At 56.5% G+C, this 48,131-nt stretch carries 42 protein-coding genes; 20 read left to right on the top strand and 22 right to left on the bottom strand.

The features are described 5' to 3' along the window. From ACR0JR_RS21650 to ACR0JR_RS21620, 7 genes are all read right to left on the bottom strand, one after another. A partial coding sequence (locus tag ACR0JR_RS21650) for a recombinase family protein (RefSeq protein ID WP_480458095.1) occupies positions 1–1,281 on the bottom strand: 1,281 nt, incomplete at its 3' end. After that, entirely contained in the window at positions 1,278–2,321 is a 1,044-nt protein-coding gene (locus tag ACR0JR_RS21645; protein WP_170782162.1) for a tyrosine-type recombinase/integrase, read from the bottom strand. The genes ACR0JR_RS21650 and ACR0JR_RS21645, both read right to left, overlap by 4 nt. Next, entirely contained in the window at positions 2,318–4,018 is a 1,701-nt protein-coding gene (locus tag ACR0JR_RS21640; RefSeq protein ID WP_480458093.1) for a tyrosine-type recombinase/integrase, read from the bottom strand. The genes ACR0JR_RS21645 and ACR0JR_RS21640 overlap by 4 nt, the downstream gene beginning before the upstream one ends. Positions 4,019–4,184: 166 nt before the next feature. Beyond that, the gene (locus tag ACR0JR_RS21635; protein WP_480458092.1) at positions 4,185–4,343 is read right to left on the bottom strand and encodes a helix-turn-helix domain-containing protein; all 159 of its coding nucleotides are present in this window, start codon (positions 4,341–4,343) and stop codon (positions 4,185–4,187) included. Next, a complete protein-coding gene (locus ACR0JR_RS21630) occupies positions 4,327–4,539 on the bottom strand; it encodes a hypothetical protein (RefSeq protein WP_480458091.1) in 213 nt (70 codons plus the stop codon). Before ACR0JR_RS21630 ends, ACR0JR_RS21635 begins: the two co-directional genes overlap by 17 nt. A 32-nt stretch (positions 4,540–4,571) precedes the next feature. Next, positions 4,572–5,405, bottom strand: a complete 834-nt coding sequence (locus ACR0JR_RS21625; protein ID WP_226689268.1) for a hypothetical protein — start codon at positions 5,403–5,405, stop codon at positions 4,572–4,574. A 524-nt stretch (positions 5,406–5,929) separates the two neighbouring features. After that, a complete protein-coding gene (locus ACR0JR_RS21620) occupies positions 5,930–6,892 on the bottom strand; it encodes an AraC family transcriptional regulator (protein WP_480458090.1) in 963 nt (320 codons plus the stop codon). Positions 6,893–7,093: 201 nt separating this feature from the next. Here ACR0JR_RS21620 and ACR0JR_RS21615 point away from each other — a divergent pair, with 201 nt between their 5' ends. The 4 genes from ACR0JR_RS21615 to ACR0JR_RS21600 all read left to right on the top strand — a co-directional run bounded on the left by ACR0JR_RS21615 (position 7,094) and on the right by ACR0JR_RS21600 (position 11,898). After that, entirely contained in the window at positions 7,094–8,122 is a 1,029-nt protein-coding gene (locus ACR0JR_RS21615) for a DUF1214 domain-containing protein (RefSeq protein ID WP_480458089.1), read from the top strand. Positions 8,123–8,350: 228 nt separating this feature from the next. After that, complete coding sequence (locus ACR0JR_RS21610; protein WP_480458087.1) at positions 8,351–9,424, top strand: alpha/beta hydrolase; 1,074 nt, start codon at positions 8,351–8,353, stop codon at positions 9,422–9,424. 71 nt (positions 9,425–9,495) lie between these two features. Further along, a complete protein-coding gene (locus ACR0JR_RS21605) occupies positions 9,496–10,758 on the top strand; it encodes an MFS transporter (RefSeq protein WP_480458085.1) in 1,263 nt (420 codons plus the stop codon). A gap of 15 nt (positions 10,759–10,773) precedes the next feature. Then, positions 10,774–11,898 carry a calcium:cation antiporter gene (locus tag ACR0JR_RS21600; protein WP_480458083.1) on the top strand — a complete coding sequence of 375 codons (1,125 nt, stop codon included), beginning with the start codon at positions 10,774–10,776 and terminating at the stop codon, positions 11,896–11,898. A 177-nt stretch (positions 11,899–12,075) separates the two neighbouring features. Here ACR0JR_RS21600 and ACR0JR_RS21595 read toward each other — a convergent pair whose 3' ends face one another. Continuing rightward, positions 12,076–12,876 carry a helix-turn-helix transcriptional regulator gene (locus ACR0JR_RS21595; RefSeq protein WP_480458082.1) on the bottom strand — a complete coding sequence of 267 codons (801 nt, stop codon included), beginning with the start codon at positions 12,874–12,876 and terminating at the stop codon, positions 12,076–12,078. A 173-nt stretch (positions 12,877–13,049) separates the two neighbouring features. On the opposite strand from ACR0JR_RS21595, the gene ACR0JR_RS21590 reads away from it, so the two are divergent. Together ACR0JR_RS21590 and speB are read left to right on the top strand one after the other, a co-directional pair. Continuing rightward, on the top strand, positions 13,050–14,141 hold the full coding sequence (locus ACR0JR_RS21590; RefSeq protein ID WP_480458081.1) for an extracellular solute-binding protein: 1,092 nt from the start codon (positions 13,050–13,052) through the stop codon (positions 14,139–14,141). 83 nt (positions 14,142–14,224) lie between these two features. Continuing rightward, positions 14,225–15,169 (top strand): agmatinase, encoded by a 945-nt coding sequence (gene speB, locus ACR0JR_RS21585; RefSeq protein ID WP_170782153.1) that lies wholly within the window; start codon positions 14,225–14,227, stop codon positions 15,167–15,169. A 458-nt stretch (positions 15,170–15,627) separates the two neighbouring features. On the opposite strand, the gene ACR0JR_RS21580 is transcribed toward speB, so the two are convergent. The 4 genes from ACR0JR_RS21580 to ACR0JR_RS21565 all read right to left on the bottom strand — a co-directional run bounded on the left by ACR0JR_RS21580 (position 15,628) and on the right by ACR0JR_RS21565 (position 19,557). After that, entirely contained in the window at positions 15,628–15,885 is a 258-nt protein-coding gene (locus ACR0JR_RS21580; RefSeq protein WP_170780915.1) for a hypothetical protein, read from the bottom strand. A 516-nt stretch (positions 15,886–16,401) separates the two neighbouring features. Then, the gene (gene tcuB / locus ACR0JR_RS21575) at positions 16,402–17,481 is read right to left on the bottom strand and encodes a tricarballylate utilization 4Fe-4S protein TcuB (RefSeq protein WP_170780914.1); all 1,080 of its coding nucleotides are present in this window, start codon (positions 17,479–17,481) and stop codon (positions 16,402–16,404) included. After that, positions 17,471–18,865 (bottom strand): FAD-dependent tricarballylate dehydrogenase TcuA, encoded by a 1,395-nt coding sequence (tcuA, locus tag ACR0JR_RS21570; RefSeq protein WP_480458080.1) that lies wholly within the window; start codon positions 18,863–18,865, stop codon positions 17,471–17,473. Before tcuA ends, tcuB begins: the two co-directional genes overlap by 11 nt. 11 nt (positions 18,866–18,876) lie before the next feature. Next, the gene (locus ACR0JR_RS21565; RefSeq protein ID WP_170782238.1) at positions 18,877–19,557 is read right to left on the bottom strand and encodes a GntR family transcriptional regulator; all 681 of its coding nucleotides are present in this window, start codon (positions 19,555–19,557) and stop codon (positions 18,877–18,879) included. Between the two features lie 78 nt (positions 19,558–19,635). On the opposite strand from ACR0JR_RS21565, the gene ACR0JR_RS21560 reads away from it, so the two are divergent. Then, positions 19,636–20,700, top strand: coding sequence for an AbrB family transcriptional regulator (locus tag ACR0JR_RS21560; protein WP_170782236.1), 1,065 nt, complete (start codon positions 19,636–19,638; stop codon positions 20,698–20,700). On the opposite strand, the gene ACR0JR_RS21555 is transcribed toward ACR0JR_RS21560, so the two are convergent. The 5 genes from ACR0JR_RS21555 to ACR0JR_RS21535 form a co-directional block, all read right to left on the bottom strand. Continuing rightward, the gene (locus ACR0JR_RS21555) at positions 20,669–21,649 is read right to left on the bottom strand and encodes a D-2-hydroxyacid dehydrogenase family protein (RefSeq protein WP_480458079.1); all 981 of its coding nucleotides are present in this window, start codon (positions 21,647–21,649) and stop codon (positions 20,669–20,671) included. The two genes, ACR0JR_RS21560 and ACR0JR_RS21555, sit on opposite strands and share 32 nt — an antisense overlap. Next, on the bottom strand, positions 21,646–21,882 hold the full coding sequence (locus tag ACR0JR_RS21550; protein WP_480458078.1) for a hypothetical protein: 237 nt from the start codon (positions 21,880–21,882) through the stop codon (positions 21,646–21,648). The genes ACR0JR_RS21555 and ACR0JR_RS21550 overlap by 4 nt, the downstream gene beginning before the upstream one ends. A gap of 50 nt (positions 21,883–21,932) precedes the next feature. Then, on the bottom strand, positions 21,933–23,021 hold the full coding sequence (locus tag ACR0JR_RS21545) for a 4-oxalomesaconate tautomerase (protein WP_170779987.1): 1,089 nt from the start codon (positions 23,019–23,021) through the stop codon (positions 21,933–21,935). A gap of 10 nt (positions 23,022–23,031) precedes the next feature. Beyond that, entirely contained in the window at positions 23,032–25,062 is a 2,031-nt protein-coding gene (locus ACR0JR_RS21540) for a tripartite tricarboxylate transporter permease (protein ID WP_480458077.1), read from the bottom strand. 76 nt (positions 25,063–25,138) lie between these two features. Continuing rightward, positions 25,139–26,227 carry a tricarboxylate transporter gene (locus ACR0JR_RS21535; protein ID WP_480458075.1) on the bottom strand — a complete coding sequence of 363 codons (1,089 nt, stop codon included), beginning with the start codon at positions 26,225–26,227 and terminating at the stop codon, positions 25,139–25,141. A gap of 139 nt (positions 26,228–26,366) precedes the next feature. Between ACR0JR_RS21535 and ACR0JR_RS21530 the strand changes: the two genes are divergently transcribed. Then, positions 26,367–27,035 carry a response regulator transcription factor gene (locus tag ACR0JR_RS21530; RefSeq protein ID WP_170765707.1) on the top strand — a complete coding sequence of 223 codons (669 nt, stop codon included), beginning with the start codon at positions 26,367–26,369 and terminating at the stop codon, positions 27,033–27,035. Further along, entirely contained in the window at positions 27,032–28,399 is a 1,368-nt protein-coding gene (locus tag ACR0JR_RS21525) for a sensor histidine kinase (protein WP_480458074.1), read from the top strand. Before ACR0JR_RS21530 ends, ACR0JR_RS21525 begins: the two co-directional genes overlap by 4 nt. 251 nt (positions 28,400–28,650) lie before the next feature. Here the strand turns inward: ACR0JR_RS21525 and ACR0JR_RS21520 are convergent, their stop codons facing one another. Genes ACR0JR_RS21520 through ACR0JR_RS21510 form a run of 3 tightly spaced genes read right to left on the bottom strand, consistent with a single transcriptional unit; the run spans position 28,651 to position 29,698 of the window. Continuing rightward, positions 28,651–28,917, bottom strand: a complete 267-nt coding sequence (locus ACR0JR_RS21520) for a hypothetical protein (protein ID WP_170779990.1) — start codon at positions 28,915–28,917, stop codon at positions 28,651–28,653. Further along, positions 28,914–29,264: an IS66 family insertion sequence element accessory protein TnpB gene (gene tnpB / locus ACR0JR_RS21515; protein ID WP_170779991.1), complete on the bottom strand. Its 351-nt coding sequence runs from the start codon at positions 29,262–29,264 to the stop codon at positions 28,914–28,916. Before tnpB ends, ACR0JR_RS21520 begins: the two co-directional genes overlap by 4 nt. Continuing rightward, complete coding sequence (locus ACR0JR_RS21510) at positions 29,261–29,698, bottom strand: hypothetical protein (protein WP_480458073.1); 438 nt, start codon at positions 29,696–29,698, stop codon at positions 29,261–29,263. The genes tnpB and ACR0JR_RS21510 overlap by 4 nt, the downstream gene beginning before the upstream one ends. A 309-nt stretch (positions 29,699–30,007) precedes the next feature. Here ACR0JR_RS21510 and ACR0JR_RS21505 point away from each other — a divergent pair, with 309 nt between their 5' ends. The 6 genes from ACR0JR_RS21505 to rpoC all read left to right on the top strand — a co-directional run bounded on the left by ACR0JR_RS21505 (position 30,008) and on the right by rpoC (position 42,291). Beyond that, positions 30,008–30,823, top strand: a complete 816-nt coding sequence (locus ACR0JR_RS21505; protein ID WP_480458072.1) for an FkbM family methyltransferase — start codon at positions 30,008–30,010, stop codon at positions 30,821–30,823. A gap of 206 nt (positions 30,824–31,029) precedes the next feature. After that, positions 31,030–32,160 (top strand): hypothetical protein, encoded by a 1,131-nt coding sequence (locus ACR0JR_RS21500; RefSeq protein ID WP_480458070.1) that lies wholly within the window; start codon positions 31,030–31,032, stop codon positions 32,158–32,160. A gap of 479 nt (positions 32,161–32,639) precedes the next feature. Beyond that, positions 32,640–33,158 (top strand): 50S ribosomal protein L10, encoded by a 519-nt coding sequence (gene rplJ / locus ACR0JR_RS21495; RefSeq protein WP_010441181.1) that lies wholly within the window; start codon positions 32,640–32,642, stop codon positions 33,156–33,158. Between the two features lie 79 nt (positions 33,159–33,237). Then, a complete protein-coding gene (gene rplL, locus ACR0JR_RS21490) occupies positions 33,238–33,612 on the top strand; it encodes a 50S ribosomal protein L7/L12 (protein WP_010441182.1) in 375 nt (124 codons plus the stop codon). Between the two features lie 250 nt (positions 33,613–33,862). After that, on the top strand, positions 33,863–37,999 hold the full coding sequence (gene rpoB / locus ACR0JR_RS21485) for a DNA-directed RNA polymerase subunit beta (protein ID WP_480458069.1): 4,137 nt from the start codon (positions 33,863–33,865) through the stop codon (positions 37,997–37,999). Positions 38,000–38,049: 50 nt separating this feature from the next. Next, complete coding sequence (rpoC, locus tag ACR0JR_RS21480; protein WP_480458068.1) at positions 38,050–42,291, top strand: DNA-directed RNA polymerase subunit beta'; 4,242 nt, start codon at positions 38,050–38,052, stop codon at positions 42,289–42,291. Between the two features lie 53 nt (positions 42,292–42,344). Here the strand turns inward: rpoC and fosX are convergent, their stop codons facing one another. Next, positions 42,345–42,749 carry a FosX/FosE/FosI family fosfomycin resistance hydrolase gene (gene fosX, locus ACR0JR_RS21475; protein WP_170782206.1) on the bottom strand — a complete coding sequence of 135 codons (405 nt, stop codon included), beginning with the start codon at positions 42,747–42,749 and terminating at the stop codon, positions 42,345–42,347. A 170-nt stretch (positions 42,750–42,919) separates the two neighbouring features. Between fosX and ACR0JR_RS21470 the strand changes: the two genes are divergently transcribed. Continuing rightward, on the top strand, positions 42,920–43,789 hold the full coding sequence (locus ACR0JR_RS21470) for a DMT family transporter (RefSeq protein ID WP_480458066.1): 870 nt from the start codon (positions 42,920–42,922) through the stop codon (positions 43,787–43,789). Here the strand turns inward: ACR0JR_RS21470 and ACR0JR_RS21465 are convergent. Beyond that, positions 43,774–44,589 (bottom strand): putative rhamnosyl transferase, encoded by an 816-nt coding sequence (locus tag ACR0JR_RS21465; RefSeq protein ID WP_480458065.1) that lies wholly within the window; start codon positions 44,587–44,589, stop codon positions 43,774–43,776. The two genes, ACR0JR_RS21470 and ACR0JR_RS21465, sit on opposite strands and share 16 nt — an antisense overlap. A gap of 397 nt (positions 44,590–44,986) precedes the next feature. Here ACR0JR_RS21465 and rpsL point away from each other — a divergent pair, with 397 nt between their 5' ends. From rpsL to ACR0JR_RS21445, 4 genes are all read left to right on the top strand, one after another. Further along, positions 44,987–45,358, top strand: a complete 372-nt coding sequence (gene rpsL / locus ACR0JR_RS21460) for a 30S ribosomal protein S12 (RefSeq protein WP_005621086.1) — start codon at positions 44,987–44,989, stop codon at positions 45,356–45,358. Positions 45,359–45,373: 15 nt separating this feature from the next. Beyond that, positions 45,374–45,844: a 30S ribosomal protein S7 gene (gene rpsG / locus ACR0JR_RS21455; protein WP_010441203.1), complete on the top strand. Its 471-nt coding sequence runs from the start codon at positions 45,374–45,376 to the stop codon at positions 45,842–45,844. 18 nt (positions 45,845–45,862) lie between these two features. Continuing rightward, positions 45,863–47,980, top strand: coding sequence for an elongation factor G (fusA, locus tag ACR0JR_RS21450; protein ID WP_170782203.1), 2,118 nt, complete (start codon positions 45,863–45,865; stop codon positions 47,978–47,980). A gap of 60 nt (positions 47,981–48,040) precedes the next feature. After that, on the top strand, positions 48,041–48,131 hold a 91-nt coding region (locus ACR0JR_RS21445), incomplete at its 3' end, for a GTP-binding protein (protein WP_036223564.1).

Below are 48,131 nucleotides of genomic sequence, written 5' to 3'. Positions count from 1 at the left end.
AAGACCTGGGGTGCGAATGCCTTCTGCAATCGCGTCATAAAACCCATTCAGTTTGCGCGCAGCTTTGACCCGCTCGGATTGCAGACGGGTCCGGGCTACCTCCGCTGTGCCTGCTTCTGCGTTGGCGGCTTCGCTGAAGGACTTGATAAAAGCGGCCACGGCATCGGGCTGCATCAGACGCTGACGAAGCAAATCCAGAACGGCGTCTTCCAGGACATTGCGGCGAATGGATTGCTTATGGGAACAAGTACCGAGTTTGCGGGCGGCAGAGCAGGCGAGGTAGTCGCGCCCGACAGTGGCGAGTGGCCCTCCGCAGGTGCCGCAGAATGCAAGACCTGTCAGAAGGTGCTTCTTGCGACGCTTCTCCCAAAACTTGGTTTCCTTGATGGCTTTGACGCGGGGATCAGCCTCGATCTCGCCTTGCCGCTGCTTGACTGCCTCCCAAAGTTCATCCCCGACGATCCGCAGCTCAGGGACCTCCGCGATGAACCAATTGGACGGATCGTTGAGACGGGAAACACGTCTGCCGGTCTCCGGGTCCTTGATGTAGCGCAGCCGGTTCCAAACCAGGCGGCCGATATAGAGCTCATTGTTGAGAAGGCCCGTCCCACGCACTCGGTGCCCTCGAATGGCGGTGTCACGCCATAACTGGCCACGGGGACCGGGGACACCCTCGGTGTTCAGGCGGCGCGCAATGGCTTTCGGGGAATGCCCTTCGGTGAAGTCATGTAATACCCGCCGGATAATCGCAGCTTCCGCTGCGTTGATCATTCGTTCTCCCGTGACGGGTTGGCCGTCGGGCCCAAGACGCCGGACGACGTCGTAACCATAGCTGTTGCCGCCGCCGGAACGGCCAAGCTCGACCCTTCCGCGCAGGCCACGCCGGGTTTTTTCGGCCAGGTCTTTGAGGAACAGTTGGTTCATGGTGCCCTTGAGACCTACGTGCAGTTCGCTGATCTCACCTTCGGCCAGTGTCACGATGCCAACACCTGCAAAGTTCAGACGTTTGAAGATCGCGGCGATGTCTGCCTGGTCTCGGCTCAAGCGGTCCAGCGCTTCCGCCAAAATCAGATCAAACTGTCCTTCCTGTGTAGCATGGAACAGGGCTTGTAGACCGGGGCGCAACATGGAGGCGCCGGAGACCGCACGATCAGAATAGGCGTCAATAACAGTCCAACCTTCCCGCTCAGCACGTTCCCGGCACAGTCGCATTTGGTCATCGATGGATGCGTCTCTCTGCATTTGGCTGGAGAAACGGGCATAGATTGCAACTCGGGTCATCGCCGGGCCTTTCTCTTTAGGTCGATCAAAGCCGCGTAGTCGCGGCCCGCTTCAATTGTCTGGGCGTGGATGTAATGGCGCTCGGCGGTTCCGAAGCTCGTATGCGCTAGAATTGGTCGAATTAGCTTGGCGTGTTCTGGAGAAGAGCGGGCCAGGGTTGTCGCGGCAGCATCCCGAAAGAAATGCGGTGGAATACGGCGACCCGTCAGCTTCAGTGTCTGCTCCGCGATCCGGGGGCTCAGCGCGTCTTTCTTCAAAGGAGTGCCAGACCGGCCAACCCACAGAACATTGTGATGCTGTTGGCCACGCTCCATAAAAAAGGGACGGGCTTCGTTGACATAACGGCGCAAGAGCGGCTCAACGCTCTGGGGAACATCAGCTTCCCAGGGATGCCCTGATTTGGTGAGATCCCCGGGGAGCGCGACGGTCATCGTGTCTGCTGCGACATACAGGGATGTGCCAATCCGAAGGCCCGCGAAGGCGCGTCGCCGCATCGGCATCAGGGCCAACATCGCTATCATGGTGCCATCCCGCAGGCACATCATACTGCGTAGCGGTGTTGGAGCCGCTTCTGCATGGCCCGTCGCCAGAATCAGCCCTGCACGGAATAGAACCTCGCTGGACAACACACGCCCAAGTTTGCGATCCCGATCACCCCGACCCGCAGCGCGCTTCAATCCCGCTTTCAACTTCCGCTGAGCGGACCAGTCCTGCGTCGGGTCAGCTGCAGAGAGGATACGCAACACGCCATCAATGAACATCAACCGTGTCATCGGCCGGGTGCGTGAGAGGTCCCTAAGCCAAGCGGAAAGGCGCGGCAGGGTCCCGCGTCGAGCCGGAGGCAATGTGATCGCCTCCGCATCACTAGTGATCAGCCATTGCAGCCATCGGGCATAGCGAAGTTCCAGCGTCTTCAATGAGGTTGCGCGCAGATGAGCGAGGGCGCCGCAATCGTCGAGCGGTCCGGCCGCCTTCTGAAGCCTGTCCCACATATCCCGGTCGGACGCGGGCCAATTGGCGATAGGCAGAACCAGGCTCATTTGCGGCACCCTTTCTTCGTGTCTATCAGGTCCGCGAAGGCACGCGTTGCCGAACGTGCCTCAAGACCGGAGTACATGTTGATGGTGTGGCTGACCTCCGAATGTCCGAGCAACCGGCGCACGACCTCATAGCCGCCGGGATTGGCGTCGAGCCAGTTCATCACCGCAAAATGTCGAAACAGGTGGGCATTCATCTCCAGCCCCGTTTCTTTCCGGATCCGTTTGGAAATGCGCGCAGACAGAACGCCGGGATCAACCGAATGCTGACCATCCCTCCGGGGAAACAGCCAAGGCGTTCCCGCGGGGCAGAGTTCCGGACAGCGAGATTTGAGATGTACGTCGATCATGCGCAATAAATCACGCGGGATCTCGAACTCGACAGGTCGCTCATTTTTTGTCTCGCCGTCTTCCAGAACCAGGTAGGCTCGGCCATCACCGGGACGGTGCAGGTGGCTTTCCAGGTGGATGTCAGCCAGGTTCTTCACGCGAACTGGGCAGACCAGCAAGATGGCGATGGCGAGCGCATCTTCGCGTGCCAGAGCCCAGCCATACGGTTTGGACGTGCCGCGTGGTCGCGCGAAAATTCGTTCAGGCAGAAGCAGCAGGCGCTGCTGATGCCGGTCCTCCTGCAACACCCGCAGCCGGCTTCGGTTTTTTTGGGTCATGCCATTCTGAGGTTTGACGGCCAGGCGCGCGGCAAGCCCCGACAGCCCGTCCCGGGTGTCATCGGGTGCATTGAGTATCCGGGCTAGGTTGCGGAGCAGCGCGGCGATCTCGCTGATCATCTTTGTGGTCTGGTTGTTGGTGCGCGATAACATCTGGCGCAAACCCCGTTCAGCCATCGTCGGATTGATCAGGACGTCCAATCCGCCAATGTGGCAAATTGGGATGCCAGAATGAACCAGTTCGGAGGCAAACCGAACCAACTGTCTTTTGTATTGAGACAGGGTCGCGGATCGGAGTGCTCTGTTCTGACCGTCATCTGCCAGCGGGTCCGGATTGGACAGACGATGCATCAGCTTTGCAAGAGCAGTTTGGAATGGCGCTGGAAACGCGGTCACCGGAAATGCAATGACCTTCCGACGCGATTCCAGAGGCAGGATGGCCTTGGGCCATTGTGAAATACGTCGAGCCGCCAGGTTCCAGCCGTTGACCGCGGCACGATGTGCAACATCAGGAGATTTGCTGATCTCGTTATGCTCAAGCGCTACTCGATAGGCCCGAGCATGCTCTTTGCACACATTGGCAGGTTTGACGCCTTGCCGGTTCAGATAATGCACGAAGCGGCAGAGTGCGGGTTGCAATGTCTTGTCACCGGACGCAAGTACATCCGTCCAGAGCGTGCGCCAATCGGGAGACAGATCATCGATCCGGTTGTATCGCCGTTCCACCAGCCCGAAATGCGCGAGCGCCGCCCGTGCATCACTGACCGCATTTTGCCAGCTCTTTGGTGTCAGACCAAGCGCAGCCGGTGAGACATTGGCTAAACGGGGCTGCAACCAGCGGCTGTCGCAGGGTACATCCTCTGGAGGTAATCCAAGAGCTTTGGACGTACGGCTCAGGCCGGAGATCATATCTCTGCGGCGTCCGTCTGTCAGAGAGCTATCGGAGCGCAGTTGGTCTATGAGCTGGGCAAACATCGGTGTGTCGGCTTTGACGAAGGCTAATGTCAATGGAACGGGGCTCTGGCTAGTCATCGGGTTTACGTTCCTTTGGACATGTCAGGTCTCGGGTGGACGGGTGTGGACAGGAGGTCCGATTCGGGAAAAGCGTAGCACAAAAAGTCCGCAACTTACGGGCTGGCCTTCTTCCCGAAATGCACATAACGCATTGACATAAATGGACATTAATAGACGTGAGTTCCTACCAGCAATGTGTCTGCCGGTAGGCGGCATGAGCTGCCGGATCAATGCGGATGAGGCGTCCGCCGGGGCCCACCCGAATAACCTCAAGCAGGCCTGCCGCAATCGCACGGCGTACCGTCTTCTCCGAGCAATTGTCCAGTTCAGCGACGTCCTTCACCGTCAAAAGCTTGCGGGGTCGGCTCTTCTTGGCATTGATCTGTGGCATCCTGATGCGCCTCCTTTTGGTCAGAGGCGTTCCGGCCCAGTTCCCGTACTGCCTGGGCAGCCAGCAATCGGACCAACTGGTCAATCGCTGTCTCAACCTGCCGGTGCGCATGGTCGTCAGAAGGGGGTATGGCAGGAACGCGTGTCATGCCATGACCATGACAACGCGGGCTTGCTCCTTCTAAGTGTATTGATTGGCCAATTCCGGCGGCGCCCAACGCTCTTTCTCTTCACGCTCAAGCTTGCCGCGAAAATCGTCTATATCCACGCGGATCGTCTCACCGCTCAGGATTTGCCCCGGCTCGGTGATCATCTTCACGACAGCCTGGATAAAGTTGACGAGCGGACCTTGCCGTTGTCCTCCGGGGCGCCCGTCTGAGTATGTTGTATAGGTCAGAGGGCGACCGGCATCTTTCCAGATGTAACAGCAGCTCTCGACGATGTACTGACGGCGTTTGTCGCGCGAGAACCGCTTGTCTCGGGGCGACATCTCTGCAACTGCGCCGGGGGTCACAAGGATGTGCCGAATGTCATCTATGACATCCTGAGTAAGTGTCGTTGCGGTCTCAAGCTTGTCGAGGACTTGGTCAAGAAGGTCTCCATCTTCTGGCGTCGCCGCGAAATAAGTCGAAAGCGAGCCCAATGCGTTCCGGAGTTCTTGGGGACCAATGGAACTCTGTTTTGCTTTCCGCAAAAGTTGCTTGAGGTGCTTTTGACCTCGTTCAATCGCTTGCGAGCGTCGGACCTCAGTCAGATTGATTGCGATGTCGTCGTCGTTATTGAGGCAGTTCCCAAGAAACACAGAGAGTTCGCGTACGAGCTTAGTCGGCAGGTCAAACTGTTCAGCCAAGCTCCCGATCATGTCCTTGGAAAGAGCGCCGCGTTCTCCATAACAGCCAAGCTTCCACGACATCGAGCTTTTGATCCCATCCATGTGCGGATAGATGGAATAGTCACCTTCAGTATCTGTAACGTCTCGATTGCCCTTCAGACCGCTGTCCGCGTTAGCGCTCATGTTGTTCTCCGTTTGGCACATTCTAGGGTCTGGTCGCACATCCAAAAGCTTACGTGTATCAAGGCAGTACCGATTGCTGAGGAAGCTTGCCGGTTGAAGCAAGTCGACCCCTCCAAAAGTTGCACATAAACAATAGAACAGGAAGAGAACAGCTTGTGCTCCAGCTAATGCTTGATCGTCCAAGGCGGTTTTAACGCTATTTCGGTAGCAGACTGCACACCGCACTGTAGTGGATACATGCGCCTGCCGAGTGACCGGTCGCTTTGCCGCTAGAGCAGACATTGAACCCAATACACCGAATGACCGCACCGAGCCCTAAATAGACCTTAGGGACCAGCACAGCATTCGTCGTGAACGGGCGGAAAATGGACCTTCGCTGCAGGATGGACTAATGTCCGCTTGCGGCTACCTAAAGTGACCTGCAATTGCAGGTCTGTGTGCTTTCACCACGCATTCCAAAGATCAAAGAGGAGCCGCAGCAACTGCAGACACAGACTTCGATGAATTAATCGCTATGCCGCAGCTTAGCTGAATGCGCGAGAACGGTACTGTGTCGGCGATTGTCCAAACCAGGTGCGGAACGCGCGCCGGAAGCTGTTGACCTCGGAGAAACCAAGATAAAAGGCGATTTGAGACAGGTTCAGGTCGTTTTCACTCAAGAGCATCTTTGCCCGACTAACTTGTTCGGACAGCGCGATCTCCTTGAACGTCACATCTTCGATCCGAAGCTGACGCTGCAATGTCCGAACCCCGACCCCAAGCGCCGCCGCGACATCGTCGACCGCGGCGCTGCCGTTGTTGAGTTGCATGCGAAGCGCTTGGCGTACCGTTTCGGCATGTGTGCGGGGCGGGCGGTTCAACCGCAACCTCTCTATGCCTGCAGCCGTCATTTGCACGCGTCCGCCTTCGTCAAGGCGGGTCGGCGTCTGAAGTTGCGACATCGGAATTGCGATCCCCGGAAAATCTGCATTGGCCCGGACTTCTGTGCCGAGCAATCGTGCAAATGCAACTTTCTGAAGCCTGTGCTCAGCCGGAAGTTCGACCCAATCTGGCACCCAGCTTGTCCCAAGGTAGGGACGCACAAGAGCGATTAGGATCGAAGGAATTTCCTGCTCAAGCAATTGAGCCCCGATGCTCTTTTCAAATTGCACCCCGAAACTGAATACCAGACAATTTCCGTCGGTTCGTGTGCGAATTTGGGTCCCTCGTTGGAGAAAGGGCAGCGCCCGGGCGGCCCGTTGAAGGGCGATGTCCAACCGAGAAGCCCCAAGTGCATAGCTCGAAAACGGATCAGGCCGGTTGAGAGAAGAGTAGGCAAAGTCTTTCGCCATGATCGCCCCGAGATGGCGCTCTCCAATTTTGCCGGAAACCGTTTCCAGAAGCTGTGCATGATACCGTATCGGCAGCGGAACCGGAGGGCCTTCAAGCACCGTGCGGGTTAACCCAACATCTTTGAGCGCACGTTCAACGAGCCTTGGGGACGCCATCTGGTCCAGGGCGTCGAGTGTCGGGAGTAAACCCCTTGAGTTCTGCATCGGGTCGCGCACGCGCTCACTATGTCGTCGATTGATCACTTTGAGAAGTGTTTGGCCCATCCCAACGCCATTCTTGGCCGCCTACCTGAGGAATGAGCCAAACAAAGCGGCCGAAATTGGAACGGTCGCGCTCTGACCCCAAAGGAGATTGAAATGAAAACGGTATCCTCTTTCCTTGCCATCGTTGCCGCCGCAGGCCTTGCCGTGCCTGCTTTTGCGGAGGCCCCGGTGACGGTGAATGTGACCAATTTTGTGCGAGCTGAGACCGACATGTATCATCAGCGCATTGTTGATCTGGGTGGCTTTGGTGGGTTGATGCATATCCGCGAACCGGTACCACTGGATGCGCAGGATGTGATCCGCATGAACCGCGATACACTTTATTCCGGCGTCGTGATCGATCTGACCGAGCCCGCTTCGATTGTGCTGCCAGACTCCGAAGGACGCTTTATGTCCATGCTGATCCTCAACCAGGATCACTATGTGGTAGGCGTTGTACATGACGCGGGCACCTATCATTTCACTGAAAAGGAGGTTGGCACGCGTTATATGTCTGTCCTGTTCAGGACGTTCGCGGACGAGAATGACCCATCAGACATTGCCGAGGCCAACGCGCTTCAGGACGCCATTGAAGTATATCAGTCTAACGCCGGACACTTTGAGGTTCCAAACTGGGATGCCGCCTCCCGCGATGTGACGCGCGAACTGCTGCTTCCTTTGGCGCAAGGACTCAGTGGTAACACGTTTGAGTTGTTTGGGACGGCCGACGAGGTAGATCCGATTTTGCACTTGATCGGAACGGCAGCAGGATGGGGCGGCAACCCGGTCACAGCGGCGGTTTATGACATCCAGTTCCCGGATCGGAACGATGGCAGCATTCCCCACACCATCACAGTTGGCGACGTCCCTGTAGACGGTTTCTGGTCGGTCACAGTCTATGATGCGAGGGGTTACATGGTGCCCAACGACGCAGGGGCCTATTCGGTCAACAACGTGACTTCCGTTCCCAATGAGGACGGCACCGTGACCATACATTTCGGGGATTGTGAGGATGGTCGGGTGAACTGTTTGCCGATCATGGACGGGTGGAACTACGTCGTGCGCCTGTATCAGCCGGGTCCAGAGATCCTTGAAGATGGCTGGGCCTTCCCGCTTGCCCTGCCGATTGATCAGACATCCTGATCAACGCTTCGCGTTTATTGCCTCGGTCGGCGATTGTCCGACCGGGGCTTTGTTTTGCCACCTGCCTCCCTTGGTTTGCACATCACAGGTCTGCTTCAAGACAAAAGCCCCAAGCAGACGCCGTTTTGTCGCCAAATGATCACTTTCGGCGGTCGCAAGGTGCAAGGCGCGAAATTACCTCAGTTTCATCAAAGACAAACACGGACACCTAAAACGTAGGAGATTGAAATGAAACGTCGTTCCGTTCTGAAAACTGCCCTGACCACTGCTCTTGTTGCAGCGCTTTCGGTACCGGCCTTTGCCGCTGAACCCCCTGTGAAAACCACGGCCGATGGCTTGCCGTTGGCAGAGCGCACGGTGCCTGTCCCAGTGGGCGTATCCCCAGAATTGGCCGAGTTGATTGGCTCGCGCGAGATCGTAGGAATGCCGGCGGTTCCGGAGACACTGGAAGAGTGGCTGTCTTTCCAAGCCCAATTTGATGCAGCGTCTGCGCAAGGGGCCGAGGCGATGATGGCCAAAACCGGAGCCAATTTCAGTGTTGGTCAGATCGCGGGTGTTACGACATATCTCGTCACGCCTGAGGAAATCGACCCGCGTTGGGCCGACACCGTTTTTGTTCATGTGCATGGCGGCGCTTTCGTGTTCAACGGCGGCAAAGCGGCAATCATGGAGGCCGCTTGGTTGGCAAATGGGCTGGGTGTAGAGGTGATCTCTGTAGATTACCGTCGCCCGCCCCTACACCCGTTTCCGGCAGCAACCGATGACGTGATTGCGGTTTGGGGCGAGATCACTCAGAACTATGATCCAGCCAAAATCGCCATGTTTGGGACATCGGCGGGCGGCAACCTGACGCTTTCTACAACTCTGCAACTGCGGGACGCAGGTCTGCCGGTGCCGGGTGCGATCATGGCTGGCACGCCCGCCACCGATCTTGCCAATGTGTCTGACAGCTGGACAACCCTCGAAGGTCTTGATCCGCTTGGCCAGCATGAGGGCGTAATCGCGGGCACTTTTGAGTTGTATGCGGGCGGCAAAAACGCCGACGATCCGTATCTCTCTCCGGTCTATGGCGACCTTGAGGGGATGCCGCCTGCAATCTTCCTTAGTGGCACGCGGGATCTGTTGCTCAGCGATACAGTGCGGATGCACCGCGCCATGCGGGATGCGGATGTAGCCGCCGAACTGCACGTCTATGACGGTCAGGCGCACGGCGACTACATCGCAGGTTTCATGGTCGATGCCCCGGAATCGCAGGATGCTTTGCGCGAGCTGAACGCCTTCTTTGACCTTCATCTGAAGTAAGCCCACGGCCCAAGGCAATCGACACAGTTGCCTTGGGCGTCCAACCCCGAATTTTTCTCAAAGGTGCGCATATGCCCAGTTTCAGCGCTCAAATTCACACTCTCAAATATCTCTTCATTGCTGTTGCCGCGATCCAACTGGTGACCGCGGCGTCCGGCACAATTGTCGCCCTGTATTTCGCGGAAACCGGTGCTTCGCAGGAAATCGCCGCGCTTGCACCGGCGGCCTACTCGCTGGGGTTCCTGATTGGCTGCTTTTACATTGCTGGTTGGATCACCAGTATTGGCCACATCCGCGCCTTTTCGGCGGCCGCCGCTATTTGTACGGCTGCGGCTTTGCTCTTTTCGGTCACAGATCACGAACCCACCCTTTTGTTTGTGCGGCTTATGACAGGCATCGCCACAGCCGGGCTGTTTGCCATCGGCGACGCTTGGATCAGCGAAACTGTGGATGGGACGTCGCGCGGGCGCCTGCTTGCGGTGTTTGCCATCATCCTGGGCCTGATGTCAGTGTTGAGCCAGGTTATCGTGACCGTGACTCCAGACGATTTGAACCAGTCTTTTGTGTTGGTGTCTTTGCTGTACTGTCTCGCCATCGTCGTGATTGCAGCCGCGCCAAGCACGCCACCGGAAGGCAAAGAGCGGGCCAATGTGCGTGTAAAAGCCCTTTTCATAGATGCCCCCACAGCTGCCTTTGGCGCGCTCGCTGTTGGCATAGTCTCCACGGTTTTCATGAATGTTGTGCCATATCGGGCGGCGACCATGGGCGTCGACGCCGTGGACGTAGCGATCGCAATGGGCGCGGTCTACGTCGGGCGTATCCTGTTTCTCTACCCGCTGGGGCTTGCCTCTGACCGGATGGACCGCCGGAAGGTCATTCTGGTCGCCTCCGCAGTGGCAACTTTCGCGCTTTTTATTTTCGCGTTCTTTTCCACCGGGGATGGTGTTCGCCATGCGAGCTTGGTGGGAACACCCCTCTACCGTCTCCTATTTGTCGGTCTGGTTCTGCTCGGTGGATCGATGCTCACGCTTTATGCGCTTTTGCTGGCGCATGCGATGGACCGGACCGTGCCCGTTTATGTAGCATCGAGTGCTGTAACCATGCTTTTTGTTTTCACCATTGGCGGCATTATCGGACCACTCCTGACAAGCGTTGTCTCGGCTGTGTTTGGCGACCTGGCCATGAACTGGATGCTCGCCATCGTGATGGCCGCTTTCACAGCCTTGGTTGTTGTGCGGATCAAAACGGTCGCACCTGCAGCAAAAGCTGAACAAACCAACTTTAAGGCGGCAGAGACCACCAGTCTCAAATCTGCACCAACCCAGAAACGCTAAGGCAGGAGACCCAAAATGACTTTTCCTACTTCAAACATCCTGCGCGCGGAGAAAGCGACGGTACTGATCTGGTTGGTGTTTGTCGCATTGACCTTCGCCGGTGATCTGATCAAGCCCGCCGCCATGGGCTCTGGCATGTCCTGGCTGCTGCTGGGCGGTATCTTTGGCGTGATGTTGGCTGCGGTGTTTCGTGTGGTGCATCACGCGGAATGTCTGGCCGTCATCTTCGGTGAGCCTTATGGCACACTGATCCTGACGCTCTCGGTGATCGGCATCGAGGTGGCGCTTATCACAGCGGTTATGTTGACCGGGGACAACAACCCGACACTGGCGCGGGACACTATGTTCTCGGTGCTGATGATCGTGATGAACGGACTGGTTGGATTGAGCCTCCTGGTTGGCGGCCTGCGCCATGGGCTGCAAGTGTTCAACCTCTCGGGAGCCAATGCCTATCTCGTGGTCCTGCTTCCCGTCGCCATCGTAAGCCTTGTGCTGCCAAGCTTCACCACATCTGCACCCGGCGGTGGCCTCTCTGCCCTGCAAACAGTGTTTATGATCGGGATGTCGGTTGTGCTCTATGGCATTTTCCTCGTCTATCAGACCGCCGGCAAACCAGAAATCTTCCGCCAGCCCGCAGATGAACTGCCAACCACAGCAGGATCGGACGCGCACCATCTCGAAACCAAAAGTGTTGGCTTTCACGTGGTCTGGCTGGTTCTGGCAATGCTGCCACTGGTTCTGATGTCCAAAAAGCTCGCGCTGTTTGTCGACTTCAAACTTCTGGAATTTGGCGCGCCCGTTGCGCTTGGCGGTTTCCTCGTGGCTGCCATGATCCTGACCCCCGAAGCGCTGGCTGCTCTGGACGCAGCGCGCGCCAACAAGCTGCAACGGGCCGTCAACATCTGCCTTGGCTCAGCACTGGCCACAATCGGCCTGACAGTGCCCGCAGTTCTGATCGCTGCGCATTTTGTCGGCCTTCCGATTGAGCTCGGCTTGGGAGGCGCTGAGATCGTGCTACTGGCTCTGACCCTTGGGATCAGCATTCTGACCTTCGTAGGAACCCGCACAAATGCGCTTCAGGGCGTCGTGCATCTGGCCGCCTTTATGGCCTACGTGTTCCTGATTTTCGACGGGTCGTGACGGGGCCAAAACCTCTCTATCCATTTGGGAAGCCACGTTTCAGTGGCTTTCCAATCTCCTTCCCGCGAGCGACGCAAAAGCCGACATTGTCATTGGGTTGTGTCAACGACGGCTTTAGGCCGTATTCAACAGATTCCGGCAATCGGAATAAATTTGTAGCCTGTCAACTTCCCACGACTAAGTTTGCTTTGATGCCAGGTATCGCGTGGCAGCGGAAAACAACTCGGCCTGTGAACTTACGCCGAGCTTGGAATACGCATTGTGGCGGTGCACTTTGACAGTACCTTCGGTGATCCCGAGAAACGCTGAGGCAGAACCGGCTGAGTGGCCTTGCAAAATAAGGCGTACGACTTCGGCTTCTCTTGGGCTTAACCTGTCGGCTCCAAAGGTGGCCAACCGTTCCTCGACGTGATTTAGGGCTTCTTGTTGTTCTACGGCACCCCTCAGGTTCCAGTTTCGGATCACTGCGGCAGACAAGGTCTTTCGGATGGAATTGATCTTCGCGACATCTTCAGAGGTGAACCGGGGCTGACGTGCGCCTCGCGACAGGGATATTACTACCCAGTCTACGGTGTTTCGCCTGATCAAAACTCCCAACTCGTCGCTGATCCGAACCTTGCGATAAAAGGTCCGGTAGTACTCCGAGCGAAAGAACGCCTCATTAACCAAATCGGCCAGACGATAGGCGCCGGGTTCTTTTCCGGACCGACAGGCCTGCGAAAACGGGTCCAGCAGGTATGGGCCGGTTGCATAAAACTGAATTGATATGGCCGCCTGCACGTCATCGAGATCGTGATAGAGCGAAATAGGTGGTGCTTGATCCTGATAGCGCGTGAGGATCATCGATTCAAAGCGGACATGCAGTTCCAGCATTTTTCTTAGAGCTGTTGGGAAGAAGTCTGTTTCCAACCGTTCCAACAAGTTTGCATAGGCCTCATCCCACTTGGCTATTGAGATGTCGTTGCTGTTTGGATCCATCACCAAGTCCTATATCGAAAGATATATATCATGCCGTAAATTTACAGGAATGGCCATTGGAATCCATTGTTGATGTCAGTGCGCTCGTCCGGGGTGCTGACTGTGCCTCATCACCAAAGTCTCTCCGGACGGCGAAAATTCAGGGCGAGATCCTGCAACAAGGAGGACATACAATGAAACTGCATACTGGCGTTACGGTTGTTGCCATTGCCTCACATATCGCAATTGCTTTTCCAGCTTCAGCCGAGGAACTCTCAATCTACAATTGGGCTGATTACTTCGGTGAAACGACGGTTTCTGATTATGAAAAGGAAACCGGCACGAATGTCAGCTTGGATTACTACGATTCAAACGAGGTTCTGGAAACCAAGTTGCTAACCGGCGCGTCAGGTTACGATGTAGTATTCCCCGCCGCGTCCAACGCGCAGCGTGAGTTTCAAGCAGGGGCGTTGCATCCGATCGACCCTTCACGTCTGATTAACTATGACAACCTTAACCCGGAAATCCTGGCTTCGCTCGACAATATACCCGGTGCCCGGCAATTGGGCGTACCATACACTTGGGGCACGGTTGGGCTTGCCTACAATCCGGCCATGATCAAAGAGCGGCTGGGCACGGAAGTCATCAAATCCTGGGATGTTCTATTTGATCCCCAGATCGCTGCCAAGCTTGCCGACTGTGGGATCGCCGTACTGGATTTACCAGTAGAAATGGTCTCGGTGGCGCTGAACTATCTCGGGGCAGATCCATACTCCGATGACCGAGCTGATCTCGACAAGGTTCAAGATCTCTTCGAAGCCGTCACGCCGTCCATTCGTTATTTTCACAACCAGAAAGCATCTACAGATTTGCCTGGTGGAGATGCTTGTTTGGCAGTGATGTACAGTGGTGACGCCGGTATCGCACAGGCCCGCGCCATGGAGACGGATAACGGTATCGAAATCCTGTATTCAATTCCAACCGAGGGCACACTGATGTGGATTGATCTCATGTCCATTCCAGTGGATTCAACGCGGGCGGATGAGGCATATCGATTTATTGACTACATGCTACGACCCGAGGTCATCGCCGGGGTGTCCAACTACGTTTACTTTGCGAATGCTAATTCTGCGGCAGATACGTTCGTAGATGAAGCCGTTCTGGCCGACCCAGGGATCTACCCCGATGAGGCGACGCTCCAAAGGCTATTCCCCGATCTAAGTGTCGGCGCGAAAACGCTGCGCAATCGCAACCGTCTTTGGACAAATGTGAAATCCGGCACCTGAACCGTGCCAAGTCCGTCAAGGGCGGGAAAGCGATACAATTTCCCGCTACTCGGCAGCAATCTTCAAAATCAACGGAGCCAACAATGGTGACTTCAACCGACCGCGCCTTTCTTGCGCAAAACGAAATGGGCATGGGATACGAGCCGACCTTTAGCGGAGCGACAAGCCTGTTCCGGCGGCAATATTCCCGCAATCTGGAAGGGGTGGATATGGTTGCATGGGGCGTTCCCTACGATCTCTCCGTAACCAATCGCCCGGGGTGCAGGTTCGGGCCGCGTGCCATCCGTGCTGTCTCGACCAACCTCGCTTGGGACGGTGGGCCGTGGCCCTGGGGGCTTGATCCCTTCGAAATCCTGAACATGGTTGATTTTGGTGATTGCGACATCGACCCGGGCTTTCCAGAGCAGATCGCGCAGCAAATTCAGGACCAAGCGCGGGAGATCCTTAAATCCGGTGCCTTTCTCTTGACGATGGGCGGAGATCACTCTGTCACCTATCCGATCCTGAAGGCACAGGCAGAACGCCATGGCCCTATCTCGCTAATCCAGATTGATGCCCATTCTGATACATGGGAAGAACACCCAAAGCGGATCGACCATGGCTCAATGTTCTACCATGCCACTGTCGAGGGGATCATATCCGCTGAGACGTCAGTGCAGGTAGGCATGCGCACGCTAAATGAAAAAACTCACGGGTTCACCGTGCTCGATGCAAACTGGGTTCACGAGAACGGGGTTGATGCAACGGTTGCGCGTATCAAAGAGGTAGTAGGAGACCAGCCTGCATATCTGACCTTCGACATTGACGCGCTTGATCCGGCCTTCGCGCCTGGAACCGGAACGCCAGTATGCGGAGGGTTGTCTACCTATCAAGGACAGTCTTTAGTGCGCAAACTCGGAGGTATCAACCTTATTGGGGCCGATCTCGTCGAGGTCTCACCACCGTATGATCATGCCGAGATTACAGCTTTGGCCGGGGCATCGCTCTTGCTTGATATGGTTTGCTTAATAGCAAAGGCGCGCAAATAGAAAATAGTGAGATGGCTTGTGAGCGAAACCGCCGTTCATAATTCCTACGTTTACAGACCGGACCATTGAAAAATGGTAGAAGACGTAAACAGATAGTCGAAACTTTGACTGCGCTGCGGTAAATCGGTTTCTTTTTGGGAGGCGATAGATTTCGTGCACGTCTAATCCCGCTACAGGGAACTGCGGCGCAGCGCCGGTAGGCGGAGGCTGCAGATCTCTTGGGCAAAGGCGAAAGAACAGATGGATAGATAAAACCGAGAAAAGTGCGATGCGCATATTTGATGACTTTCGCTCCAGATTTGCATCAAAGCGCGGGAGCGATCCTTCGCCAAAGCGCCATGCTTCTTGCGATCGCAAAAACTTGGTATCTCAATGCCAGGACTTCACAAAACTCGGGCGGTTTTGGTGAGTGGATGTACGCGCCGATGACCTCGTAACGCGTACACCCATGGACTTGATTACTCGCCCAGTTGTTGCCTCAACACTTTGAGCAACTCTTCGTCAAACCCCTCATTTTGTTGCTTCCTTGGCTCGCCTTTGAATTCCCAATCGCGATCAAACCTATCTATCTCGATGACCATCGCCACCGCTTCGCCGTTTTTGAAGATCGGCACCAGCCAATGCTCCGCCTTTTCGAGCAGTATTTCCCCGATATCGCCCAGATCTTCGACATTCACTTTCTGTCTACGAAGAAAATCGCGTCTTGCATTGTCCATTTGGCTTCCTTTCTTTGAACACACCCGTCCCTCGTCCGACAACATGTCGGGCTGGTTGGTGTGAGAAGCGGGAGCATCATCAGGACATTGGAAGGGCCACGAACTTGAAGGGTTGATCTACAGCGTACGATGCTGGATGCGGTTTTCCAAGAGTAGACCAAGTGCACAACCCTGAGCTGCCTTCTCGGACCATACCGAACCGCGAACATCGTTGAACAGGTGTTATGTGAAGCGATCTCGGTTGAGTGGTCAGCTCAACTGCTGGTCAAACGCACCATCACCGACTCCGAAGCCGCCGTTCGCGCGGACCGCGGAAAACGACGGCACTGAGCCCAGAGTGCAAATTGCTGCGGTCGGCCCAAATACGTGCGAAGCGTGCGTCGCTGCCGTTGGTCGTACAATGGACGGCCCATTCCGGACGTTGACCGCCACTCGAAGTGCTGCAACGCAGAGTTCTTCACAATCATACTTGATCCTATTGCATGTTCTTTCTGCTCACTCAGACGCGACGGGCTGTTAACGGCCCATGGACACATCTCTTTTCCGTTGTGCGTCTCGGACCAGCGCCACAAGCCGATAGAAGCCGTGTGCCATTTTTGTGTAGGGCGTAAGGAGGAAAAACGTAAGGACCGATCCGAGATGGATGGCCAGCAGTGCGGCCATCAGAGGCGTTGAACCGAGGGCATAGAGAACCAGCCCGCTGAGCCCTACAAACCCGAGCAACAGGATGAAGCCGATATCCCCTCCCCAGGCCAACGGATCGCCGAGGTCTCGGTCTGACTTTTGCTTGAGCAGCGCCATCGCACCACATCCCACTGTCAGCAGCAGCCCCCCGGAAATCCCGAATAGTTTCGGCAACGACCAGAACCCGTAAGGCGCGTGCATTCCGAAGACATAGTGCATGACCGTCGCCACCGAGGTCGACGCAAAGCACAGCAGGAAGCCATACATGATGGCGTGGTGGATGTGGCGTCGGCCCTGACTGAACCGGTCTTCGTCCTCGAAGTTACAACCCTCGCCATGGCCTGCGGCCAGATCCTGCATCTTGCCCGCGCGTTTGAGCGCAGCCGTCAGATCAGAAATCTGGATCGGTTTGCCGCCAACCTCTGCCCAATAGCGCCTCAGGCTGAAGGCGATGCTGAACAAAGGCAGCAGGAATGCAGGCGCAAAGATCGCGACCATCGCGTTGTGGGACAGGACGGCATAAAACCCTTCGCCTCCACTGGAACCGATGGCGCGGGTCGCCCAGAACAACAGGGCAAATCCGACCACAAGCGCCAGAGCGATGGCCCCGCCATGGGTGTGGAACCGGCGCGCCAGCGGCCGCGGCCAGGCGAAGCTTTCCCAACTGTCGCGCCGCACTTCGGCCAGCGCCTTGGGCAAGTTCAGATCGAACGCGTGCGGGGCGGTGTACTGACAGGCGTAGTAACAGCCCCGGCAGTTGTGGCACAGGTTGGCCAATTGCGTGATGTCCCCATCCGAGAACGCGCGCTCTGCGTGCAGCGACGGGAAGACCGAGCAATAGCCCTCGCAATAGCGGCAGGCGTTACAGATCTCGGCCTGGCGGCGGGCTTCCTGAATAAGATCAGTTTGCATAAGCGGCGGCCTCTCGTCCTGCGATGCGTCCAAAAACAGTTCCGATGGTCATGCCAAAGCCCGCCAGATAGCCTTGCCCAAGGATCGACCCGGCCATCGTTTCCCCGGCCGCCCACAGGTTTTTGATCTTACCGCTGGGCGTCGAGCACTGGGCCGTCTCGTCAACCTTCAACCCAAGATAGGTAAAGGTCACACCGGTCCGCAGCGAGTAGCCGTAAAACGGCGGTTCGGTAATTGGGCGCGCCCAGTTGGTCTTGGGCGGGATCAGGCCCGAGGTCGCCACCCCGTCCAGTTCGGTCGGATGAAACCCGTTGGTGTCGCCGCAGGCGGCGTTGAATGCGCTGACGGTTGCTTTCAATTTCTCTGCGGGCAGGTCCATCATCCCGGCCAATTCGTCCAACGTGTTCGCCTTTAGCGGCGGGAACACGGACGGCATGAACAGGTTCAGCGACTTGGCGTCGATGATGGCATATCCCACCTGATCCGGCTGCGCCGCCACCAAACGGCCCCAGATCGCGTAGCGCTTGGGCCAGACGTCTTCGCCCTCGTCATAAAATCGTTCGGCATGTTTGTTCACGACGATGGAAAACGGAACGCAGTCCAGACGGGTGACGATACCGCCGTCGAATTTCGGCGCGCGCCCGTCGATGGCAACGGCATGGCATTGGGTCGGGTCACCGACGCTTTCTGCTCCTTGGTCCAGCAGATCAGACAGGACTACGCCTCGGTTGTACGGCGTTCCCCGGATCAGGAAGTTCTTCGCAGGCTCACCCCAGGCGCGGGTGAGCCAATCTGTGTCTGCCTGAAAGCCGCCGGAAGCAACGATGACCGCCTTGGGCGCGATGCGATGAGACTGGCCTTCATAGCTATAGTCGACCCACTCGATCCGATCACCATTCAGTTCCAAGTGCGTGACGGCGGCTTCGTACAGCACATCTACACCCAAACCTGCCGCCGTCCTGTAATAGGCATTCACCAGAGATTTGCCGCCCCCCATGAAAAACGCATTGGTCCGTGCCAATGACAATGTGCCGGAAAGCGACGGCTGAAACCGGACCCCGTGTTCTTGCATCCAGGGAAGGCATTCTTCCGACGTTCGGATCGCCAACCGGGCAAGATGTTCATCGGTTTTTCCACCGGTGACTTTCAGTAGATCCGAGAGGTATTCGTCTTCGCTATACGCCTCGACGAGCGGGCCCAACGGGCCCGAATGCATGCAGCGAAAATTGCGCGTATGGCGGGAGTTTCCGCCGCGATAAGGTTTTGGCGCCGTTTCAAGGATCAGAACACGGGCGCCTGCCTCAGCGGCAGTCATCGCAGCGCAGAGAGCCGCATTGCCGCCACCGATCACAGCGATATCGTAAGCTTCCTTTGGGGTGACCATATCCTGTCTACCTACTGGCTTTCGTCGATTGAGCGGTCGCGGTCCTGCAACGCGCGGATGCGCATCCGTTGTGCCGCCTGAATATGCGCGCGCATCTCTGTCTCGGCCGCTGCGCCATCGCGGGCCTTCAAAGCCGCCATGATGCGCCGATGCTCGGCCACTGCAGCCTCGGCGCGGTCGCTATCCAGCAGTTGAGACGGCCCAAGGATCAACAGCGCCTTTTGCAAGGACAACATGGATTTTGCCAAAAACCGGTTCTTGGCCGCATCCAGCAGGGTCGCGTGAAAGACCTTGTTGATTTGGGCCGCATCGGGGCCAGTACCCGCCTCGGCCAACCGGTCGTTCAGAACTTCAAGCTCGTCCAGTTCGACATCAGACGCCGCGCGGGCTGCCAGACGGGCCGCTGTCCCTTCAAGCACCGCGCGCATCTCATAGAGTTCCATGACCTCGGCGTAGTCCAGACTGCGCACGGTGGCACCTTGCCGTGGCACATGTGTGACCAGCCCATCGGCCTCCAACTGCCTTATCGCCTCGCGCACCGGGGTACGGCTGACGCCCAACCGTTCCGACAGCTCAATCTCTCGTAGCCGGTCGCCGGGCAGAAGAGTGCCGTCGCGAATCTCGTCCAGCAGGCGCTGATACGCAGAATTGCCTTGTGGGCCAGGCTGTAACGGGTCGTCCTGAAGGGTCATCGCAGGCTCTCTTGTCATCTTGCGTCCATATGTATACAATTGGATACATAATAAGTCAACGAAGCTGGAACGCTTACCTTGCACAGCCAAACCGATACCCCCTCTCTTCTGAAGAAACGGGCCGTCACGCTCGGCCTGGCGGTGTTGGGCACTGGGGTATTTTGGGCGCTAAACCTGCCGCTACCTTTTCTGTTCGGGCCAATGAGCGCATGTTTGATTGCAGCTCTTGCGCACGCACCGATGGAAGGCTTTGGACAGGTCTCGGTTGCCGCCCGCACTATACTGGGCGTAGCGGTAGGGGCATCGATTACGCCAGCTCTGTTTGCTGAATTGCCGAAAATGGCCGCGTCGATTGCGCTGGTCCCGTTCTTCATCTTGCTGATCGCTTTGGCAGGCGTGCCATTCTTTCGCAAGATCTGGGGCTTTGACTCCACAACGGCTTTCTACGCAGCCATGCCGGGCGGTTTGCAAGACATGATCATCTTTGGCACTGAGGCCGGGGCCAATCCGCGTACTTTGTCCTTGATCCACGGTACGCGCGTGCTGATCATCGTGACGTTGGCCCCCTTGTTCCTCACCGTGTTCTATGATGCCCAACTCACCAATCCGATTGGCGAGCCCGCGCACAACCTGCCAATACATGAATTGGCGCTGATGGTTCTGGCCGCCATTATCGGCTGGAAAGGCGGGGAGCGGATCGGCCTGTTCGGGGCGTCAATCCTGGGGCCAATGATCCTTACGGCCGCCTTGTCACTGGGCGACGTCATTCATACCCGACCGCCTCGCGAGGCCATCCTTGCAGCGCAGTTTTTCATTGGCTGCGGAATTGGTGTGAAATTCGTAGGTGTCACATGGGTCGAACTACGCCGGGTAGTGGCAGCGGGCTTCGCCTATGTCATTGTCCTTGCCGTCCTGGCAGCCGCTTTCACCGCCGTTGTCACCACCTTGGGACTGGGCCAACCTGTCGAGGCGTTTCTGGCATTCGCGCCCGGTGGGCAGGCAGAGATGACGGTGCTGGCCATCGTCTCGGGCGCGGATCTGGGCTTTGTGATCACGCACCATCTGACAAGGATCGTATTGGTGATCATCGGCGCGCCCATCGCCGCAAATCTTATTCTGCGCCGGTCCAGACCCCGGGGTTGATCATGTGGATCGGAACGCCCTCGGCAAAGGCGTTCACCTGATCGAAAATATCCGCGAATTGCAGGTCGAACTCATCCTCGGTGACAAAGCCGATATGCGGGGTCGCAATCAGGTTGGGATGTGACAGTAGCGGATCGCTCGGGTCGGTCAGTGGCTCGGTATCGAACACATCAATTGCCGCTTTACCGGGGCGACCGGCGTTCAATGCCTCAAGCAAAGCGCCCGGAGCGATCAGCCCGGCCCGCGAGGTGTTCACAAACAGCGCTCCCGGCTGCATCTGCGCGAAATCCGATGCGGTGATGATCCCGCGCGTATCCGGTTTCAAGCGCACATGGACCGAGACAACATCGCTGCTGCCAAAGAACGCTTCACGGCTGGGCGCGACCTGCGCGCCATCCGCCTGCGCACGCGTCCGGCCTTCTACGGATGACCACCAGACCACATTCATCCCAAAGGCCTCGGCATAACTTGCAATGACGCGAGCAATGCGGCCATAGCCATAGAGCCCCAACTGACGCCCCCGCAGCGTCTTGCCCACGCCCGCCTGCCAGTGCCCTGCTTTGACCGAGGCCATTTGTGCGGGCAAATCCCGCATCCCGGCCATGATTAACGCCCAAGTAAGTTCGGCTGCAGCATAAGACGGCGTCCCGCCATGCATGTTTGAGCACAGCAGCACGTCGTGATCTGTGCAGGCCACAACATCGACATGAGGATAAACGCTGCGCTGGCTGATCAGTTTCAGGTTTGGTAATTTCTCCAGCAAGACGCGGGTGACTTTGGTACGTTCGCGGAACAGCACCAGCACCTCTGCGTCCTGCAATCTCTCGGCCAGAGTGTCAGTGTCTTCGACATGATCCGTCCATACCGTCACCTCATGACCCGTGAGTCTCTCAAAGCAAGGCAGGCCACGCAGCGTGTCAAACCAGTCATCCAGAATATGTACGTTCATCGGCTTTCGATACCCTTCCCGATGGTCAGCTTTCTTGGGGTTGGCACAAAATGCGGCGCGTCTAGAGCGGCCAGCGCGTTTCGGACGCGTTCGATTTGGTCCAGCAGGTGGTTGAACTGCTCATCGCAGCCGGCGATCGGCGTCGGGTACTCTGCCATGTCCCGCCGCAGGGCCGCTTGTGCCAGCTTGAGTTCCTGACGCGCGATATCGAGGCATTCCACGTAGTCGTCCATCGTGACCTCCAATATTGTATACTATAGTATACTTAACATGGATTGCCCGATCAACTCCCCTTCCACACCGATTTCGGCACATAGACATGCCCGTCCGCCAGCTTGCGCGCGGTTCGCACCAAGCCCGCCGCTTTCACCGTGAATCCTTCATCGGTTGAAAAATCCACCAACACGTCAATCTTGCCTGAGGCGTGCTCCAGCACGACTTCAGCCGGGCTTGCCGTGAGGCGATCCAGCAGACCGTCCGCAACGGTCCCGGGCGTCAAAGCGCAAGACGCCATGCATTGCGCCCCGGTGACGGCCATGGTCGGGTGCGTTTTCCAGGGCATGAAATACCGCACCGCAAGCGTTCCGCCGTCTCTGGCAGGCGCGACAAGGCCGAATTTGGGTGTCACTGACTTCGACACGTCTCCCATACCCATCCGTTCCCCGGCTTCGATCCGCACCGCCTCCATCCGGTTAAAAAAGGCCCGGTTGCCGTCTAGCTCCTCGGCGCTTTCGTAGCCGGTCAAACCGAAGTCGGCGGCACGGGCAATGGCCATCGGCATGGCGACATCCATGCAAGTCAGTTCAATACCTTGAACGGTATCGCGCAGTTTGCCCGTGGGCATAAAAGCTCCGGTTGCCGAGCCCACCACGCCCATGAAACTCAGCTGCACCGGCGCGGAATGACCGGGAACGCCTGCAATTTCCGCATCGCCCTCATAGGTCAATTCGCCCCCGGGTGTATTCACCTTTGCCACGACACGAGCCCCAGTGTTGACGGCCCGAATGCGAATTTCGGTTTCATCGCCCTGCGGTTTGAACAGGCCCATCTCGATAGCCGCAGGGGCAACCCCGGACAGGATGTTGCCGCAAGTCGGTTTGAAATCGACCAGCTTGTCCTCGACCGAGACCTGCGCAAAGAAATAGTCGATATCGGCCCAGTCATCCTCGCTGACCGACAGCATCGCGACCTTTGTGGTCACCGCCGCGCCGCCGCCGATGCCGTCGATGTTCAGCGACTGCCCGGACCCAAGAGCGGCGATCAGCACCTCGGCCAGCGCGTCCAGATCCTCAGGCAAATCCGAGCGGCGGAAATACGGGCCTTTCGACGTGCCGCCACGCATCAAGATATAAGGGATTGCGGTTTGAGTCATTTTGAACCCCTCACTTCAACGGCCAGGGCAGGCTGACCATGTCCTGCAACAGACCTGGCGGGAAATCGCGGTTCAGAGCGCCCGCCATCAGGCACATGAACCCGATGCCGCAGGCGGTCAGGATCAGAGTCATCTGCCAGCTGGACCCGGCGCGGATACGGAGAAAGGCGATCAGGAACCCTATCAGGGCGAGGATGAAGCCCACCACCCACGTGGCCGCGATCAAACTGGCGAACCACGCCAGAGTGGACCACAGACCGTGGGGTGCGCTGGCGTCTTCACCGGCGATTTCCTTGTCGGCAAAGATCACGTCGCCTTCGGGACGTCGCATCATCTGGATCAGAAGGATCACGCAACAGAATAGCGAGACGCTGCCGATAACCAGCGGGATGATCTTGTCGGTCATATTGTAGTCGGGGATCATGTTGGCGTTGACCAAAGCGACGATCAAATAGGCCATGATCACCAGCAGAAAGATAAGCGGCGCGCGTTTGGTACCGGCCTGAACATCACCCTCGGCCAAAATCATCTTGGCCTGCCGAATACCCAGAATGACCGAAACAACCGTGACCACGATCAGCACGATGACGATAGGGCTGAAGACATATTCCATCCCCTCGCCAAAGCTCTTGCGGAACCGGAATGAGGCGATCTGGAACGCCTGATTGGTGAACTTCTCAACCGGGTTCGACAGAACGAAACCGATCAGGAAGGCCGGGCGCGACCAGTCGAAACGGCGCAGGAAGATGCCGATCAAGCCAATCACGAACAAGGCCAGCAGGTCTTCGAAGTTCTGACCGGACTGGAAGGCAGCAAAGCTGATCAGCATGAACAGGAACGGCGCCAGATAGGTAAAGCGGATAGTCGTCAGCTTGGCGATCCCGCCCGATGCCGCGATGCACAGGATGGTGCCCACGACGTTGGCCAGCGCCAGCAACCAGACGATGGAATAGGTGATGTCGAGATTGTCCTTGAGCATGCTCGGACCGACCTCGATATCGCCTGACCCCAGCAGCGCCACTGCGCCGATGAAGATCGCCATCGAGCCGGAACCGGGAATGCCGAACAGCAGGGTCGGCACCAGCCCGCCACCCTCTTTGGCGTTGTTTGAGCTTTCCGGGCCGATGACCCCGCGCACTTCGCCTTTGCCGAAGTTGCTTTTGTCTTTTGTGGATTGAACAGAATGGCCGTAGGCGATCCAGTCGACCACTGAGCCCCCGAGGCCCGGAATGACGCCGACAACCACGCCGATGATCGAACAGCGGACCGACAGCCATATATTGGCAAACCAGTCTTTGACACCGTCCAGCCAACCAGCACCCAGTGAGGCCCCTTTGGCAATCGACCGATCCTGCCGCAGCAGCGAAACGATCTCGGGCACGGCAAAGATGCCCAGACCAACGATGACCAGCTTCAGACCGTCCGTCAGATAAGGAATGTCATAAGTTGCCATGCGCAGCGAACCGCCTGCATCCGCCTCACCAATCGTGCCGACCATCAGGCCCAGACCGGCGGCGGCGACGCCTTTCAGCGGGATCCGCCCGGCCAAAATGGCGACCATCGACAGGCCGAGAATTGTGATCATCAACATCTCGGGCAGGCCGAAGGCCAGAACGATGGGCCGCGCGATCAGAATGAACATGGTCAGGAAGGTCGCGCCGACCAGCCCGCCGAAGAGGGACGAGGAAAAAGCCGCCGACAGCGCCCTTGCCGCTTCGCCCTTTTTCGCCATGGGGAAGCCGTCCAGCACGGTCGCCTGCGAGGCGGAGCTGCCGGGGATGCCCATCAGGACGGACGCAAAAGTGTCCGACGTCGGCACCACCGCGACCATACCGATCATCAGCGCCAGTCCAAGGATCGGGTCCATACCGAACATGAAGGGCAGCAACAGGGACAGACCGGCGATGCCTCCCAGCCCCGGAAAGACGCCCACGGCCAGCCCCATAACGACGCCGAGAATGAGATACCCCAGAACGATAGGTTGCAGGATCAGACCCCACGCGTCACCGAGCGCAGGAAGAGCGGTGGCGAAAACCTCCATTGCGGCCGCCTTTCATAAAATGTCTTGGATGTAGAGAAACGCGCGCCCTTCGTTGGGCGCGCGACGACGTGTCAACTTAGTTCAGTTCGACGCCGTAGGCCTCTTTCAGCCAGTTCAGGACGTATTGCTTGGCGTTGTCGTCCACATTAGTCGCCGTTTGCAGCGCGGCTTTTGAGCCGTCGCCGACGAACACCGGATACTTGCCGACGCGCTTCGAGGAGATATCAGCAAAATCACCCCGCTCGGTCACAGCTTGGAACGCTGCGGTATAGGCGTCGACGACCTCTTGCGGTGTGTCACCGGGCAGGAAGGCCAGCTTCTGAACCGGGAAACCTGCCACGAAGAAGGCTCTCCATGCGTCCCATGCCTCACCACTGGGTTCGCAGCCATCGGTGGCCTCGCAGACCTCCTTGAAAGTCGGAATGTCCGGGAAGGTCGGATCGCGCACGATGTTGCCATCGGTGTCCAGTGCACCCCATGTCATCATCGGTACGGCCTGACCAGCCTCGACCAGTGGGGCCGACCCGCCCAGATAGCCCGAGGATGTCTGGTAGTCGATATTGGCCTCACCGCGTTCGAACATCAGGCGGCCATCACCGCGGCCCTTGATACCAAAGACAGGCTCAACATTCATGCCCAGCATCTGCCAGGCCAGCAGCGGCACAAGGTCTAAACGGGTCGCGCCCTGCGAGCCGTAGATGAAATTGGTGTCTTTCAGCGCATTGGCAGAACCATCAAACTTGGCCCCATCTTCGGCGTTCAGATAGGCGACACCGCCGGTGCCCGACGCCATAACCGGAATCCAATCGTTGTATTCATAGCGCACGCGCGGGTCGCTCAACAGATACGGGAACTGTGTTGAACCCGACGTGCCAAACAGCAGCGTGCCGTCATCATGATTCTGCTCCTGAAACCAGTTCGCACCTTTGGTTGAACCTGCGCCCGGCATGAATTTGACCACCACAGTCGGTTGGCCCGGCAGTGCCTCGGACAGAAGCGGAGCAAAGAAGTTGGCCCATTTGGCCGACCCGCCCGTTTCCGAGAAAGGAATGACCCATTCGATGGTCTTGCCCGAGAAATCGACCTCTGCAGCGGCAGGTGCGGCGAGTCCGGCGGCGGCGATCAGCCCCACGACGGCGCGACGGGTGAAGTTGGAAATGGCCATTGGTTCCTCCCTGTTGACCAGACAACCACGTCAGCGCCCTCCGCACCACCGTGATTGCAAATAGAACTGTGGGGTTGATTCCCCCTCCCATCTGGCAATCATGGAGCGCCAACCTTGCGCGAAACTTGCAGGAGCTCGAATGCGGATTGTCATCGTCGAGGATAATGAAACCCTCGCCAACGCCATTGCTTATCGTCTGCGGGATCGGGGTCATGCCGCCGACGTACTGACAGATGGCGATGCCGCCGATCTGTATCTGGAACAGGAAGGTGCAGACCTGATCGTTCTGGACATCAACCTGCCGGGTCGGTCAGGTCTTGAGATCTTGCGGTCGCTGCGCCATCGGGGCGACAGTGCGCCTGTCATCCTGCTGACCGCGCGCACCGAGACCAGCGATCGCGTATCGGGCCTGGATATGGGCGCAGACGATTACCTTGTGAAGCCCTTCGAGATGGATGAGCTTGAGGCCCGCATCCGCGCGCTTTCCCGTCGCAAACAATTGGATTATGGCGCGCGCGAGACCATCGGAGATCTTGAGTTCGACCGCACCGCCCGGCAGGTGAGCGCAAAGGGCCAAGTTCTCGATGTGCCGCGTCGGGAAATGGCTGTGCTTGAATGCCTGCTGGAACGGCGCGGCAGGATCGTCCCCAAAAGTCAGTTGACCGACTACGTCTACGGCGTGGGAGCCGATGTCGACGATTCAGCCGTCGAGCCGCATGTGTCACGACTGCGCAAGCGCCTTCAGAACCTTGGCATCCGGATCAAGACCGCCCGTGGCCTTGGATATCTGCTTGAGGTCCAGAAGTGATCCGGCACGGCTCACTCAGGCTCAGGCTTTTCATTCTGATCCTGACGCCCTTGGTGCTGCTCGCAATATTGCTTGGATACTGGCGCTACACGGTGGCTCAGCAAACGGCGCAGGAGCTTTTTGATGACAGCCTGTTGTCCGCCGGTCTGGCTATATCGCGCGATGTTGCGGTGTCAGAAGGCGATGCCTTGTCGCCCACCACGCGCAGCTTGATCCGCGATGCGTCAGGCGGAGAGATTTTTTATCACGTGACCGGACCCGGTGGCATCTACGTCACAGGGTATGCATATCCTCCTGCCGCTGCAAAACCGTCTGTACAGGACGCGTACCAACCACGGTTTTTCGAGGCGATCTATCGGGATGAGCCGGTGCGTGTGTTGAAAATGACCGAGCGGGTCACGCTGGATAACCTGGTGGGCGATGCGACAGTTACGGCCTGGCAACGCGTCGCGGACCGCAACGCCTTTGCCAATGAGTTGTCGATCCGTGCGGCGATTCTGATGGGTATCCTGTTGGCCACCCTTGCGTTTGTTGTCTGGTTCGGCGTCGCGCGAGGGCTGCGGCCCTTGCTGGATTTGCAGGATGCGATCGATCTACGCTCACCTGACGACCTGAGCAAAATCAAGCGCCCGGTCCCGGTCGAGGTTCATGGAATTGTTCAGACCCTGAATCGGCTGTTTGGGCAGGTCGAGCGTAGTATTAACGCCCATCAGGTTTTTATCTCAGAAGCCGCGCATCAATTGCGAAATCCAGCGGCTGCGGTCCAGTCCATGGCTGAGGCATTGCGCGATGCAAAAACAGATGAGGACAAAGACAATCGGATAATCGAGCTGGTGGCAGCGGCTAAGAATTCGGCTACAGTGGCGGAACAGTTATTGTCACTGGAACGACTGCGGCAACCTACGCATCATGATCAGATGGACAAGATCGATTTCCGTGCGGTTGTCGAAGAAGCCTGCGCTGACATGGGTGTACAGATCCTCGCAAAAGGGATCGAGTTTGATGTTACAATGCCGGACTCGACAATTACGGTTTCAGGAGATCAGGTCTTTTTGACTGAGGCCATCAAAAACCTGCTGGACAACGCAGTTAAGCACGGTGGGACTAAGTTGAGCCAAATTTCAGTCGCGCTGCGCTCTGATGGCGAGAACGTAGAGCTTACCGTATCCGATGACGGAACCGGCCTTTCACCCGAACAAAGCGAAGCCGTTTTCAGTCGATTCTCGCAGCTGGAATATTCCGAAGGTAGCGGTTTAGGGTTGTCGATTGTCTCAGCTGTAGCGAAGCGCCACGGAGGAGTGGCCGCGATCAACCAAGTCGAAAAAGGAGCAAGCGTTACGCTTCAGCTTCCCATAGCCCTGTAGTTTGTTTCAATTTCTGCTCGGAACCCGAAACCTGTCACAATCAAAGAGAGTTTTTTCGATTACAGCGAATGACCGGTTTCCACCCCAAGTGCCGGGCACGGCGGTCTTGATACGTCTTCACCGGACTTTGAAGCCTTTTGCAGCAAAATGGCGCTTGGTCCGCGTTCCAGGCACTAACGGAGTTGCATCAATCGTCCGCTTTTTTAGAATTATTATCTGCTACAGCCGCGCGCTGATTGATCAGCTCGGAACTAATCGTCGTCCGACATTTCGTTACGAAACTTCTTGAAATCGAAATTCTCATCTAGCTCACCAAGAGCCTCAACTTTCTTTTGGATCAGTTGTACGCGCTCACGAAGGCTCTGTTTGTCACTCAGGCTGGCGAGGTGAAACTCTAGTGCGTCGCGAACGATAGCGTCGTCATCGAGAACGCCTGTCACTTCCCGCAGTTGTTGGACCAAGTCGTGAATTTGGTTTGCAATCTTCTGTTCGATTACCAACGCCTTGTTAAAACTCATGCAGCAGTAGGCTTGAACGGTCTGGCGCCAACGACTCTTCTCCAATCGAGGCCTTCAAAAAGCGCTTCGAATTGTGCTTTGCTCATGGTCATCATACCGTTTCGAAGTCTTGGCCATACAAAGCCTTTGCTTTCTATGCGTTTGTACGTCATCACGAGCCCAGTTCCGTCCCACACAATGAGTTTTAGTCGGTCCGCACGTTTTGATCGAAAAATGAATACTGCGCCGCTAAAAGGGTCGAGGTCAAATTCGTTCAGCACAATAGACGCTAGACCATCCATACCTTTGCGAAAGTCCACAGGTTCGGTCGCTACGTAGAACTTAAAATTCCCGGACGGAGTAATCATACTTCACCCTCAAATGCTCGGATCAGTGTCGCCAGTTTCCCAAGTGGGTAACTGGCGGGAAATAGGACCTCGCAGCTACCACGCTTGAAGATGATGTTTTCTGACGCGACCGGGGTAGTTTGCTCACGAGAGCTGACTTTAATCTCAGCAAACGACGGCTTGGATTTGGGTTTTAACGTGGAATGCGGACCTGACGCCTTTTTCTCGGACGTTTTCTTCCACCTGGCTGCAGTCTCCTGCTTTACACCACAGGTCTTTGCAACTTCGCCAACAGATAAACGACCAGCCCTCATACGCTGTCCCATTTCATCTTTGAATTTATGGGTCCACAGACGTCGGCCGTCTTTTCCAACGGGAATTGAGTAACCGTAGGCATGGAAGACGTTTTCGATTTTTTGGTCACTGGCGAGCTCACCTAAAGCTTGAGAATTCATGATGCCTGTATCCTTTTAGAGGCATCATAAACTGATCTCGTTGACCTAATCAGGTGCCAAAGATGGGGCTACATGCAACGCTTACCTTAGAAGTGCTGAATGTCTGTTTGTGAATGATTGGTGCCAACTAAATCACCTTCTACGGTTGACTAGTTGGGGCGAAGCAAATCTATTTTGGTGCAATTGCATGATTTGGAGGCGAAACCCGCTTCCATCCAGAGGTGAATGTCGTTTTGAAGTACCAAAATCTACATGACTACTAATTCGGATCGCTGGCGCCAACTGAATGCGGCTCTTGGTTCGGATCGCATGCCGCTGATCGCAGATATCGGGGCAAACCCGCTTAATGTCCCGGTATACAAACCGCTGATGGACAGTGGTCTTTGTGCGGTCGTCGGTTTCGAGCCACAAAAAGAAGCCTACCAAAAACTGCTGGCGTCGGAAAACCCAAGGGAGCATTATATGAATTTTGCCCTTGGTGATGGAGCTAAACACCGTCTGAATGTTTATCGAGAATCTGGTCTTTCCTCTGTCTATGACATTGATCCGATGTCAACTGAGGTATTGAGCCGAAACGCGCGTCGTGCAGAGCGCCTTTCTTCCCAGGAATTTGAAACTATCCGTTTGGATGACGTGCCCAATCTGCCAAAGATCGATTTGGTAAAAATTGATGTTCAAGGTGCAGAGACCATGGTCCTTTCTAATGGTGTCCGGACGTTGTCACACGCAGTATGTGTGATTGCAGAAGTACGCTTTTTTCCTTTGTACGAAGAAGAGCCTGCATTGGACCAGCTGCTGAGAGTTTTGCGAGAAAACGGTTTTTTGCTCCATCGTTTTCTTCACCTGAAGTCGCAGACCATTCAAAACTCCAGTTCAGGCAAGATAAACAGGAGGCGCAACTCGAGCCAGCTTCTAGATGGGGATGCTGTATTTCTACCTGATATTCGAAGACTGAACGAACGCCCATCTGAGGATTTGAAATCACTGGCTCTAATCGCTGACGCTGTCCTGCATAGCCACGATTTGTGCCTGCATTGCTTAGATCTTCTTTTATTACGCGAGGAAATCTCGACGCAGACAATATCAGAATACCTCCAACTGCTTCCTCAGAAATCCAGGCTTTAGTGTCCAATCAAAACACGACTTTCAAAATTTTCTCATTTCGATGATCATATGTTGAATAGCATTCGCGGGTATAGGAGCACGGAAGTATCGACATACTGGCGTCGAGCTTCTGCGTTGCGAAAAACAAATGACGCAAATAGTCAAAAAGCAACAACGCACTTCTATGTCGTGGAAAGGCGCGGTAAAAACGACGTGGGAACCTAACATTGACAGAAATTGACCTCAGTTATGCGGTTCTTGCCAAGGAGGGCAGCGTCCTACGTGACCTGCCCAGCGATGAAGGTGAGCTTGGTCCCGACTTTCTGGAGGCCTACGACAGGAGGACCCTGTTCTATGATGTGTTTTTTGTTCCAGAGGGAAACAGAGTTGTTATCGTTTGCCCTAACTTAAAAAAGACACTAACTCGAATAATCAAGCATGCAGTATTCGAGATTGATCATACGAAATCCACGCACGGCGTCACTCATCCGGGTGGAAGAACATCTCAGATATCAATTTCTTGCGATGGGAGCTTTCCGAAGGAGATCAAAATACATCACCCTCGTCTTCCTGACCTCGGACCAGTAAAGATCAATCGCACAGAATGGTCACGTTTCGAGGGTATGAATGCGCTGGTTGCGGTATCAAAGAACAACAAACTGGATTGGATCCGCGATTGGCTTGTCTATCACGTTAGCGTTCATGGCGCCAATGCGGTAGTTCTCTTCGATAACGGCAGCGACCTCTACACGTCCTCGCAGCTTCAGGACGTGATATCAACGGTTCAAGGTATAGCAGAGTCCGCCGTGATTTCGGCTCCATTACCTTTTGGTCCAAGAGGGCACTCACGAATTCATCACAATGCTCGGTTTTTTCAGCTCTCCATGCTGCACATTGCTCAAGAGCGATTCTTAAAAAAAGCAAATGCTGTATTGTCCGTAGATATCGATGAGTTGGTACTCTCCCCAAATGGTAAGTCAGTTTTTGATGCGGTTAAAATGGCTAATAATGGTTTTATTTCGATGTCCGGAAAGTGGGTTTATGCATTGCAGCCTGGTGACGAAAATACAGTTCGACATTTTGATCATGCGTTTCAAATGAAGAAAACAGACTCGGTGATGAGCCCCAAGTGGTGTGTGGATCCGCAAGGTCCACTGGAAGGCGAATATTGGCGCTTGCATGGTGTATACGGCGCTGAAAGAGATTTTAGTCTGGGGTACCGGTTTTTGCATTGCCGCCAAATAACCACCAGTTGGGACTATGAGCGCGACTATGTCGCCAAAGAAGACTTGGAGCGTTCGTCAGAGGCAGACTTTCTTGAAAGAGCTTTTTTGCGACAACCGATCCATCAGGGTTAGGAGCGTCTGAATTCAATGCGCCGGTTGTTTGAGGTGGCTGGGTGTATATGGACCAGCCAGCTGTTACGAGCTACTTAAGCGGGTTTGACAAAGTGCTTGATCGTTCAGTTCCCTCTCTGCAATGATTTGTGAGGTCTTTTTATCCAAACCGGCGCTGGATGCTGCTTACACATTTGCACTTTGGACAGGCCAGTTTGTAGCAATTTACCTCTTGGAAAATCCGCTCATCTGTCCTAAGTAGACCTGCGGAATAAAGCGTGCGATTCGTCGTGCGCTTTATTTTGTTTCGTCCAAGACGGTGGGTGGTGCCATGCGGCCCCTTAATTCCCTGCCTGAGACGGGTAAGACCAAAGAATTCTGAGGGTCACGATCCTCGGGCGAGTTTTGGCCCATCCCGTAACAACGGACCTAAACGCCGGAGCGTAAGCTGCGGCAAATATGAGCCGGGGTGAGATATCGCCCCTAACTTGGAGAGAACTGTGGATAGAGCCCAGAAAGAGAAAGTGGTTGAGGAACTCGGCCAAATCTTCGAAAGCTCTGGCGTCGTAGTGGTTTCGCACTACGCCGGTCTGACAGTTGCCGAGATGCAGGACCTTCGCGCACGTGCTCGTGACGCGGGTGGTGCCGTGCGTGTTGCCAAGAACAGGCTCGCCAAAATCGCCCTTGAGGGTAAGCCGTGTGAAAGCATGGCCGACCTGCTGACAGGGATGACCGTTCTGACCTATTCCGAGGACCCCGTGGCAGCAGCCAAGGTGGCCGAGGACTTCGCCAAGGATAACAAGAATTTTGAGATCCTCGGCGGTGCTATGGGCGAGAACGCTCTGGACCGCAAAGGCGTCGAAACAGTTTCGAAAATGCCGTCTCGTGAAGAGCTTATTGCTTCGATCGTTGGCTGCATTGGCGCACCTGCTTCGAACATCGCCGGCGCGATTGGCGCACCTGCAAGCAACATCGCAAGCATCCTTTCCACCATCGAAGAGAAGGCGGAAGCTGCGTAAGCGGTTGGCACTGAATGATCTGCGTAGGGAAATATCCCTGACGTTGGAACACACACTGTAAACGGAAAGAGCTGATAAAATGGCTGATCTGAAAGCACTCGCAGAAAGCATCGTGGGTCTGACCCTGCTGGAAGCACAAGAACTGAAAACCATCCTCAAAGACGAATACGGCATCGAGCCTGCAGCTGGCGGCGCCGTAATGGTCGCAGCTGGTGGCGACGCCGGTGGCGCAGCTGAGGAAGAAAAAACCGAATTCGACGTCGTTCTGAAGAACGCCGGCGCTTCGAAAATCAACGTGATCAAAGAAGTTCGCGGCATCACCGGTCTGGGCCTGAAAGAAGCCAAGGAACTGGTCGAAGCTGGCGGCAAGATCAAAGAAGGCGTGTCGAAAGACGAAGCCGAAGAAGTCAAAGGCAAGCTGGAAGCAGCTGGCGCCGAAGTCGAGCTGGCCTAAGCCAACCGACAGGTGCATCGCTGATGCGCCGCAAATTTTGGCTGGGCCCGGAGAAATCCGGGTCCAGCCGAACCTGTCTTAGAAAGGGCCTCATTATCTGGGGCGTTTTCTAAGACACGGTTTTCGGATCGGGAGGCCACCTTCGGGACGGTGGCCACGAATTGATCCGGACGTGTCGTCTCGAATGTGCAAGATGCCGGGGCCCGACGGTGTCTTTGCCCGCTGAGAACATCGAAAGGTGACATCTGACATGGCTCAAACGTTCCTTGGCCAGAAACGTCTTCGTAAATATTACGGCAAAATCCGCGAAGTGCTGGAGATGCCAAACCTCATTGAGGTCCAGAAATCTTCTTATGATCTTTTCCTGCGCTCCGGCGATGTAGAACAGCCCACAGACGGCGAAGGCATCAAAGGTGTGTTCCAGTCGGTTTTTCCGATCAAGGATTTCAACGAAACCTCCGTTCTGGAGTTCGTGAAATACGATCTGGAAAAACCCAAATACGACGTCGAAGAGTGCATGCAGCGCGATATGACCTACAGCGCGCCGCTGAAGGTCACCCTGCGTCTGATCGTGTTTGATGTTGATGAGGACACCGGCGCCAAATCGGTCAAAGACATCAAAGAACAGGACGTGTTCATGGGCGACATGCCCCTGATGACACCGAACGGGACGTTCATCGTGAACGGCACCGAGCGTGTGATCGTGTCCCAGATGCACCGCTCCCCCGGTGTGTTCTTCGACCACGACAAGGGCAAGACCCATTCCTCGGGCAAGCTGCTGTTTGCCTGCCGCATCATCCCGTATCGCGGCAGCTGGCTGGACTTTGAGTTCGACGCCAAGGACATCGTGTTCGCCCGTATCGACCGCCGCCGTAAGCTGCCTGTGACAACCCTGCTCTATGCGCTGGGTCTGGATCAGGAAGCGATCATGGACGCGTATTACAACACCGTGTCCTACAAACTGGATAAGAAGAAGGGTTGGGTCACACCGTTCTTCCCCGAGCGCGTGCGCGGCACCCGTCCGACTTACGATCTGGTTGACGCCAAATCTGGTGAAGTGATTGCCGAAGCGGGCAAAAAAGTCACACCGCGCGCGGTCAAGAAACTTATCGACGAAGGCAGCGTCACCGACCTGTTGGTTCCCTTCGATAACATCGTCGGAAAGTACGTCGCCAAGGACATCATCAACGAAGAAAACGGCGCGATCTATGTCGAAGCCGGTGATGAGCTGACGCTGGAGTACGACAAGGACGGCGACCTGATCGGCGGCACCGTCAAGGACCTGATGGATGCAGGTATCACCGACATCCCGGTTCTGGACATCGACAACGTCAACGTAGGCCCCTACATGCGCAACACCATGGCTCAGGATAAGAACCTGAACCGTGAAAGCGCGCTGATGGACATCTATCGCGTTATGCGTCCGGGCGAGCCGCCCACCGTCGAAGCTGCGTCGGCCCTGTTTGACACCCTGTTCTTCGACAGCGAGCGTTATGACCTGTCCGCTGTTGGTCGCGTGAAGATGAACATGCGTCTGGCTCTGGACGCGCCTGACACCCTGCGCACCCTGCGCCGCGAAGACATCGTGGCCTGCATCAAGGCGCTGGTTGAGCTGCGCGATGGCAAAGGCGACGTGGACGATATCGACCACCTCGGCAACCGTCGTGTGCGTTCGGTCGGCGAACTGATGGAAAACCAGTACCGCGTCGGTCTGCTGCGCATGGAGCGCGCGATCAAAGAGCGTATGTCGTCTGTCGAGATCGACACCGTCATGCCGCAAGACCTGATCAACGCGAAACCGGCTGCGGCTGCTGTCCGCGAATTCTTCGGCTCGTCGCAGCTGTCGCAGTTCATGGACCAGACCAACCCGCTGTCGGAAGTCACCCACAAACGCCGTCTCTCGGCGCTTGGTCCCGGTGGTCTGACACGTGAGCGAGCGGGCTTTGAGGTGCGCGACGTGCACCCGACCCACTATGGCCGGATGTGCCCGATTGAAACGCCAGAAGGTCCGAACATCGGTCTGATCAACAGCCTTGCTACCTTTGCCCGCGTGAACAAGTATGGCTTCATCGAAACACCGTATCGCGTTGTTAAAGACGCTGAGGTGACCGATGAGGTTCACTACATGTCCGCGACCGAGGAAATGCGTCACACCGTGGCGCAGGCGAACGCGACGTTGGATGCGGATGGCAAGTTCATCAACGATCTGGTTTCGACCCGTCAGGCCGGTGACTACACGCTTGCCCCGCGCGAGAATGTAGACCTGATCGACGTGTCGCCGAAACAGCTGGTCTCGGTTGCTGCATCGCTGATCCCGTTCCTTGAGAATGACGACGCCAACCGCGCTCTGATGGGCTCGAACATGCAACGTCAGGCGGTTCCGCTGCTGCGCGCCGAAGCGCCGCTGGTCGGTACCGGGATCGAGGAAAAGGTTGCGATCGACTCGGGCGCTGCGATTCAGGCGAAACGCGCCGGTATCATCGACCAGGTCGATGCCCAGCGTATCGTTATCCGCGCCACCGAAGATTTGGAACTGGGCGACGCTGGCGTCGACATCTATCGTCTGCGCAAATTCCAGCGTTCGAACCAGAACACCTGCATCAACCAGCGTCCGCTGATCAAGGTGGGTGACACCGTCCAGAAGGGCGAGGTCATTGCCGATGGTCCGTCGACCGATATGGGTGAACTGGCCCTTGGTAAGAACGTGGTCGTCGCGTTCATGCCGTGGAACGGTTACAACTACGAAGACTCGATCCTGATCTCGGAACGTATCGCGCGTGACGACGTCTTTACCTCGGTTCATATCGAGGAATTCGAAGTCGCCGCCCGTGACACCAAGCTGGGCCCGGAAGAGATCACCCGCGACATCCCGAACGTCGGTGAAGAAGCGCTGCGCAACCTCGACGAGGCGGGCATCGTTTACATCGGTGCGGATGTTGAGCCGGGCGATATTCTGGTCGGCAAGATCACTCCGAAGGGCGAAAGCCCGATGACCCCGGAAGAAAAGCTGCTGCGCGCCATCTTTGGTGAGAAAGCATCTGACGTTCGCGACACCTCGCTGCGCGTGAAGCCGGGCGATTACGGTACGGTCGTTGAGGTTCGCGTCTTCAACCGTCACGGCGTCGAGAAAGACGAGCGGGCGCTGCAGATCGAGCGTGAGGAAGTCGAACGCTTGGCCCGTGACCGGGACGACGAGTTGACGATCCTTGACCGCAACATCTATGCGCGTCTACAAGGCCTGATCCTGGGTAAAACCGCTGTCAAAGGCCCGAAAGGCGTCAAGCCGGGGTCGGTGATCACCGAGGAACTGCTGGAAACCCTGACCCGTGGTCAGTGGTGGCAGCTGGCACTGGAAGGTGAGCAGGACGCACAGATCGTCGAAGCTCTGAACGAGCAGTACGAAGTGCAGAAACGCGCTCTGGACGCCCGTTTCGAAGACAAGGTCGAGAAGGTCCGCCGTGGCGACGACCTGCCGCCGGGTGTGATGAAGATGGTCAAAGTCTTCATCGCCGTGAAGCGCAAGCTGCAGCCGGGTGACAAGATGGCCGGTCGTCACGGGAACAAGGGTGTGATCTCCAAGGTTGTTCCGATGGAAGACATGCCGTTCCTGGCCGATGGTACTCCGGTAGACTTCTGTCTGAACCCACTGGGTGTGCCTTCGCGGATGAACGTCGGTCAGATCCTTGAAACCCACATGGGTTGGGCCGCACGCGGTCTGGGTCTGAACATCGATGACGCTCTGGGTGAATACCGCCGTTCCGGCGATCTGACCCCGGTTCGCGAAGCGATGAAGCTGGCCTATGGCGAAAATGTCTACGAAGAAGGCATCACCGGTCTGGACGAGGATGGCCTGATCGAGGCTGCGGGCAACGTGACCCGTGGTGTTCCGATCGCAACCCCGGTCTTTGACGGTGCCAAAGAGGCGGATGTCAACGACGCGCTGGTGCGTGCGGGCTTCTCGGAAAGCGGTCAGTCGGTTCTGTTTGACGGTCGTACCGGTGAGCAATTCGCGCGTCCGGTAACCGTGGGCATCAAGTACCTGCTGAAACTGCACCACCTGGTGGACGACAAGATCCACGCGCGTTCGACCGGGCCGTACAGCCTGGTGACCCAGCAGCCGCTGGGTGGTAAGGCGCAGTTCGGTGGTCAGCGCTTTGGTGAGATGGAGGTCTGGGCTCTTGAAGCTTACGGCGCCGCCTACACCCTGCAGGAAATGCTCACCGTGAAATCGGATGACGTCGCCGGCCGGACCAAGGTCTATGAGTCGATCGTCAAGGGCGAGGATAACTTTGAAGCGGGCGTACCGGAATCGTTCAACGTTCTGGTGAAAGAAGTCCGTGGCCTCGGCCTGAATATGGAACTCCTGGATGCGGAGGTTGAGGAGTAAGGGCCTTGCCCTTTCTCCCGTCCCCCCTTCCGCAAGATTTGAGGTAACAAATGAACCAGGAAATCACCAACAACCCGTTCAACCCGCTGACGCCCCCGAAAGTATTCGACGAGATCAAGGTCTCGTTGGCGTCGCCCGAGCGGATCCTGTCTTGGTCCTATGGCGAGATCAAGAAACCCGAAACCATCAACTACCGGACGTTCAAACCCGAGCGTGACGGTCTGTTCTGCGCGCGTATCTTTGGCCCGATCAAAGACTACGAATGTCTGTGCGGCAAATATAAGCGGATGAAGTATCGCGGCGTTGTCTGCGAGAAATGCGGCGTGGAAGTCACCCTGCAGAAAGTCCGCCGAGAGCGTATGGGCCACATCGAACTGGCCGCGCCTGTCGCGCATATTTGGTTCCTGAAGTCGCTGCCGTCCCGCATCGGTCTGATGCTGGACATGACGCTGCGCGATCTGGAACGCGTTCTGTACTTTGAAAACTACGTTGTCATCGAGCCCGGTCTGACCGACCTGACCTACGGCCAGATGCTGACCGAAGAAGAGTACATGGACGCGCAGGATGCCTATGGCATGGACGCGTTCACCGCCAATATCGGTGCTGAAGCCATCCGCGAGATGCTGGCTCAGATCGATCTGGAAGCCGAAGCCGAGCAACTGCGCGCTGATCTGGCCGAAGCCACCGGCGAGCTGAAGCCCAAGAAAATCATCAAGCGTCTGAAGGTTGTTGAATCCTTCCTCGAGTCGGGCAACCGGCCTGAGTGGATGGTGATGACCGTGATCCCGGTCATTCCGCCGGAACTGCGTCCGCTGGTTCCGCTGGATGGTGGTCGTTTCGCGACCTCGGATCTGAACGATCTGTATCGCCGCGTCATCAACCGGAACAACCGTCTGAAGCGTCTGATTGAGCTGCGCGCGCCTGACATCATCGTCCGCAACGAAAAGCGGATGCTGCAGGAATCCGTTGACGCTTTGTTCGACAATGGCCGTCGTGGCCGCGTGATCACCGGCGCCAACAAGCGTCCGCTGAAATCGCTGTCGGACATGCTGAAAGGTAAGCAGGGTCGCTTCCGTCAGAACCTTCTGGGTAAGCGCGTCGACTTCTCGGGCCGTTCGGTCATTGTGACCGGTCCGGAACTCAAGCTGCATCAGTGTGGTCTGCCCAAGAAGATGGCGCTGGAGCTGTTCAAGCCGTTCATCTACTCGCGCCTTGAAGCCAAGGGTCTGTCTTCGACTGTTAAGCAGGCGAAGAAACTGGTCGAAAAAGAGCGTCCCGAAGTGTGGGATATCCTCGACGAGGTGATCCGCGAACACCCTGTCATGTTGAACCGTGCGCCGACGCTGCACCGTCTTGGCATTCAGGCGTTCGAGCCGGTCCTGATCGAAGGTAAAGCCATCCAGCTGCACCCGCTGGTCTGTTCGGCCTTTAACGCCGACTTTGACGGTGACCAGATGGCCGTTCACGTGCCGCTGAGCCTTGAGGCCCAGTTGGAAGCCCGTGTTCTGATGATGTCGACGAATAACGTTCTGTCGCCTGCAAACGGTGCGCCGATCATCGTTCCGTCGCAGGATATGATCTTGGGTCTGTACTACGTGACCCTGGAACGCGAAGGCATGCCGGGCGAAGGCAAGGTCTTTGGGTCTATCGAAGAAGTTCAGCACGCGCTGGACGCGGGTGAAGTGCATCTGCACTCGAAAATCACCGCGCGGATCACGCAGATCGACGACGAAGGCAACGAAGTTCAGAAGCGCTACGAAACCACTCCGGGCCGTCTACGTCTGGGTGCGTTGCTGCCGATGAACAACAAAGCGCCGTTCGATCTGGTCAACCGCCTGCTGCGGAAGAAAGAAGTGCAGCAGGTGATCGACACCGTCTACCGTTACTGCGGTCAGAAAGAGTCGGTTATCTTCTGTGATCAGATCATGTCGATGGGCTTCAAAGAAGCGTTCAAAGCGGGCATCTCGTTCGGTAAGGACGACATGGTTATTCCCGATGACAAGTGGGGCATCGTCGATGACACCCGCGGTCAGGTGAAAGACTTTGAACAGCAGTACATGGACGGCCTGATCACTCAGGGCGAAAAGTACAACAAAGTTGTCGATGCCTGGTCGAAGTGTAACGACCGCGTCACCGAGGCGATGATGAGCACCATCTCGGACGTTGCCAAAGCCGAAGACGGGTCGGATCAGGAACCGAACTCGGTCTACATGATGGCCCACTCCGGTGCGCGTGGCTCGGTTACTCAGATGAAACAGCTGGGCGGTATGCGCGGCCTGATGGCCAAGCCGAACGGTGACATCATCGAGACGCCGATCATCTCGAACTTTAAGGAAGGTCTGACCGTTCTCGAGTACTTCAACTCGACCCACGGTGCCCGTAAGGGTCTGTCGGATACCGCTCTGAAGACGGCGAACTCGGGTTACCTGACCCGTCGTCTGGTAGACGTGGCACAAGACTGTATCGTTCGTGAGATCGATTGTGGCACCGAGCGTGCGATCACTGCCGAAGCAGCCGTGAACGATGGTGAGGTTGTCGCCTCGCTGGCCGAACGTGTGCTGGGCCGTGTCTCTGCCGATGACGTTCTGCGTCCGGGTACGGACGAGGTTCTGGTCGCTGCAGGTCAGTTGATCGACGAACGCATGGCGGACACCATTGACGAAGCCGGTGTTGCTTCGATGCGTATCCGCTCGCCTCTGACCTGTGAGTCCGAGGAAGGCGTCTGCGCCACCTGCTACGGTCGTGACCTTGCACGCGGTACCATGGTGAACACAGGTGAGGCTGTCGGCATCATCGCCGCGCAGTCCATCGGTGAACCCGGTACACAGCTTACCATGCGGACCTTCCACATCGGTGGTGTTGCGCAAGGTGGTCAGCAGTCGTTCCAGGAAGCCAGCCAGGAAGGTGTCGTTTCCTTCGAGAACCCGCAGATTCTGGTCAATGCCGCAGGCGAAAGCCTCGTTATGGGCCGGAACATGAAGCTGGTGATCAGCGATGAACACGGCGAAGAGCGTGCCAGCCACAAGCTGGGCTACGGCTCTAAGCTGTTCGTCAAGGACGGCACTAAGGTTGCGCGTGGCGATAAGCTGTTCGAATGGGATCCGTACACCCTGCCAATCATCGCTGAGAAAGCTGGTACGGCGAAATATGTCGACCTTGTTTCGGGCATCGCTGTCCGCGATGAGACCGACGATGCAACTGGTATGACCCAGAAGATTGTGATCGATTGGCGCGCTGCCCCCAAAGGTAGCGACCTCAAGCCCGAGATCATTCTGGTCGGCGAAGATGGCGAGCCGGTCCGCAACGACGCGGGCAACCCGGTTCACTATCCGATGTCGGTGGATGCGATCCTGTCGGTCGAAGATGGTCAGCAGATCGAAGCCGGTGACGTTGTCGCGCGTATCCCGCGTGAAGGTGCTAAGACCAAGGACATCACCGGTGGTCTGCCGCGTGTGGCCGAACTGTTCGAAGCCCGCCGTCCGAAAGATCACGCGATCATCGCAGAAGCCGATGGTTACGTGCGCTTTGGCCGCGACTATAAGAACAAGCGCCGCATCAGCATCGAACCGGCTGACGAGTCGATGGAGACCATCGAGTACATGGTGCCCAAGGGCAAGCACATCCCGGTTGCCGAAGGGGACTTCATCCAGAAGGGTGAATACCTGATGGATGGTAACCCGGCTCCGCATGACATCCTGTCCATTATGGGCGTCGAAGCGCTGGCGGATTACATGATCGACGAAGTGCAGGACGTCTATCGTCTGCAGGGCGTTAAGATCAACGACAAGCACATCGAGGTCATCGTGCGCCAGATGCTGCAGAAGTGGGAGATCCTGGATTCAGGCGACACCACCCTGCTGAAAGGCGAGCATGTCGACAAGCAAGAGTTCGACGCAGCCAACGAGAAAACCATCTCGCGCGGCGGCCGTCCGGCTCAGGGCGAACCGATCCTTCTGGGGATCACCAAAGCCTCGCTGCAGACGCGTTCGTTCATCTCGGCGGCGTCGTTCCAGGAAACCACTCGCGTTCTGACCGAAGCCTCGGTTCAGGGTAAGAAAGACAAGTTGGTTGGCCTCAAAGAGAACGTCATCGTTGGTCGCCTGATCCCTGCCGGTACCGGTGGGGCCACTCAGGCCGTCCGCCACATCGCGCAGTCGCGTGACAACGTGGTTATCGAAGCCCGCCGGGAAGAGGCCGAAGCGGCCGCTGCTTTGGCCGCTCCGACATTCGACGACGACATGGTCGGTGATGAGCTGGACGTTCTGGTGGAAACACCGGAAAGCCGCGAATAAGCACCGCAGCATAAAACAAATGAGGCCCTGCAAAATTGCGGGGCCTTTTTAATTTAGCCCGCGGCGTACCGTTTTAATCGTTCCTCCAGCGTACCGGTGTGCAGTTCAAACATATGGTTGTCGTAGTCATAAAAATAGATTGATTGCCCTTCCCCGGGTACGCGGGATCGACCCTCCCGGATTTCAAGGCCCAGCGACCGGATGCGTTGCAACCTGTCGTCATATTCATCTACGCTCATCTTGAACGCGACGTGATTGTAGGTTTTTTCGGACAGCGGATCGCCCTCCATAATCGCGACCCAAACACCCCCGATATCGAAAAACCGCTCTTTTGAAAGCGAGAAAGTCCGATCGCCGCTATCGTAGATTTTTTTGGCATTCAGAATTGTTGTCAGTACCTCTTCCATCTTGTCCAGATTTCGGGTGATGAAGGTAATATGGCTCAGGCCCTCAATCACAGTGCACCTCTTCAGTTTGACCGGACTTCAAAATAACAATGTACCGGTCAAAGTCAGCCTCTAGGTCCCTCCTGACTCACCTGCGATTGCTGATTATCCATTGCAGAGTTGACATTGGGTTTGCCTGATTGGCCAATGGGCACATTGTAGTGGGATCGGGCGAAACCAGAATGACACCAAATCTAAGGGGCGCCTTGCTGATGATGGGCAGCATGGCTGCCTTTACTGTCAACGATACGCTCGTGAAGGTGGTGGGGCAGGATATGCCGCTGTTCCAGTTGGTCGCCACACGAGGGGCGTTGGCAACGATTCTCGTGTTCTTTCTTGCACGCCATCTTGGGGCGCTTCATTTGGATTTTTCCCGCCACGATAAGTGGTTGGTAGTGTTTCGATGCCTTGCCGAATTGTCGGCGACATTCTTCTTCCTGACTGCGTTAATGCACATGCCGTTGGCCAATGTAACGGCGGTGTTGCAAGCGTTACCCTTGACCGTGACCCTGGGGGCTGCGTTGTTTTTTCAGGAAAAAATCGGGTGGCGGAGGATTGTCGCGATTGCAATGGGATTTGTTGGCATGTTGTTGATCGTTCGGCCCGGCCCCGATGGCTTCAGCATTTACGCCATTTATGCACTGATCGCGGTTGCATCGGTTACGGCCCGTGATCTGATCACGCGACGCATGTCCGCAGAAGTGCCATCCATGGTTGTGACGTTGGCAACATCGCTTTCTATCACCACTGTCGCTGCAATCGTGTCAGTTTTTGAGGGGTGGGTGCCGGTTTCGACCGCATCAGGTGCGATGGTCGCCAGTGCCGCGGTCTTTGTTTTGATGGGGTATCTGTTCAGCGTCATGGTGATGCGCGTGGGGGAGGTCGGTTTTATTGCGCCATTCCGCTATTCCAGTCTGCTTTGGGCACTGGTGCTTGGATGGGCGGTATTTGGAGACTGGCCCGACACGATTACCCTTTTGGGTGCGGCATTGGTCGTCGGGGCAGGGATGTTCACACTGTTCCGCGAGCGGTCGCGTCAGGAGGAGGACTGATGCAACCGCACGAACCGCGGATTTATCGCGAAACGTGTGGCAAATTCGGATTCGATCTCCGGTGTTATCGGAGCAAGTTGCGCCTTCTGTTTCCCTGCGCGTGGCGAGTCGTTGGAATTGTTCAGTGACCTGATCCACATCGGGTGATCAGGATAGCTGATAACCGGCATGAAACGTCCGATCCGGTTATGGGTGAAGCTTATGATTGTGTGAGTGCATCCGCCCGAGACCAGCATGCCCAGTCCAACCCCGAGCAAAGACTTGTAGACCTGCGCTGCCTGTGTGCCTGCGGGTCTAAAACTGGCCTGATACCCGTTATTGAAATCTATCCCGATCGCTTGATTTTTCTTGATCAAACCCGCGCCGTCATCTGCTGCTTCTCGGAGTTTTTCCACGAAATCTATGGAAACGCTGTCGTCGTCGTCATGACGGAACTGAAGACAAGGCCGGTCTGGATGCGAGCGCGCGATTTGAAGGATTTGTTTCATGACTTGCCGGTGTTTCTGATCTGGATTGACTGCTCTTTGGATGATCTGAACCTGCTTGATGTCAGTGGTTAGATCTTTGAGCCGGTCAAACGCCGCCTTCGGAAGACACTCTCCGACGGCGATCAGAAGCTGGAAATCCTCATCGGTTTGTGCGCGAAAGCTGGGCAAGGTTAGGGATTCAAACAGGCGAAACCGCTCTTCCAGACGGGCAGGGTGGTATAGATGGCGGCGCCGCTCTTCGACCGTGTCGTGTTCGATTTGGAAATCGCCTAGGGCAGGGAATGAAAATCGGCACAGGCCAATGACTTGCATAGATCATCCAATGGATAGCGGGACGCGCCCACTATGCACGCGGTGGGTATAAGCCGCAATGCGGGCGAACAGTGGAATTCGCAGCCCGATCCTGATAAATGGCTGATTTCTTGATGCGCAATACGCCTTTGTTGCATGGCTGTTGACACTCGGGCCGACTCCCCCTATTACGCGCGACATCTCGGTACCGGGGGCCGCCCCGTAACCGATTTCAGTAATGAACTGGTCAAGGCCCGGACACTTTTATCGTTCGCGCCCTCTGATAACAAACCGCGACGTTCACCTCGGAATGGGAACGCTCGCGGGTTTTGCGCTTGTGGACGCATAAGTGCAGCGAATTTAACCGCACGCAGCCGCGTGCATGTCATGTGTGTTGCAAAACGGGGAAGAAACCGGAATGCCAACTATTCAACAGCTGATCCGCAAGCCGCGGCAGCCCAAAGTAAAACGCTCAAAGTCCATGCACCTGGAGCAGTGCCCGCAGAAACGCGGCGTCTGCACACGTGTTTACACCACCACACCAAAAAAGCCGAACTCGGCGATGCGTAAGGTTGCCAAAGTGCGCCTGACCAACGGGTTTGAGGTCATCTCGTACATCCCCGGTGAAAGCCACAACCTGCAGGAACACTCGGTTGTTCTGATCCGTGGCGGCCGTGTAAAAGACCTTCCCGGTGTGCGTTACCACATCCTGCGCGGTGTTCTGGATACTCAGGGCGTCAAAGATCGTAAGCAACGTCGTTCGAAATACGGCGCGAAGCGTCCCAAGTAAGAAGGAGAGGCTGATATGTCACGTCGTCACGCCGCCGAAAAACGCGAAGTCCTGCCTGACGCCAAATTTGGCGACAAGGTACTGACCAAATTCATGAACAACCTGATGATCGACGGCAAGAAGTCGGTCGCAGAGCGCATCGTTTACAACGCGTTTGACCGCGTTGAGAACAAAGTAAAGCGCGCTCCTGTCGAAGTGTTCCACGAAGCGCTCGACAACATCAAACCGTCGGTTGAGGTTCGCTCGCGCCGGGTTGGTGGTGCAACCTACCAGGTTCCGGTCGAAGTGCGCCCCGAGCGCCGCGAAGCACTGGCCATCCGCTGGCTGATCACTGCTGCGCGCGGCCGCAACGAAAACACCATGGAAGAGCGCCTTGCAGGTGAGCTGTTGGACGCTGTTCAGTCCCGCGGTACTGCCGTCAAGAAACGCGAAGACACCCACAAGATGGCCGAGGCGAACAAAGCCTTTAGCCATTACCGTTGGTAATCCCAGAGGCTTAGACAAATGTCACGCGAATATCCTCTCGAACTGTACCGTAACTTCGGTATCATGGCGCACATCGACGCAGGTAAGACCACCTGCTCGGAGCGTATCCTGTATTACACTGGCAAATCCCACAACATCGGTGAGGTGCACGATGGTGCAGCTACCATGGACTGGATGGAGCAGGAGCAGGAACGCGGCATCACCATCACTTCGGCTGCGACCACCACTTTCTGGGAGCGCACCGAGGACGGTCAGACCGCCGATACCCCCAAGCACCGCCTGAACATCATCGACACCCCCGGCCACGTTGACTTCACCATCGAAGTCGAACGTTCGCTGGCGGTTCTCGACGGTGCCGTCTGCGTTCTGGACGCAAACGCCGGTGTTGAGCCCCAGACCGAAACCGTGTGGCGTCAGGCTGACCGCTACAAGGTTCCGCGTATGGTTTTCGTCAACAAGATGGACAAGATCGGCGCAGACTTCTTCAACTGCGTTCGCATGATTGAAGACCGTACCGGCGCACGCGCTGTTCCGGTTGGTATTCCGATCGGCGCCGAGTCCGAGCTGGAAGGTCTGATCGACTTGGTCACCATGGAAGAGTGGCTGTGGCAGGGTGAAGATCTGGGCGCAAGCTGGATCAAAGCTCCGATTCGCGACAGCCTAAAAGACATGGCTGACGAGTGGCGCGGTAAGATGATCGAAGCGGCCGTCGAAATGGACGACGACGCGATGATGGAATACCTGGAAGGCAATGAGCCCGACGTTCCGACACTACGCGCCCTGCTGCGCAAAGGCACCCTGGACATCGCGTTTGTGCCGGTTCTGGGCGGTTCGGCGTTCAAGAACAAAGGCGTTCAGCCGCTGCTCAACGCTGTGATCGACTATCTGCCCAGCCCGCTGGACGTTGTCGATTACATGGGCTTCAAACCCGGCGACGAAGAAGAAGTTCGTGACATCGCGCGTCGTGCCGATGACGACATGGCTTTCTCGGGTCTGGCGTTCAAAATCATGAACGACCCCTTCGTTGGCTCGCTGACCTTCACCCGAATCTACTCGGGCACCATGAACAAGGGTGACTCAATCCTGAACTCGACCAAAGGTAAGAAAGAGCGCATCGGTCGTATGATGATGATGCACTCGAACAACCGGGAAGAGATCGAAGAAGCGTTTGCAGGCGACATCATCGCGCTGGCGGGTCTGAAAGATACCACCACCGGTGACACTTTGTGTGATGCGAAGGATCCGGTGGTTCTGGAAACCATGACCTTCCCCGATCCGGTGATCGAGATCGCGGTTGAGCCCAAGACCAAGGGCGACCAAGAGAAGATGTCCCAGGGTCTGGCCCGTCTGGCCGCCGAAGACCCGTCCTTCCGTGTGGAAACTGATCTGGAATCGGGTCAGACCATCATGAAGGGCATGGGCGAACTTCACCTGGACATCCTGGTGGACCGTCTGAAGCGTGAGTTCAAGGTTGAGGCCAACATCGGTGCACCGCAGGTGGCCTATCGTGAGACCATCGGTCACGAAGTCGAACATACCTACACCCACAAGAAACAGTCGGGTGGTTCGGGTCAGTTCGCCGAAGTGAAGATGATCATCTCGCCGACGGAACCTGCCGAGGGTTATTCATTCGAAAGCCGCATCGTTGGTGGCGCGGTACCGAAGGAATACATTCCGGGCGTTGAAAAGGGCATCAACTCGGTCATGGATAGCGGCCCGCTGGCTGGCTTCCCCGTGATCGACTTCAAGGTTGCCTTGATCGACGGTAAGTTCCACGACGTTGACTCGAGCGTTCTGGCGTTCGAAATCGCGGCCCGTATGTGTATGCGTGAAGGCATGCGCAAAGCTGGCGCGAAACTGCTGGAACCGATCATGAAGGTCGAAGTGATCACCCCGGAAGAATATACCGGCGGTATCATCGGCGACCTGACCTCGCGTCGTGGCCAGGTTTCTGGACAAGAGCCGCGCGGCAACGCAATCGCGATCGACGCGTTTGTTCCGCTGGCGAACATGTTCGGCTACATCAACACTCTGCGTTCGATGTCGTCGGGCCGTGCCCAGTTCACCATGCAGTTCGACCACTACGATCCGGTTCCGCAGAACATCTCGGACGAGATCCAGGCGAAATACGCATAAGCGAAGATTTGAGGGAGCTCGGTTAACGGGCTCCCTTCATTACCGAAAAAGGAGGCCATCATGGCAAAGGAAAAGTTTGAGCGTAATAAGCCGCACGTCAACATCGGCACGATTGGCCACGTTGACCACGGCAAGACCACGCTGACCGCAG

Source organism: Ruegeria sp. AA3 (genome assembly GCF_056542905.1).
This window is presented reverse-complemented; position numbering and strand designations above follow the sequence as displayed.

Coding starts and splice junctions, on each gene's coding strand:
- ACR0JR_RS21645 (WP_170782162.1), bottom strand. CDS start 2,321: ATGAGCCTGGTTCTGCCTATCGCCAATTGGCCCGCGTCCGACCGGGAT.
- ACR0JR_RS21640 (WP_480458093.1), bottom strand. CDS start 4,018: ATGACTAGCCAGAGCCCCGTTCCATTGACATTAGCCTTCGTCAAAGCC.
- ACR0JR_RS21630 (WP_480458091.1), bottom strand. CDS start 4,539: ATGACACGCGTTCCTGCCATACCCCCTTCTGACGACCATGCGCACCGG.
- ACR0JR_RS21625 (WP_226689268.1), bottom strand. CDS start 5,405: ATGAGCGCTAACGCGGACAGCGGTCTGAAGGGCAATCGAGACGTTACA.
- ACR0JR_RS21620 (WP_480458090.1), bottom strand. CDS start 6,892: ATGGCGTCCCCAAGGCTCGTTGAACGTGCGCTCAAAGATGTTGGGTTA.
- ACR0JR_RS21615 (WP_480458089.1), top strand. CDS start 7,094: ATGAAAACGGTATCCTCTTTCCTTGCCATCGTTGCCGCCGCAGGCCTT.
- ACR0JR_RS21610 (WP_480458087.1), top strand. CDS start 8,351: ATGAAACGTCGTTCCGTTCTGAAAACTGCCCTGACCACTGCTCTTGTT.
- ACR0JR_RS21605 (WP_480458085.1), top strand. CDS start 9,496: ATGCCCAGTTTCAGCGCTCAAATTCACACTCTCAAATATCTCTTCATT.
- ACR0JR_RS21600 (WP_480458083.1), top strand. CDS start 10,774: ATGACTTTTCCTACTTCAAACATCCTGCGCGCGGAGAAAGCGACGGTA.
- ACR0JR_RS21595 (WP_480458082.1), bottom strand. CDS start 12,876: ATGGATCCAAACAGCAACGACATCTCAATAGCCAAGTGGGATGAGGCC.
- ACR0JR_RS21590 (WP_480458081.1), top strand. CDS start 13,050: ATGAAACTGCATACTGGCGTTACGGTTGTTGCCATTGCCTCACATATC.
- speB (WP_170782153.1), top strand. CDS start 14,225: ATGGTGACTTCAACCGACCGCGCCTTTCTTGCGCAAAACGAAATGGGC.
- ACR0JR_RS21580 (WP_170780915.1), bottom strand. CDS start 15,885: ATGGACAATGCAAGACGCGATTTTCTTCGTAGACAGAAAGTGAATGTC.
- tcuB (WP_170780914.1), bottom strand. CDS start 17,481: ATGCAAACTGATCTTATTCAGGAAGCCCGCCGCCAGGCCGAGATCTGT.
- tcuA (WP_480458080.1), bottom strand. CDS start 18,865: ATGGTCACCCCAAAGGAAGCTTACGATATCGCTGTGATCGGTGGCGGC.
- ACR0JR_RS21565 (WP_170782238.1), bottom strand. CDS start 19,557: ATGACCCTTCAGGACGACCCGTTACAGCCTGGCCCACAAGGCAATTCT.
- ACR0JR_RS21555 (WP_480458079.1), bottom strand. CDS start 21,649: ATGAACGTACATATTCTGGATGACTGGTTTGACACGCTGCGTGGCCTG.
- ACR0JR_RS21550 (WP_480458078.1), bottom strand. CDS start 21,882: ATGGACGACTACGTGGAATGCCTCGATATCGCGCGTCAGGAACTCAAG.
- ACR0JR_RS21545 (WP_170779987.1), bottom strand. CDS start 23,021: ATGACTCAAACCGCAATCCCTTATATCTTGATGCGTGGCGGCACGTCG.
- ACR0JR_RS21540 (WP_480458077.1), bottom strand. CDS start 25,062: ATGGAGGTTTTCGCCACCGCTCTTCCTGCGCTCGGTGACGCGTGGGGT.
- ACR0JR_RS21535 (WP_480458075.1), bottom strand. CDS start 26,227: ATGGCCATTTCCAACTTCACCCGTCGCGCCGTCGTGGGGCTGATCGCC.
- ACR0JR_RS21530 (WP_170765707.1), top strand. CDS start 26,367: ATGCGGATTGTCATCGTCGAGGATAATGAAACCCTCGCCAACGCCATT.
- ACR0JR_RS21520 (WP_170779990.1), bottom strand. CDS start 28,917: ATGAGTTTTAACAAGGCGTTGGTAATCGAACAGAAGATTGCAAACCAA.
- tnpB (WP_170779991.1), bottom strand. CDS start 29,264: ATGATTACTCCGTCCGGGAATTTTAAGTTCTACGTAGCGACCGAACCT.
- ACR0JR_RS21510 (WP_480458073.1), bottom strand. CDS start 29,698: ATGAATTCTCAAGCTTTAGGTGAGCTCGCCAGTGACCAAAAAATCGAA.
- ACR0JR_RS21505 (WP_480458072.1), top strand. CDS start 30,008: ATGCCGCTGATCGCAGATATCGGGGCAAACCCGCTTAATGTCCCGGTA.
- rplL (WP_010441182.1), top strand. CDS start 33,238: ATGGCTGATCTGAAAGCACTCGCAGAAAGCATCGTGGGTCTGACCCTG.
- rpoB (WP_480458069.1), top strand. CDS start 33,863: ATGGCTCAAACGTTCCTTGGCCAGAAACGTCTTCGTAAATATTACGGC.
- rpoC (WP_480458068.1), top strand. CDS start 38,050: ATGAACCAGGAAATCACCAACAACCCGTTCAACCCGCTGACGCCCCCG.
- ACR0JR_RS21470 (WP_480458066.1), top strand. CDS start 42,920: ATGACACCAAATCTAAGGGGCGCCTTGCTGATGATGGGCAGCATGGCT.
- ACR0JR_RS21465 (WP_480458065.1), bottom strand. CDS start 44,589: ATGCAAGTCATTGGCCTGTGCCGATTTTCATTCCCTGCCCTAGGCGAT.
- rpsL (WP_005621086.1), top strand. CDS start 44,987: ATGCCAACTATTCAACAGCTGATCCGCAAGCCGCGGCAGCCCAAAGTA.
- rpsG (WP_010441203.1), top strand. CDS start 45,374: ATGTCACGTCGTCACGCCGCCGAAAAACGCGAAGTCCTGCCTGACGCC.
- fusA (WP_170782203.1), top strand. CDS start 45,863: ATGTCACGCGAATATCCTCTCGAACTGTACCGTAACTTCGGTATCATG.